The sequence below is a fragment of the Sphingobacterium phlebotomi genome (assembly GCF_008180195.1).
Classification (GTDB): domain Bacteria; phylum Bacteroidota; class Bacteroidia; order Sphingobacteriales; family Sphingobacteriaceae; genus Sphingobacterium; species Sphingobacterium phlebotomi.
On record NZ_VTAV01000004.1, the window covers coordinates 288,358 to 337,733 of the forward strand.

At 42.3% G+C, this 49,376-nt stretch carries 44 protein-coding genes and 1 pseudogene (1 of these 45 running past the window's edge); 13 read left to right on the forward strand and 32 right to left on the reverse strand.

Going from position 1 to position 49,376, the window contains the following annotated elements:
• From FXV77_RS09225 to FXV77_RS09250, 6 genes are all read right to left on the reverse strand, one after another.
• Window positions 1–145: the start of a glycoside hydrolase family 31 protein gene (locus tag FXV77_RS09225; RefSeq protein WP_148918924.1), read on the reverse strand. Its footprint begins 2,258 nt before the window's first position; only the first 145 of its 2,403 coding nucleotides appear in the window; the start codon lies at window positions 143–145; its stop codon lies off the left edge, out of view.
• Between the two features lie 67 nt (window positions 146–212).
• Window positions 213–2,054, reverse strand: coding sequence for a RagB/SusD family nutrient uptake outer membrane protein (locus FXV77_RS09230; protein WP_148918925.1), 1,842 nt, complete (start codon window positions 2,052–2,054; stop codon window positions 213–215).
• Window positions 2,055–2,066: 12 nt separating this feature from the next.
• Complete coding sequence (locus tag FXV77_RS09235; protein WP_222867754.1) at window positions 2,067–5,387, reverse strand: SusC/RagA family TonB-linked outer membrane protein; 3,321 nt, start codon at window positions 5,385–5,387, stop codon at window positions 2,067–2,069.
• Window positions 5,388–5,642: 255 nt separating this feature from the next.
• Window positions 5,643–6,818, reverse strand: a complete 1,176-nt coding sequence (locus FXV77_RS09240) for a FecR family protein (RefSeq protein ID WP_148918926.1) — start codon at window positions 6,816–6,818, stop codon at window positions 5,643–5,645.
• A gap of 65 nt (window positions 6,819–6,883) precedes the next feature.
• Entirely contained in the window at window positions 6,884–7,483 is a 600-nt protein-coding gene (locus tag FXV77_RS09245) for an RNA polymerase sigma factor (protein ID WP_148918927.1), read from the reverse strand.
• A gap of 200 nt (window positions 7,484–7,683) precedes the next feature.
• A complete protein-coding gene (locus FXV77_RS09250; protein ID WP_246162381.1) occupies window positions 7,684–8,481 on the reverse strand; it encodes a 3-ketoacyl-ACP reductase in 798 nt (265 codons plus the stop codon).
• Window positions 8,482–8,582: 101 nt separating this feature from the next.
• Between FXV77_RS09250 and FXV77_RS09255 the strand changes: the two genes are divergently transcribed.
• The gene (locus FXV77_RS09255) at window positions 8,583–9,749 is read left to right on the forward strand and encodes a PAS domain-containing sensor histidine kinase (RefSeq protein WP_148918928.1); all 1,167 of its coding nucleotides are present in this window, start codon (window positions 8,583–8,585) and stop codon (window positions 9,747–9,749) included.
• A gap of 56 nt (window positions 9,750–9,805) precedes the next feature.
• Here the strand turns inward: FXV77_RS09255 and FXV77_RS09260 are convergent, their stop codons facing one another.
• From FXV77_RS09260 to FXV77_RS09270, 4 genes are all read right to left on the reverse strand, one after another.
• A complete protein-coding gene (locus tag FXV77_RS09260) occupies window positions 9,806–10,666 on the reverse strand; it encodes a DUF6929 family protein (RefSeq protein ID WP_148918929.1) in 861 nt (286 codons plus the stop codon).
• Between the two features lie 49 nt (window positions 10,667–10,715).
• Window positions 10,716–10,853: a hypothetical protein gene (locus FXV77_RS22080; protein WP_187444075.1), complete on the reverse strand. Its 138-nt coding sequence runs from the start codon at window positions 10,851–10,853 to the stop codon at window positions 10,716–10,718.
• Between the two features lie 78 nt (window positions 10,854–10,931).
• On the reverse strand, window positions 10,932–12,551 hold the full coding sequence (locus FXV77_RS09265; protein WP_187444076.1) for a WG repeat-containing protein: 1,620 nt from the start codon (window positions 12,549–12,551) through the stop codon (window positions 10,932–10,934).
• Between the two features lie 119 nt (window positions 12,552–12,670).
• The gene (locus FXV77_RS09270; protein WP_148918931.1) at window positions 12,671–13,693 is read right to left on the reverse strand and encodes an ATP-binding protein; all 1,023 of its coding nucleotides are present in this window, start codon (window positions 13,691–13,693) and stop codon (window positions 12,671–12,673) included.
• Window positions 13,694–14,027: 334 nt separating this feature from the next.
• Between FXV77_RS09270 and FXV77_RS09280 the strand changes: the two genes are divergently transcribed.
• Window positions 14,028–15,161: an NAD(P)-binding domain-containing protein gene (locus FXV77_RS09280; RefSeq protein ID WP_148918933.1), complete on the forward strand. Its 1,134-nt coding sequence runs from the start codon at window positions 14,028–14,030 to the stop codon at window positions 15,159–15,161.
• Between the two features lie 360 nt (window positions 15,162–15,521).
• Here the strand turns inward: FXV77_RS09280 and FXV77_RS09285 are convergent, their stop codons facing one another.
• The gene (locus FXV77_RS09285) at window positions 15,522–15,881 is read right to left on the reverse strand and encodes a hypothetical protein (protein ID WP_148918934.1); all 360 of its coding nucleotides are present in this window, start codon (window positions 15,879–15,881) and stop codon (window positions 15,522–15,524) included.
• Window positions 15,882–16,256: 375 nt separating this feature from the next.
• Between FXV77_RS09285 and FXV77_RS09290 the strand changes: the two genes are divergently transcribed.
• Window positions 16,257–18,509, forward strand: a complete 2,253-nt coding sequence (locus FXV77_RS09290; protein WP_148918935.1) for an ATP-binding cassette domain-containing protein — start codon at window positions 16,257–16,259, stop codon at window positions 18,507–18,509.
• 16 nt (window positions 18,510–18,525) lie between these two features.
• On the opposite strand, the gene FXV77_RS09295 is transcribed toward FXV77_RS09290, so the two are convergent.
• On the reverse strand, window positions 18,526–19,428 hold the full coding sequence (locus tag FXV77_RS09295; RefSeq protein ID WP_148918936.1) for a S41 family peptidase: 903 nt from the start codon (window positions 19,426–19,428) through the stop codon (window positions 18,526–18,528).
• 1,014 nt (window positions 19,429–20,442) lie between these two features.
• Here FXV77_RS09295 and FXV77_RS09300 point away from each other — a divergent pair.
• Window positions 20,443–21,663, forward strand: coding sequence for a GTP pyrophosphokinase (locus FXV77_RS09300; protein WP_148918937.1), 1,221 nt, complete (start codon window positions 20,443–20,445; stop codon window positions 21,661–21,663).
• Window positions 21,664–21,678: 15 nt separating this feature from the next.
• On the opposite strand, the gene FXV77_RS09305 is transcribed toward FXV77_RS09300, so the two are convergent.
• From FXV77_RS09305 to FXV77_RS09320, 6 genes are all read right to left on the reverse strand, one after another.
• Window positions 21,679–22,749, reverse strand: coding sequence for a fatty acid desaturase family protein (locus FXV77_RS09305; protein ID WP_148918938.1), 1,071 nt, complete (start codon window positions 22,747–22,749; stop codon window positions 21,679–21,681).
• A 48-nt stretch (window positions 22,750–22,797) separates the two neighbouring features.
• Window positions 22,798–22,920, reverse strand: a complete 123-nt coding sequence (locus tag FXV77_RS22510) for a hypothetical protein (RefSeq protein ID WP_262713620.1) — start codon at window positions 22,918–22,920, stop codon at window positions 22,798–22,800.
• A gap of 280 nt (window positions 22,921–23,200) precedes the next feature.
• The gene (locus FXV77_RS09310) at window positions 23,201–25,432 is read right to left on the reverse strand and encodes a glycosyltransferase (RefSeq protein ID WP_148918939.1); all 2,232 of its coding nucleotides are present in this window, start codon (window positions 25,430–25,432) and stop codon (window positions 23,201–23,203) included.
• 699 nt (window positions 25,433–26,131) lie between these two features.
• Entirely contained in the window at window positions 26,132–26,527 is a 396-nt protein-coding gene (locus FXV77_RS09315) for a DUF4143 domain-containing protein (protein ID WP_187444077.1), read from the reverse strand.
• 355 nt (window positions 26,528–26,882) lie between these two features.
• Window positions 26,883–27,038 carry a hypothetical protein gene (locus FXV77_RS22085; protein WP_187444078.1) on the reverse strand — a complete coding sequence of 52 codons (156 nt, stop codon included), beginning with the start codon at window positions 27,036–27,038 and terminating at the stop codon, window positions 26,883–26,885.
• A 305-nt stretch (window positions 27,039–27,343) separates the two neighbouring features.
• Window positions 27,344–27,712, reverse strand: coding sequence for a winged helix-turn-helix transcriptional regulator (locus FXV77_RS09320; RefSeq protein ID WP_148918941.1), 369 nt, complete (start codon window positions 27,710–27,712; stop codon window positions 27,344–27,346).
• 70 nt (window positions 27,713–27,782) lie between these two features.
• On the opposite strand from FXV77_RS09320, the gene FXV77_RS09325 reads away from it, so the two are divergent.
• Window positions 27,783–28,445, forward strand: a complete 663-nt coding sequence (locus FXV77_RS09325; protein WP_148918942.1) for an NAD(P)-dependent oxidoreductase — start codon at window positions 27,783–27,785, stop codon at window positions 28,443–28,445.
• 112 nt (window positions 28,446–28,557) lie between these two features.
• Here FXV77_RS09325 and FXV77_RS22090 read toward each other — a convergent pair whose 3' ends face one another.
• The 8 genes from FXV77_RS22090 to FXV77_RS09360 form a co-directional block, all read right to left on the reverse strand.
• A complete protein-coding gene (locus FXV77_RS22090; RefSeq protein WP_165293150.1) occupies window positions 28,558–28,731 on the reverse strand; it encodes a hypothetical protein in 174 nt (57 codons plus the stop codon).
• Complete coding sequence (locus FXV77_RS09330; protein ID WP_148918943.1) at window positions 28,712–28,906, reverse strand: hypothetical protein; 195 nt, start codon at window positions 28,904–28,906, stop codon at window positions 28,712–28,714. Before FXV77_RS09330 ends, FXV77_RS22090 begins: the two co-directional genes overlap by 20 nt.
• 10 nt (window positions 28,907–28,916) lie before the next feature.
• Window positions 28,917–29,387: a DUF5675 family protein gene (locus FXV77_RS09335; RefSeq protein ID WP_148918944.1), complete on the reverse strand. Its 471-nt coding sequence runs from the start codon at window positions 29,385–29,387 to the stop codon at window positions 28,917–28,919.
• Between the two features lie 3 nt (window positions 29,388–29,390).
• On the reverse strand, window positions 29,391–29,852 hold the full coding sequence (locus FXV77_RS09340; protein ID WP_394344142.1) for a fibronectin type III domain-containing protein: 462 nt from the start codon (window positions 29,850–29,852) through the stop codon (window positions 29,391–29,393).
• A gap of 466 nt (window positions 29,853–30,318) precedes the next feature.
• Window positions 30,319–30,723 (reverse strand): hypothetical protein, encoded by a 405-nt coding sequence (locus tag FXV77_RS22695; RefSeq protein ID WP_246162382.1) that lies wholly within the window; start codon window positions 30,721–30,723, stop codon window positions 30,319–30,321.
• The gene (locus FXV77_RS09350; protein ID WP_148918946.1) at window positions 30,674–31,000 is read right to left on the reverse strand and encodes a MerR family transcriptional regulator; all 327 of its coding nucleotides are present in this window, start codon (window positions 30,998–31,000) and stop codon (window positions 30,674–30,676) included. The genes FXV77_RS22695 and FXV77_RS09350 overlap by 50 nt, the downstream gene beginning before the upstream one ends.
• A gap of 19 nt (window positions 31,001–31,019) precedes the next feature.
• Entirely contained in the window at window positions 31,020–31,802 is a 783-nt protein-coding gene (locus FXV77_RS09355) for a LytR/AlgR family response regulator transcription factor (protein WP_148918947.1), read from the reverse strand.
• 20 nt (window positions 31,803–31,822) lie between these two features.
• Window positions 31,823–32,875 carry a sensor histidine kinase gene (locus FXV77_RS09360; protein ID WP_148918948.1) on the reverse strand — a complete coding sequence of 351 codons (1,053 nt, stop codon included), beginning with the start codon at window positions 32,873–32,875 and terminating at the stop codon, window positions 31,823–31,825.
• A gap of 348 nt (window positions 32,876–33,223) precedes the next feature.
• On the opposite strand from FXV77_RS09360, the gene FXV77_RS09365 reads away from it, so the two are divergent.
• From FXV77_RS09365 to FXV77_RS09380, 4 genes are all read left to right on the forward strand, one after another.
• Complete coding sequence (locus FXV77_RS09365; RefSeq protein ID WP_148918949.1) at window positions 33,224–33,751, forward strand: Crp/Fnr family transcriptional regulator; 528 nt, start codon at window positions 33,224–33,226, stop codon at window positions 33,749–33,751.
• A gap of 107 nt (window positions 33,752–33,858) precedes the next feature.
• Complete coding sequence (locus FXV77_RS09370; RefSeq protein ID WP_148918950.1) at window positions 33,859–34,077, forward strand: hypothetical protein; 219 nt, start codon at window positions 33,859–33,861, stop codon at window positions 34,075–34,077.
• Between the two features lie 26 nt (window positions 34,078–34,103).
• Entirely contained in the window at window positions 34,104–34,595 is a 492-nt protein-coding gene (locus tag FXV77_RS09375) for a MauE/DoxX family redox-associated membrane protein (protein ID WP_148918951.1), read from the forward strand.
• Window positions 34,596–34,799: 204 nt separating this feature from the next.
• Entirely contained in the window at window positions 34,800–35,135 is a 336-nt protein-coding gene (locus FXV77_RS09380; protein WP_148918952.1) for a hypothetical protein, read from the forward strand.
• Window positions 35,136–35,200: 65 nt separating this feature from the next.
• On the opposite strand, the gene FXV77_RS09385 is transcribed toward FXV77_RS09380, so the two are convergent.
• From FXV77_RS09385 to FXV77_RS09395, 3 genes are read right to left on the reverse strand one after another with little or no spacing between them, the layout of a single operon-like run.
• On the reverse strand, window positions 35,201–36,553 hold the full coding sequence (locus FXV77_RS09385; RefSeq protein ID WP_148918953.1) for a RagB/SusD family nutrient uptake outer membrane protein: 1,353 nt from the start codon (window positions 36,551–36,553) through the stop codon (window positions 35,201–35,203).
• A 13-nt stretch (window positions 36,554–36,566) separates the two neighbouring features.
• Entirely contained in the window at window positions 36,567–39,734 is a 3,168-nt protein-coding gene (locus FXV77_RS09390) for a SusC/RagA family TonB-linked outer membrane protein (RefSeq protein ID WP_148918954.1), read from the reverse strand.
• Window positions 39,731–41,686, reverse strand: a complete 1,956-nt coding sequence (locus FXV77_RS09395) for a TlpA family protein disulfide reductase (RefSeq protein ID WP_148918955.1) — start codon at window positions 41,684–41,686, stop codon at window positions 39,731–39,733. The genes FXV77_RS09390 and FXV77_RS09395 overlap by 4 nt, the downstream gene beginning before the upstream one ends.
• A gap of 717 nt (window positions 41,687–42,403) precedes the next feature.
• Here FXV77_RS09395 and FXV77_RS09400 point away from each other — a divergent pair.
• Together FXV77_RS09400 and FXV77_RS09405 are read left to right on the forward strand one after the other, a co-directional pair.
• Window positions 42,404–42,898, forward strand: a complete 495-nt coding sequence (locus FXV77_RS09400; protein ID WP_148918956.1) for a helix-turn-helix domain-containing protein — start codon at window positions 42,404–42,406, stop codon at window positions 42,896–42,898.
• A 302-nt stretch (window positions 42,899–43,200) separates the two neighbouring features.
• Window positions 43,201–43,674, forward strand: coding sequence for a hypothetical protein (locus FXV77_RS09405; protein WP_148918957.1), 474 nt, complete (start codon window positions 43,201–43,203; stop codon window positions 43,672–43,674).
• Between the two features lies 1 nt (window position 43,675).
• Here FXV77_RS09405 and FXV77_RS09410 read toward each other — a convergent pair whose 3' ends face one another.
• From FXV77_RS09410 to FXV77_RS22320, 3 genes and pseudogenes are all read right to left on the reverse strand, one after another.
• The gene (locus FXV77_RS09410) at window positions 43,676–44,314 is read right to left on the reverse strand and encodes a DUF4276 family protein (RefSeq protein WP_148918958.1); all 639 of its coding nucleotides are present in this window, start codon (window positions 44,312–44,314) and stop codon (window positions 43,676–43,678) included.
• Window position 44,315: 1 nt separating this feature from the next.
• Window positions 44,316–45,389, reverse strand: coding sequence for an AAA family ATPase (locus tag FXV77_RS09415; protein WP_148918959.1), 1,074 nt, complete (start codon window positions 45,387–45,389; stop codon window positions 44,316–44,318).
• Window positions 45,390–45,551: 162 nt separating this feature from the next.
• Window positions 45,552–45,650 (reverse strand): annotated as a pseudogene (locus tag FXV77_RS22320) (ATP-binding protein); the annotation flags it as partial.
• Window positions 45,651–46,130: 480 nt separating this feature from the next.
• Here FXV77_RS22320 and FXV77_RS09430 point away from each other — a divergent pair.
• Both FXV77_RS09430 and FXV77_RS09435 read left to right on the forward strand, forming a co-directional pair.
• Window positions 46,131–48,035 carry an ATP-dependent nuclease gene (locus tag FXV77_RS09430; protein ID WP_148918960.1) on the forward strand — a complete coding sequence of 635 codons (1,905 nt, stop codon included), beginning with the start codon at window positions 46,131–46,133 and terminating at the stop codon, window positions 48,033–48,035.
• Window positions 48,019–49,314, forward strand: coding sequence for a UvrD-helicase domain-containing protein (locus tag FXV77_RS09435; protein WP_148918961.1), 1,296 nt, complete (start codon window positions 48,019–48,021; stop codon window positions 49,312–49,314). The genes FXV77_RS09430 and FXV77_RS09435 overlap by 17 nt, the downstream gene beginning before the upstream one ends.
• The last annotated feature ends 62 nt before the right edge of the window (window positions 49,315–49,376 follow it).

Sequence of the window (49,376 nt, forward strand, 5' to 3'; positions counted from 1 at the left end):
TACACGTTTGTATATTTAAAAAATTGCCATTTGAAAGTTCAATAGTATGTCCTTGCCCAAACGAACGCATCCCCAACGAACAGCTTAACACTATCATCACCAGCCAGCCCATACGGAGAGCTAACTTCCATTTTATATTCATCATATTTCTTAAATTAAAGCTGTGCGGCTATATATACCGCACAACCTATTAGAACAGGCTGATTGACCGATCAATAACCTGGATTTTGTATGAGTAAATCGTTTTTGAGTATTTCATCGCGCATAATGGGAAAGAAATACAACTTGTTTTCCCAAATTCTCAAATCACCAGGAATCTGAATACGATTATACACAGGAGTGCCCCATGTTGATCCATCAGGCTGCCTATAAGAAGCGACTTGTGTTCTATTCACCGTATAACGGATATCTACCCCGTGTGTTTGATGAGCAGCCTCGGGCCCGATAAGCCATCTTCTGACATCCCAAAAGCGATGATCCTCAAAAGCAAGTTCTATCCGACGCTCCTGTCTGATTGCCTTCCGTAAAGCATCTCCGCTAATCGTTTCGGATAAATTAGGTTGTCCTGCACGCTTACGCACCCTATTGACATAATCCCTTGCTTCCGCGTCTTCGCCCAGTTCATTACACGCCTCTGCATAAATCAACAATATTTCGGCGTACCGCATGTATCGAAACGGTATATCTTGCTTTTTTCCATCCGTCGGTGAAATAGTGGGGTCCACCGCTTTACGAAGATAATACCCCGAATAGCTACCATTCCAATCCTCAATCGGCCCCTTCCTGGTATCGAGGCCAGCCTTGATTAAGGTACCATTAGTGCCATAAACATATCCTGTCTGAATTTTGCTATACGGATCCATTACCAGCGCATCCGAAGGTCGAGTCGCCCATTGTACCCCTTCGTAAAGCACCGTAGCATAAAACCGCGCATCACGATCAACGTAAGGATTCGCTTTGTGCACCGGATTTTCCCAGTTGAATTTAGAACCGTCTTTCATTTCGTAGTCGTCCACCAAATCGCCGATAGGGTTCTGGTTTCCTGTTCCGTGATAGCCATTTGGATTGGACGCGATAACAGGATCTACCCATCCGCCGGTTGAAGTTTTAGGTGTATAGTGTATCGTTATCATATCTTCCGTTGTCAATTCTTTCATGAGAAAATATTCAGCAATGGTTTGTGGAATGGAATCCCCTTCGGCAGGATCAGCAGCATATAAACTATACATTTGCATATCGATAACCGCTTTGGCGGCATTCTTTGCCAACCTCCAGCGATCAGTAGCAGAACCGTTCGTATAACCTAACAATTCGGGATTGGCGTAACCATGGAGTATAGCGCCATTTTTCTCGGGATTATGCAGATCGCTTGCAGCGTATACCAATACTTTAGCTTTGAATCCTAGCGCCCCACCTTTCGTAATCCGCCCGGCTCTATCTGCTGAATAACTTTCCGGCAACAACGAAGCAGCGCTATCAAGCTGCGAAACAATAAAATCTATACATTCCTCATAGTTATTCCGGGGAAGAAGAAAATCGTCATTTAACCCGTACACATCGGTAACGATCGGAACACCACCATAAAGCGTTGTCAAATAATGATAAGTGGCCGCACGCATAAAATATACTTCACCCTTCAGCCGGTTAGAAAAATCCGGATCATCCGCAGCAATCTCTTCTATTTTTGAGAAAAAAATATTGGTCTGCCGGATATTGGCATACAGGGAATTCCAATTTAAATGAGCTGTAGCGTATGTTGCAGGCCAGGTATACAAATTATCCGAAGTAATCAATCCTTTATTAAAATTGCCCGTACCCCAATCCGGCACAAAATGGGATTCATCGCTATAATCCGAAAGACGCCAAGCGGCAAAAGGTGTTCCGAAAACGTTTATATACATTTTGTTTACAAATGTTTCCGCTAAGTTCAAATCTTTCCAGACGTTGGTTTCCGAATATTCACCCAGCGGTTCTAAGTCCAGAAAATCCTTATCACATGCCACGTGGATGCAAAGACAAAAAAATATGATCGTTTTAATAAGTATCTTTTTCATTCTAATTTTCGTTTAAAAAGTTAAACCAATCCCCATGTTAATAATTCGTTGCGCAGGGTATGAACGACCGGTTTTAACCGCCTCCGGATCAAAATGTTTTAATTTATCCACCGTAAATAAGTTGAACGCATTCGCATAAATACGTAACCTCTCTATGCCGATTCTCTCTGTCAAGTTTTGTGAGAAACTATATCCCAGTTCGATATTTTTCAAACGGATATAGTCCGTCGGTTTTAACCAAAATGTATTCGCGGAGTTCGTCCAGTAAGGTTCCGATCGGTTATACGCTCTGGGATAGGTGGCAGCGGTGTTATCTGGTGTCCAATGATCTTCTGCAAAAAATTGATAATAGTTCCCCCAATCGCCAGATTCCACCATGTCGATATACTGCACCCCACCCGCAGCGCCTTGAAAGAAGATGCTCATATCAATTGCTTTTTTATAGCTGAAATTCAAGGTTACACCACCAAGCAATCTTGGCATACTTGACTTCGTATTCATCACCCTATCCAATCCGTTTATTTCCTGGTCGCCATTCACGTCTTTAAATATAATATCGCCTGGAGCCGCGCCGGGGAGGTGGGGATGCGCGTCGATTTCCGCTTGGTCTTTGAATATCCCAATAGCTTCGTAATACAGCGAGGACCCCATCGGGCGTCCTGTAGATTGCTGATAATCTGGTATCCCAGGCGTTTCGTCCCAAAACACAATCTTATTTTTGGAATAACTTGCATTAAAAGCTATCGAATAATCGAAATCGCTTTTCGTGTCCTGATAACCGACATGAAACTCGAATCCTTTGTTCCTTACTTTTCCAATGTTTTCTGGCGGCAAAACCAATCCTGTGCTTCCCGGTACAGACGCGTTACGTGTCACCAATATTTGCGACCGCAGATTGTTGAAATAATCAAATTCCAAAAAGAACTTATTTCCAAACAGATACGTATCAAATCCAACATTAAATTGGTTTGCCACTTCCCAAGTTACATTTGGATTGGGGATTTTCATTTCCTCCAGCAGCTTATTGTCAATGGTCGGAACACCAAAACCATAATTCCGATCGGAGAATCCGTATGTAGCAAGATACTGATATTCGGCGATACGGTCGTTACCGGTTTGCCCCCAAGATGTCCTTAACTTGAGGTCGTTGATGAAGGACAGGTTGTCACTCCAGAAGTCTTCGTCGGAGATTCTCCAACCCACAGATACACCCGGAAAGAAACCGAACCGCTTATCTTTAGGAAACATGTAGGAACCATCGTACCGCCATAAAAATTCAAGCAGATATTTATTTTTGAAGTCGTAATTTGCACGGCCGAAGTAGCTCATGTATTTATTATGGGATGCCGATCCCCAGTTGGTCATAAATTGATCTTCTGCCCCCGCAAATAGTTCTTCAATGGCATCGGAAATAAAGTTCCTTCTAAAAGCCCCAAAGTTTTTCCCCCTTCCACCGCGGGTTTCCATGCCGGCCATCAATTTAATATGATGCTCCGTATCAAACGACTTATCGTAAGTAGCAAATGTATTCAACAGGTAATTGTCCCCTCCCGAATAGTTCTCCGTCAATTGTGCAGAATCGAAACCCCGCTTTCCCCGTGTTGTTACATGATCCGGGTTTCCATCCCACGTATATAAATACCACGGTTTATTGAAAACCTTTTGCAAACGGAAAGAACGGTCATACGCAGCGTTACCTGTCAATGTAAGGCCTTCAACCCAAGGTATCCGGATATTTGCCCGAAAGTTACCTTCAAAAACATAATTATCTACTCGATCATAACCCGGCGCGTCAGAGACAATCACAACCGGATTGTCGCCGCGTTCAATATCCGGTCCAGGATCCCCGTTCGGCCAGTACGCCGCCATATTTGGTTTACCTCTGGTAATCATCGACCAGATGATATCTTCCGTGGGCCGTGTCGGCAAATTATAATCCTCCAAACGACCAGCCACGTCAAATGCTACATCGATATATTGGTTCACCTTTGCATCAACATTGGATCTAAAGTTATATTGGCGATAATCCGACGAACTTTTTCTGTAATACGCATCCTGATATTTTTCGCCTGCGGAAATAAAGTATTGCACATTGTCTGACCCACCCGATAAGGTAATACTTGTTTGATGCTGCGCCGACCAAGGTTTCAGCGTTTCCGAGAACCAGTCGGTGTCAGGATGACCCCATGGATCAGACCCATCGGCAAATAACCTGATATCCTCTTCGGTGAATCGTTGGTACCATCCCCCGTTCGGATTTTTATAATATTCCAGTTCGTTCAGCAAGGTCGTGTATTGTACAGCATCTGCCATTTTCGGTATGCGGGTAGGCTGGTTCATGCCCATTCCGAGGTCAAGATTTATTCTTGGCTTACCCGAATTCCCCCTTTTAGTCGTGACGATGATAGCGCCGTTAGCGGCCTGTGCACCATAAATAGCGGCCGCAGCGTCCTTTAATACCGTAATACTCTCGATATCATTTGGGTTTATGCGTTCAAAGCTACGGTTAGGGACACCGTTTACGACAATTAGCGGACTGTTATTGCCAAGGGTATTCAATCCACGGACCAGTAAATTGGCACCGTCCCGACCGGGTTCCCCACTCGGTGAAATTGCGCTCAACCCAGGCACACGCCCTAGCAAATTGTTGGTCACATTCGTTGCAGGCGAAGAAGCAATTGTCGACCCCTTAATCGAAGCAATCGCACCCGTGGCCGTTTCTTTTTTCTGCACACCATATCCCACTACCATGACTTCTTCCAGATCGCTAACGGCTTCCTTCAAAATTATATTGATAATAGATTCTTCCCCGACTAGTTTTTCGGAAGGCGTAAATCCGATACTGGAGAATATTAGAACGGACTCTGGTCCGGGTACTTCGATTTGATAAGCACCTTCCCTATCTGAGGTCGTTGTAATCGTTCCGCCTTTAACAGTGATCGTTGCGCCGACAAGCGGTGTACCTTGTCCATTCGTTATCCGCCCTGTTATACGGCGTTGCAAGGAAGCAGCTGTAGATCGTTCGAGGCCGGCTTTTGGGTAACGACGTTTAATTATTATTGTTTCATCTTTGATGGCCCACTCGAGGTTTAAAGGTCCAAGCAGCCTGCTCATGGCGACATCGAGCGTTTCATTTTTAATTTCGGCACTCACGCGTGCAGTCGCTATTGCCTTTCCATTCAAGAAAAAAGCATATCCGCTTTGTTTCTGGATGCTTCGCATGGCGTCTGTAAGCGTAGAATTATTTACTTTAAGGTTTATCGTCTGCGCAGTTCCTTCCGCATGAACCTGCATCATGGCAATGAATAGAAATACGATCACCAACTTCATCATAACAAATATTCGGCGAGTTAAAGTCCAAGAGCAGGCTTTAACACATGGATAAAAAATCATATGTTTGTATAGTTTTGTATTGTTTTTATAATGGTTAACGACAAGCCGTCTTTTTGGCGGCATATAAAAGCATTCGAAATTTTAGGTAGTGCCCCCCAGCACTGCCTTTTTTGCTTTTCTAATCTTGCTATGTCAAGTTGGTTTTCTTTTCATGTTTATCATTTATTAAGTTCACAATCAAAAATTAGTCTCCATTTATTGTGCGGATAATACCGTCAATACATTTTTCGTTTTCTCTTTTGTTAACCGGAAGCGTACGTTGCCCTCTTCCAGGATATTCAATACATTTTTAAGGGACTTACTTCTCGGGATCTGCCCATAAAAATAGGTTTGGGAAACATTCCCGCCGTACCTAATTTCTATATCGTACCAACGACTAATCTGTAGCATCGCATCCGTCAACGCCGTCTCATCAAAGTAAAATAAACCTTCCTTCCATCCAACTTCTGCCATTAGGTTACCCTCCCTAACCGAAATTTTGCCCCCATTTTTAAGAATGGACTGCTGCCCTGGCCTTAAGTACACGGAAGAAGATAGCTTGTCCTTCAGATCGACTCTTACCTTCCCCTCTACCAAGGTCGTACGAACAGAGCGTTCATTGGGATATGCACTGATGTTAAATGTCGTACCGAGTACTTCCACCGTCTGATCTCCGCTGGTAACCCTGAACGGCCGCTTAGCATCTTTTTGGATCTCAAAGTAGGCCTCTCCTTCGATTACCACCTTTCTTTCATGCTGGCTAAACTTAGCTGGATAGACTAATTTAGAGGCAGCGTTCAACCAAACAATGCTTCCATCATCCAAGGTGACGCGATAGCTGCCGCCATTTGGTGTGGAAAGCTCATACCGTACTTCGCTATCATCATTATTTATGGATTCTGCCACCTCCGAACCGTTAGTGTAGGTAATTTCGTCTCCCATAATTATACCTTCCTGTGCCTCGTTAAGTACGATAACACTTCCATCAGCAGTTTTAAGCATAGCCTTATTGGAGCCGGGCGCTACATCGACAAGTGTCGTATATCGCTGGGTTTCGGGAGTGGTTTGAAAGGTGCCGTTATAGAGATAGAGGCCGAATAGGCAAACGATGAGGACAGCAGCGGCAGCCCAAAATGGGATCAATCGTCTTACTGTCCGCTTCTTAGAAATTGCTATCGTTTTAGAAGATATCTTGTGATAAAGATCTTCGAATTTTTGATCATTTAGCTTGGCAGTCTCCACTTCCTGCAGCAGACTTTCCCATAGCGCCTTATCTACATCGTCGTTATTATTAGACAATTCATCGTAAAGATGTCCTAATTCTTCCCGCGAACATTTGCCATCCTTGTATCGCTGTAACAGCGCTCGTATGTTAGATTTATTATGGTCCACTTTCAGTCTATTTTTATATAAATACACCTACCAGTGAAAAAAGGTCTGCTCTGTCTATTATTTTTTTAAGAAATACCCAGATAAAAGAAAAGAAGCAGTAAGGAAGAAAAGCTTCCTTCGTACATCAATACATCTTTAATGAACTTATTAGCTTTTACGATATGGTCGCGGACCGTAGAAACCGAAATCTGGAGTTCCTCAGCGACCTCCTGATAACTTTTTCCATCTAATTTACACATCCTAAAAATTCGTTGCCGTTGGAGCGGAAGCTGACTGATTACATTTTCTATCAGCTTCTGTACCTCTTTTTTATGGAGTATGCTATCTACGGACTCTGCAAGTTCAGCACTTTCATAGGCCAAGTGTATCGCAGATTCAATCTCTAATTTCAGTCTTCTTTTGAAATTGAAGGCCGTGTTTCTTGAACAGGTAAATAAATAAGCGGCAAATGACAGACTAGGATCAATGGAGGCCCGATGTTCCCATACCTTTACGAAGACATCTTGCAGCAGATCGTCTGCTACAGACTCATCATTGATAAAGCGCATGATGTTACCATATATAAGCCGACTATAACGCTCGTAGAGTATACGGAAAGCATCATCATCTCCGGCCTGTAGCCGAAGAAGAATCTCATGTTCGGATAGATTCTGATCGTTTATCATTGTCGATTAGCTTTATTGGCTGCTTTGATCACCGAAACGCCAAAAACCAAATATAGCACATAATTTTACTATTTTTTCTCCCGGCCCAAATTTTCTTTCCAAATGCAATTTGTCCTAACCCAATGATAATGTCAGGGATGCAAAACCACCCGAAGCGTGCATATGCTCCGGGTGGCTTTAATTCAATAATATCTTTTCATTTATGGATTTGTACTAAAAATGGAACCATTCGCGATCAGCGCACGTCGATTCATTTTAAGAATATCCACCACCCAGTCCGCAAAATCTTCCGGTTGCAACACTTTATCCGGGTTACCATCCGTTAAACCACCTTGTATACTCATATCCGTGGCAATCGTACTCGGTGTGAGGGTCACCACCCGGATATCATCTTTTCGCCACTCCGCCATCATCGACTGCGAAAGTGAAATTACTGCTGCTTTGGAAGCCGCATACGCAGCCATACCGGCGCCGCCTTTTAAACCGGCTGTAGACGCCACATTGACAACATCACCTTGTCCTGCTTCTTTTAGATAAGGATATACTGCTCTTGCCACGAGATAAACACCAAAAAAGTTGATATCAAATACCTTCTGAAAATCTGTCGTTGTCATCTCCATCACTTTGCCAAACTGGCCTACGCCGGCATTGTTTACTAAAATATGAACACCACCTAAAGCCTCGGCCAGTTGCTTTATCCCTTTTTCTACCTGCAAATTATCTGCTACATTAAATACGGCGTAGTGTGCTTGCACGCCATATCCGCGAAGCTCTTCTACAGTAGACTGGAGGTTCTGCTCATTTTGCCCTGTGATACCCACCTGAACTCCCTCAGATGCCAGTGCTAGCGCCACAGCTTTTCCTAAACCACGGCCTCCACCTGTAACAATTGCTTTTTTACCTTTTAATTCTGTCATTTTGATGCTGTTGTAATCTACCCAAAAATAATAAGAATAGTTCTGAAAAACGACATCATAGCAAAAACCTATATCGGACATGTTTTGGATATTGTCAGCTATTTTATGTAATACGCTTATTTGGCGTAATAAAACTTTTTAAGTAGATTTAAATATTGTTTTTTGACCAAATTAGTAAACCAATGGATAAATCGAGTACAAATTTTTCTTCTTCCGATACCATTAAGAGAGATGCTGCTCATCAACAGAAACTAATGCAAGACCTTGTTGATAGCACAGATACTATTCTATATTCCGTCGATCTGGCGGGCAGAATCACGGCATTTAACAAACAAGCAAATCAGGCCGTACGTTTTCGAAAAGGCGTTGATATTCAAATAGGAGACCACTGGTTGGATATTATAGATGAAAGCACAGGACTGGACAACGCCACATTGAAGATGTTACTGAAGAAAGTCTTATCTGGTGAGCGTCACAACACCATTGTCGACATATTGGGGAAGAACGGCGTCAAAATTACCTATAGTGTACAAGCAAGTCCTATTTTTGATGACAATGGAGCCGTAAACGGCACTGTACTTTGCGCGCATGACATATCCATCTTAACCAATTTGCAAAGAGATGCCGCTGAAAAAACAATCCGTAGAGCAAAAGAACTAGAAAGTTGGAATAAATTTTATGACATGCTACTTTCGGTACTTGCCCATGACCTCCGACAGCCACTTTCTGCCATTATATTGACGGCTGACGTTGTGCTTCGCGCAAAAAAACAGCTTACTGAAGAAGATATTAAAACACTCATGGAAAAATTGCGCGACAGCAGTTCAAAAAGCATTGAGTTACTAGAAGGCCTGCTACACTGGATAAAATCCCAAAAAAAAGATTTCGCACACACCCCTAGCTCTGTGATCTTATATGATTTAATTCATGAAGCTAACGGGCTATTCCTTCACGATCAACAGCGAAAACAGGTGGAATTAGTTAGTTCCGTACCCTCTGACCATATTGTCTACGCACATCCACAGATGTTGCTTTTCGTTTGTCGAAATTTAATCCACAACGCGACAAAATATGCCCCTGCCCAAAGCAGCATTTTGGTTCAATCTGTTAAGAATGACCATGAGATTACGATATCCATCAGCGACAGTGGCGAAGGTATGTCTTCCGAGAAGTTGGCACAACTATTTACTATTCAGAAAGTAGATACCAATGGCAGGAACAGAGGCGCTGGTATGGCGTTAGCGATTTGCCACGATATGATCACGCAAATGAATGGCCAAATATATGCTGAAAGCGAACCCCAACAAGGGACAACATTTTACCTCAAATTTAATTTACCGAAATTTTAATTTGGATGAAATAACATACACGCCTAATCAACCGCAGATGTTTTAATAAAACCAAATTAGATTTCAGCGGAACCTAGATCGAAATCGTAACGATAAATCGGGCACCTATCATTGCTTTCGTCGTCCGGATCCTCGCATAAAATAAAGGTGATCGTATCTGCAGACTGGCCATACACAGCGAGCCCCTCCAACTTTTTAGTACTTGAGAGCTGGTGAGTTTCCCCTAATGTCCAGTCTCTGAGGCCTATATAACTGATATAGGAACCTTTGTTTTCCCCATCGTGATAAGTACTGACGCTGTCTTCTGCCGTTGCAATAAAAAATAAGCGGCCATCCACCATTACGCCGTCAGAAAACCCCGTCGTATAGTTTTGGATATCAGGCAGCTCAATATGGTTGGCGCGCAATGTTTCGGGGCGGAGAATAAAATTCGAATCACCGGTTACCGTGAAGATGACGTTCTGTTTTTTTTCACCGTTGCCACGGTTTAAAAAGTACCAGGTTCCATTATCGTACGTAAGCCCTTCTATGTTGAAGTTCTGCTCGTCAACCTTGCCTATCTCCTGCATGCGTTGATATATCGACTCTAAAGAGACGCGGCGTACATGTCGATTCCGTTTATCGTAAATAAAAGCTTCTTGCCGCTGGGGCTTTGATCCGGAACCCACGATTACCAGTGCATCACCCACATCACACAACGCCTCGAAATCTTTTTTTTCCTTTTTGGCAACCATCTCGGTTTGTTGCGTACTATCCAAAAGCACCTTAACCATTCGTTCTTCCTGTACATGATAGTGGTACAGGTAAGGGCTGTTGTCCGATACAATATACAGTTGATCCTGATGGTATTGCAAGCCCGATGCTGCATTGATACCTGTCAGATTAAAAAGCAATAGCAAAGAATAAAGTGCATCCATTATCTATTGTACTAACAAAAACCTCTCCCTTTTCTGGACAGCCAATCCGTTAATACAAAAAACCAAATAACCATAGCGGTATCTTACGACCGCTGCCCACTTCTATATCGTCAGCAGCAACGTAAGCATTGTCCAATCCTGCCACCTGGCTGAGATTTCCCCGATTCGCATTCTCCTTCGCCAGCAAATACAGTAGGTTTGTGTTTTAAAGATAAATTTTAGATGGTTTTTGTAATAGAAAAATGCTTATTTAGATACCGCGGTCTTACTCTCCACTAACCCGTTTTATATATTGCAACATTCCCGTTTCTGCATCCAGCTGTGTCATGTGTACCGTGCTTGCCGTAAACGTGTTGACGACCCGGGATGTGCTCCCGTCCACTTCCAATATGACGTAGGTTTTATTGGAATCGTTTCCTTCTTTCCATTCTGTCCTTGTCGGGTAAGGGTCGCTCCAGGTAACGAGATACAGCGCACGCTCGCAACCGGAAAATGCCTTGATAGATGAATATACACCTACGGGGACAATTTCCTCCCCCATGGGGCTAAACACCCCCAGATGTTCTTCCATACCCTCCGGGATTTTCTTTTCTTGAGAGACCAGCACATGTCCGGCTTTTGTCACCTCTATTTTCTGGTAAACCGGCGGCAGCAGCTCCTCACCCTTCCAGTTGACGAGGCTATACTTTTTTTCGACCAAACCGGCCGTATCTTGCGTAGTGTGGAGGTACAGAAAACCAAGCGAATTGATTGTCGAGATCAGCTTTTTGCTCCCATCTACGGTTTGAGCAATCGGGAGACTAACATCGCCACTTAAGCTGTATTGCATCGCTCCTTCGGTTGGTTCATCGTCCACCGACAGGACAGCAAAGATATCGAAAATCCCTTTTTCTTTGTTTCGGTACACGCCGCCATAATGCTTTTCCAACCTAGGCATATCGGCTGGCTGCGGAAACAGGATAACCCCGTTCACAAAACGCAGCTGACGGTGCGCTGCCGGAATCAGGATATCGTTTCCTTTTTTTAACCCGGTTTTTCCGTTTTCCGTAAAAAATCGGTAACCGAGCCCTTCCAAATACCCGTCTACTTCGTTGCTTTTCCTAGAGGCGTATTCCCCATATAGAGAGACTGGCTCTGGTGTTGGGGTTGAGTCGGGCAGGGATAGTATACGTTCCACCGTCTTCACTTTCTCTTCCGCAGGCTTATCACGATCCTCCAGGAGAAATGCGTCGATCTTTTGGAGCTTATTGTGCGGAAACCCGTCACTGTAGTCGCTCGATTGTCTGGAGGCCAGCTTATTAAATTGGTTGTCGTAAAGATCGTGCCTACCCTGTTCGGGGGAAAACAAAAACGGATTATCTTCAAACTGCTCATAGAAGCTGCCTAGAGCGGTGTCAATTTCGCGAAAAACCGTATAGAACGGAAGGTGTTCATACCCCGTCAGCGGCATGACGTAGGTATACCGGAGCGGTACAACCTCCTCCCCTTTACTATCGATTAGCCCCGCGAAAAATGTGCTGTCGCGCGACAGATAATAGGGCTTCCCGTCGATTTCAAGCATCTGTAAATCCAAGTATATCGGTGGAACTACATAGTCGCCCTGCTTGTCTATTACGCCGCGGAATTTGCCCCGATGCACGATTGCGTGCCCATACTTGAAGCGTGCTGCATAATCAAATGAAAAGGCAATGCGTGTTTTCTGGTTAACATCAATATATCCCCATTGCCCGTCCAACTTTACCGATGCCAGGCCCTCGGAAAAGCCGGTAGCGTCACAATACATAGGCGGTATGTTGTGGTCCTCGCCGTTCACACTGGCAAAACCATAGGTCTTTTCTGTGCAATTCCCGTAGGACGTAAAAGGTTCCTGTGCGCGTGCAGTCATTATGCTTATGGATAACAAAAAAACGATAAAAAAATTCAACCTATTCATCGGTGTAAAAGTAAGTAACCGGTCTGACTCAAGCAACTTATCGCACGCTACATATTATCTACATCTACAGATCAGTACAGAAAACCAAATAACCATAGCGGGATTTTGTGGTGGAAACCGTGCGTTATATCATCTGACACGATATAGGCATTATCCAGCCCTTTGACTTGCTTTTCTGTCTTATCTTTCCCACCGATTTCAAAGGTATATTGATTATCCACTGCAAAATCGCCCTTTTCTGCATATTCAATTTCATCTAGGTAATGTAGGTAGGATAATAAGGTACTTCTATTAATCGCAATCTTTTCGCTTAATTTACTCACGTTAGGCATAAAGGGTACTGATTCTGCAATAACCGTTAACAGCTGTTTAATTTTAGCCGCATAGGCTAGGTCAATCTGGCGTAATAAGGGCAGTTCAATCTCCAGCATCATATTCAAAACTTCTCCTAAGCGCATAAAGTAGAGATCCGATTCTTCTTTATAATAGGGGTAATACCCGTGTCGAAGATAGTTATCAAAATGCTGAAAAGGTTTAATTTGCTCATTCACCTCCCTTGCTCTGTCTGTATGCTGAGCTAACAAATCGGTTAAAGTTATCCGTTCAAACCGAATTCCTGTCTCTATCCCCAGATATTCCCGGAAGGAGAGCCCCTGCATATTATAAATAACTGCTCGTCTACTTAGGTCTGCACGTTCATTTAAGATCTCCAACAAGGAAGAACCTGTAAAGACGATTTTTAATTCAGGATAATTATCATATATATTTTTCAGTTCCTGCGCCCACCCGCTATACTTATGTACTTCATCTAAGAATATATATTTGCCTCCCTTCTGTTCAAAATCTTTCACTAGATCTACTAATGAATTTGTATTGAACCAGATAGCATCTAAACTTACATACAGTACTTCATCCAATCTGGCCGATAAATGCAGCTTTATATACTGCAACAGCAGCGTCGTTTTGCCAATCCCCCTAGCTCCTTTTATACCGATAAACCTGGCATTCCAGTTGATCTCTTCCATTAGGCTACGCGTAAAACCAGCGTTGATGTACGCTAATTTCCGTTGGAATAATTCGATTAATGCTTCCATATTTGTTTAGTATAATAAACAATTTTAATAAATATTGTATATCCTGATAAACAAAATAACTACGTTTAAATCAGAAGAAAAACTAATGAAAACAAAAGCTATATATCTACTCTTATCAGTTGCACGAGCACTTGCCGCGTTCCAGCGTACACTCAAAAGTCGTGGCAGTCGTTTCGATAAATTTTTAGACGGAAAATACTACGCGCTACATATTATCTACATCTTAAAAAGATTATTCCCGGCAACACATGTTCTCCGGAAGTTTTGTAACTTGTAAACTCATGGGCCAAGGCTGCAGAACGGTAGTGCCCTGCAACGCAAATAAAACAGCACAATGAAACCGAAGAAAGACCCTTCTCCTGATCGTTATTTGGCGACAGACAATGTTCGTCCCGGTATTTTTTACAAAGTGGATATCGTGATCATCGGCGCCGGGCAGGCGGGGCTCTCGGCTGCCTACCATCTAAGAAAGCTGGGCATCGCGCCCGGAACAGGTTTTGTCGTTTTAGACGACGAGTTTGGAGCAGGTGGCGCCTGGCAGCATCGGTGGGACTCCTTAACCTTGAGCACGGTAAATGGGATAAGCGATCTGCCCGGAATGGGTTTTACAGAAGCCGTCAACACGGAGGAGATCGCCTTGCAAGCCAATATAGCCGTTCCAAAATACTACGAACAGTACGAAAAAACGTTTGACCTACCCGTCATACGACCGATCCGGGTCAACGAGGTGAGGGAGCAAAACGGAAGATTCATCGTTCGAACCAATGGCGTACAATTCAGCGCCCGCGGGCTCATTAATGCGACCGGCACTTGGAAAACCCCACATTGTCCAAAATACCCCGGTTGGGAAAAGTTTCAAGGCCAGCAACTACATACCGGCGAATATAGCCATGCCAAAGCCTTCGTTGGGAAACACGTCATTATCGTCGGCGGCGGAATTTCCGCTATACAGCTATTGGGCGAAATATCGAAGGTTACAGAAACGACCTGGGTAACCCGTCGCCCACCCGATTTTAGAGATGAGGAATTTATGGCCGATTTAGGACGGGAGGCAGTTGCCATAGTCGACAAAAGGGTACGGGAGGGTTTACCTCCAACCTCCGTGGTATCGGTGACGGGCTTACCCATTACCCCAGCGATCAAAGAGATGTTGACCAGCGGCACCTTGGACTATAAGCCTATGTTTACGGAGATTACCGAGACAGGGGTCCGCTGGGCCGACGGGACCACACAGGACGCCGATGTTATTTTTTGGAATACAGGTTTTCGTCATTCCTTGGACCATCTCGCACCGCTACAACTCATGAACGATAAAAACGGTATCGTGATGTCGGGAAAATTAGCGACGCAGGTCGCCCGTGATCCGCGCATTCATTTAACGGGTTACGGCCCCTCCGCGTCTACGATCGGTGCGAACCGTGCCGGACGCGCAGCAGCCAAGGAGCTCATTGAATTCCTCCAGTTGTGAGATTGACGATATTTCATCTTTTTGTCTTGCAGATTTCCCTGCTTGGCATAGGGATAAAATGCTTATCACAGCAAACAATAATGTTAAAAATTGCTTGCCAGAATAAGCAAAATAGACCAAATGCTGTAGATCAATTTTAATCTACTTGTAGATTGGATTGGATTATTTCCATACTTTTATCTTTAGCACCTTCTTCGATGGTGCATCAAGTAGCTGTTTTGCTAACTTAGCATATTTTTCGGCGTTATCCGTCTCGCCCTGTTCCTTGTAACATTGTGCCAACTGGGCGTATATTAGCGATAGTGTAGGTCTAACGATGTTGTCATTTATTTTCTGTGCGAGCTGCAATCCCCTGTTGAGCTATTTTAATTTGTCCTCCGGCTTGTTTTGCCGACGAGCAAAATGGTGCGCTGACGTAAATTTTTCAGCATCGTCCGTTGCTTCCTCCCAAGCTTGCAGAAAAAGGGCAAGTGCATCTTCATAATTACCTGTCTCCTCCAGATGCATGCCCTGTATACAGAGCTTAACCACTGGATTATTTGCGCTAAATTCCATGTTATAATATAAAACAATAAACTTACCACCCGTAGCGCACGCTCCGGGCCTCGCTCCTTTTATACCGATCAACCTAGCATTCCAGTTGATCACCGCTATCAGGCTACGGGTAAAACAGACGCTAACGTACGCTAATTTCCATTGATAAGCCGAGCTGCTGCCCACATATTAGAGATTTATTTTTTCAACTAAAATACACCCCGCTGTCCTTGGTGAAACCGCCTAATGCTTGTATAAATAGACTCTATAATTTTTCAAAAAACATCTATATAGCCAAAAAACAAACAAATAGACATGTTTCAAATGGTTTATTTTTACTTTTTTTGACTAAATAAGAAAATAAATGAATAATTCAAGGTTTATAGCGACAGAAAAATAGCAGCAGACGGCTGGTTAAGTAACTCACCGCAGCACCGACCATAGCTAGCAACACCGTATGTGCGAGGTTGGCCCAGTTGAAGCTGCTCCACATCGAGCTGATAGTACCGCCCAGCGTATAACGGAACGTTTATTGTTAGCTATTTTCAAAAGTCAACAAATATGAAACACATTCGCGTCACAAATGCACGTCAAAATAACCTGAAAAATATCTCTTTACAGATACCCAAAAATAAGATAACCGTATTTACAGGTGTGTCCGGTTCGGGTAAATCGTCATTAGTATTTGAGACAATAGGCGCTGAAGCACAAAGACAATTCAACGAAACACAGGGGAGCTTTATCCGAAACCGCCTGCAGCACATTGGCATCCCAGACGTGGATAAAATTGACAACTTAAATGTTCCTATTATTATTAACCAAAAGAGATTAGGAGGAAATGCGAGGTCGACCGTCGGAACAGCCACCGATGTGTATGCGTCTTTAAGGTTACTTTTTTCTCGTATGGGAAGCCCATTCGTAGGCTATTCAAATGTCTTTTCATTTAATAACCCTTTAGGAATGTGTAAAGAGTGTGAAGGGCTAGGTTTTGTACAAACCGTCCGTATAGACACCCTCATAGACAAGCATAAGTCTTTAAACGAGGGTGCGATCATGTTTCCGACTTTTCAACCCGGTGGGTGGCGTTTAACGAGATATACATTATCAGGTTATTTTGACAATGACAAAAAACTTGAACACTATACGAAGGAGGAATGGAATATACTTTTGAACGCTACCGAACACAAACCGAAGAACCCTAATAAAGAGTGGGGAAAAACGGTCAAGTATGAGGGTATAATACCCCGAATTGAAAAAGCATTTTTAAAGAAACAGTCAAAGGAAAATATTAGTCGAAAAGAAGTTTTAAAAAATATTGTTATCACCAAAACTTGTCCTCTATGTAATGGACAAAGGTTGAATGACAAAATTTCATCCTGTAAAATAAATGGAAAAAACATTGCCGAATGTGCCACTCTTTCGGTAGATGAGCTCTTGGAATTTATTGGTTCTTTGCAGTCGTCGTCCTTTGCGATAATTCTCGACGAACTAAAAAAGAAACTTCAAAACATCGTTCAGATAGGCTTACAATATTTGACATTGGATAGAAGGACAGACACCTTGTCGGGTGGAGAAAGTCAACGCATAAAAATGGTGAGGAACCTTGGAAACAGCCTTACCGATTTACTCTATATTTTTGACGAACCCAGTATTGGACTCCATCCTAAGGATTTGCAAAATATCTCTTCCATTATTAAACAAATACGGGATAAAGGCAATACGGTATTAATCGTTGAGCACGATCCAGATTTAATCAAAATCGCTGATTGGGTTGTTGACATGGGTCCTAAATCAGGAAGAAAAGGCGGAGAAGTTATCTACGAAGGGACATTCGAAAACCTGAAAAATTCAAGAGGGAAAACTGGTCTGTACTTTGCAAAAATCCCAAAAATTAAGGACAAACCCAGAATTTCGAATGAATATTTACAAATCCGAAACGCTAATCTGTATAATCTTAAAAATATCCAGATTGAGATTCCCAAAAATGTCATAACGGTCGTTACAGGAGTTGCAGGTTCAGGCAAAAGTACACTGATCGGCAAGGTACTGCCTAAATTTTATCCAGAAACCACGATAATCGACCAATCGTTATTTGCTGCCAGCATACGCTCAAATCTACTTACCTATCTGGGGTTGTCCGATGATATAAGAAAACTGTTTTCAACGACAAACCATGTATCAGACAGGCTTTTTAGTAGAAATAGCGAAGGAGCCTGCGAAAATTGTAAAGGAATTGGAGTGGTAAAAATTGATCTGGCATTTATGGATGATGTGGAGCAGCCCTGCGAAGTGTGCATAGGCTCTGGCTTCAAACCGCAGGTCTTAACCTATCAATACAACAACAAAAATATCGTCGAAATAATGGATATGACGGTGGAAGAAGCCGTTGATTTTTTCCGCGATGATCGATATCAAAAATCTTTCGATACGTTGCTCCAGTTAGGTTTAGGGTATCTTACATTAGGGCAAAGGCTGAGTAGTTTTTCCGGTGGCGAAAGGCAACGATTGAAATTAACCAAAGAACTGAAGAACTCCAATAAAATAATCGTTCTTGATGAGCCAAGCACAGGCTTACACCCAAGCGATGCCAAAAAGTTATTGAACTTTATGAATAGTATCGTTCACAACAATAATACGCTCATCGTTATTGAGCATAATCTTGATATAATCGCTCAAGCAGATTGGATAATAGATATCGGGCCTGGAGCAGGCAAATATGGTGGTGAGGTTGTGTTTTCTGGGAATGTTTCAGATTTATTGAAAGATCCGAATTCCGTTACAGCCGACTGTTTACGGCGGCATATCAATTTATAATCTGCATAGACCAACTTTAATCTCTCTTGTATAAATTAGATTGGATTATTTCCATACTTTTATCTTTAGCATCTTCCGCATTCACTGGATAATCAGGTTGAACGCCTCTTTGCTCCCAGTTGGTCTTTGTAATTTCATTGACAGGAGATGCAGTAGAGATCGAAATACGAAGATTATGAGGCAGTGGAAAGAACGAATTCATATTGGCAGCTCCTGCTGATGTCTCTCCTACTACAACTGCCTTTTTATGCGCTTGCAATGTATATGCAAAATATTCGGCTGCAGAAGCTGTCTTTTTATCAATAAGAATGTATAACGGCGTTCCTAATCTGAGCTTCCCGTATACGAGGTCGGAGGTGTACTTCGGAGCGGGGTGCAACGTACTATCACCGAAAAAAGTTGTTGACAACAATGTGGGCGGCCCATCGAAATAGTGATTCAGGATGTATTCCATAATGCCAGGATAACCACCGCCATTTCCCCGCAAGTCGATAATAAGTGCATCCGTATTTTCTACGAGTTTCATTGCAGCTACAGCCGTTTGCATGGCACGCTGCGGATGCATAAACTCCGTGATTTTTATATAACCTGTATTGTTTTCTAATATCTGCACTTCCCGAAAACCATAATTCGAACGGATTTCCCGCTCCAGTTCCTGTTTCTCCCAATCTTTTACATCCTTATTAGCCGGATCGTTATTACTTAAATAGCGTACATATAAATGTCCATCATTACTGATCGATCTCAAATCGTGTGAAAGTATCCCCGCGAGACTATCGGGATTCGTTATTGCATCATATTTGCCACTTTTTACGTTCTGCTGGAATCCTGATACAATTCGTATTTTATTTTCTTGAAAGACATAATGTTCATTGATCAGATTTTCGATTAAAGTTCGTTCTGCATGAAGTGAGTTCACGGATCATGAACTAAGTTCACGGATCATGAACTAAGTTCATGCATTTTTTTTAAATCACCTCGTGTTTTTCGCAAAGGCTGAAAGCCGTGTCCAGAGCGGAATATGCGCTTTTTCCGAGCCGTCAGATTTCAAATTCATGACTTTTCTTGAAATATTTCTTTGTTTTTCCAACTAAAATACCCCCGCCGTCCTTGGTGAAACTACCCAATGCTTGTTGTTTTATGTTCATCACATATTGTTTTAGCAGCAGGGCCTATTCGCTCGTTATGGCAAAAGTGGTCTGAGTAGCAAGATTTTAACGGAAAATGACGACAGATGGGCACATTTGGGCACAAATGGGCGCTATGACGACAACGATAATTAGTTGAAAAAAACTGAATAAAAGATGCAATAGCCCTCAGTCTGAGATACATGCACATTATTCCTTAGGTTTTATCGATTATAATTTGTAATTTGTCTACTATCAGGGCATATGTCTATTTGATCGTTATTTCGGGCATCAACAGCCTCTACTTTTTCATTATCTCTATTTCAACTTTGGATAAACACATCATTTTACAGTTTCCCAATGCACAAGCAAAGAAACTAACGGTCAACTATAGCGAGGAAGAACTACATGATTGCTACATTATCAAGTGTCAAGTTAAATGTGAACCACCCAAGCCCTCGTGGTTGCAACTTTCAAAATTTATTTTTACTTCCATAAAAACCGATGGGCTTTACAGCCTTTTGTTCGAAGAAAGGAAATACAACAAGAACCTTCAGACTTTGTTATTTATGGACGAAGTTTATACAACGATCATGCGGAAGTCGAATCATGGGGTAAAACGCTGATAGTAACGCAAAAAAAGATCTTCATAGAAAATGTAGCTCACTTTTATGCCCTCTAAAACTATTCTTCGCTGTACTTGTTCCTTTAAGCAAAAGGCTTAAAATTAAGCTTTGCCGTTATTGGCAGGCGCCGCTTATGTTTGCTGCGTCCTTGTATAGGTCACGACCCATGATGCGCCCACTATGAAACTGATCGATGATTTTATAAGATATTACGACCCTGACTATTACCAACGGCAATCGCAAGCTATCGCCGAGCAAATTGAAGATCAACTTTTTAGGAGGGGAATCAAAGCAATCGTTACCTTTAGGGCAAAAAAAAAAGACAGGCTAAGAGATAAACTGATCAAGCGAAACGCTGATAGACATTATTACTCTAAGGGGGATATCCTAGAAGATGTCGTTGACTTGGCGGGTGTACGTGTGTCCTTGTATTTTCCTTCGGAACGGAACATCATCGACGAAATAATCACCGATATATTCAACGTTGAAAAGAAAAAAATATTTCCAACGGAAGCGCATACCCCCAAACACGCGAAGCGATTTTCAGGTTATTGGGCGACCCACTATAGGATCAGGTTTTCTGGGGAAAACAGGGAAGAACAAAACAGGGACATCATCGCAGAAATCCAAGTTGCTTCGGTTTTAATGCATGCGTGGGCAGAAGTTGAACACGATCTGGTCTATAAACCCTATTCTGGCAATCTATCAAAGGAAGAGTTATCTATATTGGATGAGATAAATGGTATGGTATTGAGCGGGGAAATTGCCTTGGAAAGGTTGCAGTCTGCCATGGCGGAACGTACGAAACGGAAGAGTGACATTACCAACAAGTACGAGTTAACCAATTTCCTGGTCAGTGCATTTGACAAAGAGCATAAAAATAAAATCAAAATCGGCGACACCTCGCTGCTGAACAATTATTTGAGTACCATAAAAAAGCTAGACACTGATCAATTCATTGAGTTCATCAATGATATCGATGTCAGTTCTAAAGATTCGGCGACCGACCAGTTATTGAATATGCTATTGTTTCATTACCGGGTGGGTCTTAGGAGTTACTTTAAAAACCTTGGCATTGCCGACAGTAAAATATCCAGTTGCGAAGCATATATTTTGTGCTGGGTAAAGCTGGAGAACAATGTAGCGGGACTATATTTCCCTGAAGAAACAGAACGTAAGAAGAGGGCGTTCGATGTTCTTAAAGTAATACAACACCAGGGCCGTTTAACCAGGGGAGAAATGGCCGCACTCGAACGGTCGAGAAAACTACGTAACGATATCCTACACGGCGTTCGTATACCCACCAAAAAAAATCTGGAAAACAGTTTGTCAGAGCTTATGGATCTATCGCAGAAGGTTACAAGCAAGTTTCAGAGCTCTTCAGCACAGGCAAGCTCATAAGTAACCTTCGGACGCCTAGCTAACCGGCCCGGACATTTGCTTCAGCACGAGCACGTGTGATTTAAATGCCTGCCTGAAAGATTGAAATTCGAGATATTTCACCTGGAATTCGTCGCAGGTTTGTTGCACAATCTTATTGATAGCTGGATAATGAACATGGCTTATCTTTGGAAAAAGGTGATGCTCGACCTGAAAATTCAACCCACCCAGCAGCCAAGTAAGTATCCTGTTTTTCGTGGCAAAATTTGCCGTCGATTGGAGTTGATGGATCATCCATTCTTCTTCTACCTTATCGGCTTCAATGGTTTTAAATTCCGTTTCTGAAACAACATGTGCTAGCTGAAAAACGGTCGCTAAACAAACGCCGCACACCATTCCGGCAACCAGCAGACCTACCAATGTCGGTAACCACCCTATCACCATCACAGGCACGACAACGAATATTACTAAATGAAAGGCCTTACTTACCCAAAAAATAAATTTTTCCCTTAGCGGAAAAGGGAATTTATCGGAATCCCTACCGAGTCTCTGGCGGAAATACTTTTCATAATCCTGAAAGAAAATCCAGGCCAGATAGGACAGGCCATACAGCATAATAAAATAGAATTGCTGATATTTATGATGTTTACGTAGCTGCTGATCATGGTGGATACGCATGAATTTGATCTCGATATCGTGGTCCTCCCCGTCGATATTGGTGTAGGTATGGTGTGCGATATTGTGTTTCAGTTTCCAGAAATAAATATTGCCTCCTACCAGGTTCAAGGTATATGAAAGAAGGGTATTCACTTTCTTGCTGCGGGAGAACGAGTTATGTCCGGCATCGTGCATAATGTTAAATCCAATTGCTGCCAAATTTATTCCCAGGATTACACACAAGAGCGTGCCGACAGCCCAGTGTGGTTGCACGCCCACCAATAACGTATATATTATCGACAATGAAACCAAGAGAATAACAGCCTTCAGTATGATCCTCCAATCCCCCGTCCGTAGCTTCCCCTGCGCGCCGAAATACGTGTTGATCCGCATTTTAAGCGATTTTGAAAATAGTGTATTTACATTGTTAAATTTTGTTGTTGTTTTCATATGCTGTAATGTTATTAAAAAACGGTTGACGGCTATGCCGTCAACCTGTTATTTCTTTTTTTTACTGAAGACATTAACAACGGTGTCCTTGGACGGGCTGTCTTTTTCTTGTTGGTAGGAAGACTGTGTCTTCTCTTTTGTGCTTTTAGTCTTTTTTTGATCTTTGCTCATGATGTATATTTTTTAGTTTAGAACGTTATTATGTTAACTCGCCCGGCGTGCTTGCTCGACGATAGACATGAAGGCATCCAATCGGCGCCATGTTGCCTGTTTATTTAATCTAGAGATATTACGTGCTTTAAAGAGAAGGCTGCTTATCGGTAAACCAGCAAAATTTTCAGGATAAAACAGTATGTTTTATTTTCATATCGGACTCGCGAAAGGGATTTAAATTAATGCGAATCTTTATTTTTAAAGATACGAATAATAGTTGATATTCAAAGGATTAAAGCTAGAAAGTTTCGGAAGTCTTTTTCTTTTGAATGTATCCGTCCATAATTAATCTGGCCATTAAGTAACTAAGTGTCGATTCCGCCCCCTGATTGATATTGACAACCTTTTCTTCCAGACCGTCGAAGCACCCACCTGTAACCAGATTGTAGACGTGCTGCCTGATATGGTTCCTACCAAGGAACCACTCGAATGATGTGACCAGCATTTCCCGATATCGGTTATCGTGGTCTATCCGGTAAAAACGATCAAGCGCTATAATGGTGTATGCGACATCTATGGGCTGCTCCCCTCCTCTGCAATCATTTCGGGGTTTTCCTCGATGTGCCCACCCCTTGTTTGTAACAACATGTATTTCGTCATCTGCCATCACCTGGCCTAACAGAAACTCGAACGACTTATAGGCAATGACCTTATATTCCGGCTTTCCTGTAACTTCATAGGCACAGAGCATCGCCTCGGGAATGCAGCTGTTGCCATAGGTTAGGTAAGGCTCATACCAATGCCACCCGTCCCTGCTTTCGTGTCCGAACATCGCAGCCAGTCGAACGGCCAGTATATCCAGTTGGGCATGATAGCTCCGATCCGCTACACAGCTCAACCCTTTCATTATAAAAGCCATGGATCTTGTTGAGTAGTAGCGTAAAAAATTCACCGAGGCACGTTCCATCAGATCGCCGGCAACCTTGGTGAACGCTTCCGGCAGTAGCTGCGCCATCCCCAACAGCTCACCCAACGCCCAAATGGCGCGACCATTTGCATCTTCCAGATTTTCCTGTTCGTTCTGTTCGGTAAAACGCCCCTGCTTATCCACATAGTTTAGAAAGGTGCCATCTTCCTGCAGGCATCGGGCAATGAAATACAGATATGTTTGGATCAAGGCAAGGTCTTCATCTGCCTGATAGGATTTATAATGGTGCAGTATCGCTATTAGTGCTCGCGCGTTGTCATCGAGTGCGTAACCGCTTTCCAGGTCTGGCGAACTTATATCAGCAAACTGTACCATCCCGATGTCTGTCGTCATGCGGAGAACATGGTCAAGGTTAACCGGTGGCAGGGAATAAATAACCTTCCTCCCCCCTCCGATAAGATCTTCAAATAGTTCCATATGCGCTATGGCAACATTAGGCCACGAGGTGGCCACGGTTTTTTGTATATTGATATGCCGGATCCTGTCCAAGCGTACTGTGTCGTCCAGTATCTGATTGACTGCGCTGGCCAGTTGCAGGGGTGCGTTAAAATCTATTATAATCCCCATATCTTCCTTTAACACTTCACATACATGTGGTATCGGTGTCGACACGATCGGGCATCCAGAGCTCAATGCATAGGCAAATGTACCGCTTACGGCTTGTAATGGATCTTTGGATGTAAAAAGATAGACATCAGTCACCAAAAGGTACGAAAGTAGATCCTCCGTTGATAGAAAATGATTGACGAACCGTACATTCTCTGCAATCCCGTAGGTATCGACCAACTCTTCGAGTACGAGACGATACCGTTCGCCTTCGGACTGAAATAAGGTTGGATGTGTCACCCCTAAAATAAGAAAAATGACCTCTGGCGCCTTTTCTATAATTTTGGGCAACGCTTCCAGGGTTGTTTCAATGCTTTTGCCGGGACCTAGCAGACCGAAGGTGCTGAGGACCTTTCTTCCTTTAAGGTCAAATCGCTCGCGTATCTCATGCTTGTCCGTCGCCGGCGTCAGGTGCGTACCGTGCTGGATGACAATGACCTTATCGGGATTGATCTGATAGTCGCTAGTAAGAATATCCGCGGAATGGTAGGTCATTACGACGAGCTTAGCACACGCCTCCGCTATAGCGTTTACCTCCTTAAAGAGTTTTTTATCAGGACACGGCAATACAGTATGGAAGGTTACAATAACATGCTTTTCTATCTGGGAGAGCCATTCCTGAAATCTCTCGCTTTGGCCTCGGAAGAGTCCGAATTCATGCTGAATGAAGACAAGGTCAATTTTATCGGACCGGTTAAGATAGGCCAGCAAGATCCCGAAAGAGTCGTCATCGGATATATTGAGCACGTGATCACTCATGAAATCATATGAAAGCCTTTCATCGTCATTTTCTATTGGTATAGACACCTGGGAATAGGCATGTAGAAACTGATCAGAAATTGCCGTCATCAGATCTGTAGTATATGTTGCTATGCCACAGGCACGTGGCGGAAAAGTGGACAGGAATACTATTTCCCGTTTTGTTCTTGGTGTCATATATGTTTTTGAATAGATGTGAAATCTTCGCGCACCGACGTCTTTATCCCGCAAAGAACTGGCAGTTAGGACGTTGCATAAATAAGTAGGCAAAGAACATTAAGTACGGATAGTAAGTGCGGTTCCCTTGCACTGCATTGAACGGAGAGTGATCGTGGAGCACGTACCGTAACGATCGGAAACGCTCAACTTTTATGGAGACCACCATCTTTCGGAAATGGTGTTTGAATTTGCAAATTAATTAAATATCCAAAACATTACATTAACGTATATAAATGTACGACAAATAATTTAATTAAATATTATTTACAAGATTGTTACGTGTGGATGACATAAAAGCACTCCGGTTGTTAGTCGTTTCGGTTAAAAATTGTGGTGCCAGTAAGGAAATCAGTATCGTTAGTCTTTAAATATCGCACATAGAAATGCCCATCATTACTGATCGATTTCAAATCGAGCGAAGGAATTGGGGTTTGACAATGCAACAATTACATATTAAATTTGGAGATAGAATTAAGGCCTTCGGAAAATGGCCCAATGACCAACGAAAAAAAAGTCCCAGAATTACCGAAATGGACATGTTTTTAATAGTAAAAAATAGTTTCTTAGATTTATATTTTACCCCTCTCCTGCTTTCTCTACCTATATTGCAGTAAGCCTTGAAATTCGCTTTAATTCTTTATCGTCCATATTTTATCTTTACAATTCAAGCAACCAATTAAACACATTCAGATTTTTAACTCCATTCCGGTCTTGTGTAAATGAGTCTGTAGTTAGTAAATATTTCGGGTAGTTATCATTAATTTTCTCCAATGAGCCAAACTCACGTTCTACAGTCTTTTCATTAGACATTTCCCAAGCTACTTGATAATATTCAATATCGCCTGTGGGTGTTTTGCATACAAAGTCTACTTCTGCATTTCGGGCTGTACCTGTCCAGATTTTATTGCCTCTACGTAATAATTCAAGATAAACAATATTTTCTAAAATGTGTCCTCTGTCGGTGGTGCGTTCCTTACCAGTTAAGACATTCAGTAAACCTACATCGACTAAATAGTATTTTTCCTGAGTAGCTAATTGCTTCTTTCCTTTCAAATCAAAACGACAAATCTAAAATTCCGATAATGTGCTCATACAAACCATCTAAATCGTTGAGAAATTTACGCAGTTCAAAATTTTCAAAGTTTAGAAATACAATTTGACTTGCAGGAATCCCCATTTCCATCAAGGTTTGACAGATATTTAATAAATCATTAAAACTTTCATTGTTTACAAGTTTTAATGATTCTAAGACTTTTTTGATAATCATGAGCCATACATCCACTAGAATTTAAGAGTTATTAAAACTCGCAGAGAGCGTAAGTTTTAATAATTAATTCACATGCTCATCTACAGCATTACCGAACTCTTCACTTACGATTTTTGCATATACCTGTGTTTGCTGTATACATTACTCAATGGTCTCATCGCTTCCCTCCTTTCCTTCCATTTTTGGTTTGTCGGTATCCTCCTGTATCGCCTGTTCGATAACACCTAACCCTACCGCAATGTATCTCAGTACATTCAATGCCTTTGTCCGCAATTTTATGGGTGCCAGCAGTACCATTTGTACCGCGCGGCTTATTTTACTAACTATCTATCTCATTTTCTGATATTTAAAAGTTAATTTTGCACGAATTAAATTCATTTTGCATGAACTTAGTTCGTTCCGCATGAACTTAGTTCATGCATTTTTCTTAAATCACCTCGTGTTTTCCGCAAAGGCGGAAATCCGTGTCCAGAGCGGGATATGCGCTTTTCCCGAGCCGTCAGATTTCAAATTCATGACTTTTCTTGAAATATTTTTTGGTTTTTCCAACTAAAAGACACCCTGTTGTATAAAACATAGCGATAGCATTGGCGAGACGAAACTTATTTTGCCTTGATGAGTTCTCGGTGAGACATTCCCCACTGCAATAATTTTTCAGCAACAGGAACAAAAGACTTACCGTATTCCGTAATAGCATATTCTACCGTTATAGGTGCAGTAGTATGTACAATACGTTCGACAAGTTTATTCATTTCCAAATCCTTCAATTCTTTGGATAGCATTTTACCCGAAATGCCGGGAATTCCTCTGACAATCTCCATAAAGAAATTTTTTTCTTTCACTTTTATGGTCAGGTAAAGCAAAATCATCAGTTTCCACTTTCCGCCCCAAATTTCAATGCTATCTCTTAAAGCCAACATGGCTTCATTACATTGTTCAGCAGACACATTTCTTCTTGATTTAACCTTCATTATTTATAAGATTACAAAATTTCACTTAGTTACCAGTAGTTAATCCATGACAAATTTACACTAAAAATTCATGACCTTTAAAAAAACAAATAAAATGACAATTACAATTTTTGGAGCCACAGGGCGCATGCAACATCTACTCGTGCAACAAGCTCTTGACACAGGACACAAGGTAATCGGCTATGCACGGACACCTTCGAAAATGACTATTCAACACCCTAACTTAACCCTTATAAAAGGCACCATGCTTGATAAAACAGCAATAGAAGCGGCCATAGAAGGCAGTGATGTGGTCATAGAGACAGTAGGCTGTGTAAGCGAAGGGACAAAACTCATCATTCAAGCTATGAAAAAATTTAAGGTAAAACGCCTCGTTGTGGTTTCCACTTCAAATGCAAAAGACAGCAAAGACCTGCCTGATAAAAAATTTGCGCTACTCCTAGGTATGACAAGAGGCGTATTGAAACTCTTGGGATTATTCAACCGCCAGTACCGCAACGCCGTTTCAGAACTTCGTAAGATCGCCGAAATTGTTCGAAATTCGGATTTGGATTGGACGCTCGTCAGAGTTGCAGGTTTAAATAATAAGGCCCGGTCTAACCATGTCAAGTCAGGATATTTAGGTCAGGGCAGGCTTAGTTTTACTACTTCTCGCGCAGATATGGCCGACTTTCTGCTACAACAGGTCACAGACAGCACATACATCAAACAGGCCCCTGCTATTAGTAGCTAAACTCGTACAGGTGATCGAAGCCTATGTCCATACCCGTGCGTTATGGTTTTTCCATAAAACCACCCGTAGCATACGCTACAGGTGGTTTCGTTATGGAGCAATAAAACGTAGATTAACGTCGTCTCCTCCTACCCTGCAGCAAACGGCTGGTTAAGTAACTGACCGCCGCACCCACCACGGCCATCAAAGCCGTATGTGCAAGGTTACTCCAGTCGAAGCTGTTCCAAACCGAGCAGATCGTACCGCCGAGGGTACCCAGTTGCACATTACTCAGCGGCCTCATCATTTCCCTCCTTTCCTTCCGTTTTTGGCTCAGTATCCTCATCCTGTATCACCTGTTCGATAATACCTAACCCTACAGCAACGTATTTCAATACATTCAATGCCTTCGCTGGCAATTTTATCGGTGCCAGCAGTACCACCTGTACCGCTTGGCTTATTTTTCTTATTATCTGTCTCATTTTATGCTATTTATAAGTTCATTCTGCGTGAACTCAGTTCGTGAATTTTTACAAACACATCTCCTTTTTCCATCATCGCTGCAAGCCGCTTGTAGAGCGGGATGTAGGCCTTTCTCGATTGTCGGATTTCAAATTCATGCATTTTCTTGAAATATTTCTTTGTTTTTCCAACTAAAAGACACCCCGCCGTGTCGGAGAAATTATTGCCCATGTGGATATAGATGTAGGAGAAGTTCGGCACATCCATCAGCTGTATCATCCCTTTATGAAAATCGGGAAATAACCGGTGATACCGCGCGTGCATACCACCATAGCGTCGGAATGCCAATTTGTAGCGACCGGCCGGAATGGCGGTACTCCCTTTGATCTTCTCATCCCGGACCGAATCCTCCAACACATAGCAAATCTGCTCCCCGTCGATGTAGAGAACAGACAGGGTACTGTTTTTCCCCTGCCTGCTGCGTTTTACGTGAATTTCCACTGGCTAACGCACAACGTGTGTGACCATTTCCGACCAGTCCGAGCGCCCGTAACCATTTACCGCACGCACGCGCACACCGTAGCGTTGATAGGGTGTCAAAGGCGCAACAACGTTCTGTCTCGATGAAGACGTGGTATACGATTCACTCCACTCATCCGGCATGCCATGTGCGTCGATCTGGCACAATTGGTATTCGTACAATTTGGCTGACTGGTTTTTGTCGAAATCCAATCGCATCTGTCCCTGCTGCCGTCCGTCAATTAACGTAATCCCTGTCACCGGCAACGGCACATCGTCCTTCTGCGGTAAGCTGGATACCGCAAACCCTGAACTCAATAATTTCGGCAGATCGCCATCGGCGGTTTGCGTCACATAGAATGCCAAACGCTTCAACATTTGCTCTGTCGCTTTCCTAGCCTGGTTCTTCGCGGCCGTATCCTCCGGACTACCACGCCGCTTCGCCATCGAGAGCTTTTGTTCATAATCGTTTAAAACTTCCGTCACCGTTTCCAAAGACGGTTCCGGCGTTTCAAAGTTGGCATTGCCCGTCATGGCGAGCAGCACCGTTTTTCCTTTGACCAATACGGTTTCATCGCTGTCCTTGGTGAAACCGCCCAATGCTTGTTGTTTTATGTTCATCACATAGTTGTTTTAACAGTAGGGTCCATTCCCTCGCTGTGGCAACAAAAGTGGTCTGGGTAGGAAGATTTTAACGGAAAACGACGACAGAAGGGTACATTTGGGCACAAATGGGCACTAACAACGACGACAATGGCGTCAGCAACCCGCACGGAAGTATCGCTTCGGCGGACGGAAGTGTTCTGTCGATGGGCAGGAGAGTAACGTCGTCGTCCGCCGAAATCTTTTCGTTGCCCAACCTGATGAAACTTCCGGCCATCTTTTTCGCGTCGGCGTATGGATAAACAAATCCCTAGCCCAAGGCAAACGTATTGTCGTATGCCGAAATCACTTTGCTGCACAGGAGTTTATTTTCGTTGGGCAAGGCAATCACGTAGAAAGACGGAAGATTGGTCCTGGAGGGCAACAGTATCACCTCGGCACACGGCATATTGGCTTCCCTGCATGGAGATATGAACAAGAAGCCCATCTTCATCGTGCCGGCGTGTGCCAAAGTCCGTTTCCCGTACAAAACAGCCGCATCCTTGACCGGCAACTTGTTCAAGTCATACGCCGTCAAGACGTCGGCGTACGGAAAAACAAAGGGGAAGCACGATGATCTATGTACCTCCCCTTGCGTGATTAAAGCGTATGACGCTGGTTGCTCATCAACGCTTGCCTTTGCGTTTGCTTTCCTCGAAAGCGCGTCCCAGATCATCTTCGGTATAGAAATGGCGGGTGCCCATTATACGCGGCACCAAGATACCACGGTCTACCCAGCGGGTATAGGTACTGTCTTTGATATTCAGCTTGCCCATCACTTCTTTTCGGGTTAATAGTAAGTGCATTTCGTGCGGTTTCGGAGCCGCCGTGCAGTTTTGTGGTAACTCCACATCAATATGCAGTGCTTTCAAGATGGCTAGTAGGATGGCACATTGTACGCACTTCCCTGCTGGTCGCTGACAGTTCCCGTTCTTTAATTCGTTGTTCTTCATATCTATCGTTTATCGGTTTCTATAATAAGTTACTATCCACAAAAGCGTAGAAGTCCGTATAGGTTTTGCGGGAACCCGCAGGTATCGTTTCATTCGCAGATTGATCACTATCTTCTGTGCTATTGTTTTTTTTAGCTTTTGGAAGCGTTAACGATATAGTTCCTCCTGCTATCCCTTTATAAAAATTGACATTCACTATCACGCTGCTGGCACACTCCAAAAACCATTTGGAGGGTAGCAATTCTTTTACCTGTTTGTAGGTCGCATTCGTTTCCAATACACGCGCATCCGACAGGTGGAGGCAAAGTTTTCCGTTTTGCATATTCACATAGGCTAGGTTTTTCAGCCATACCATTTGACGTTGGAGTCTTACGGGTCCCTTAACCTGAAAATACTCGTAATAATTCTCCAGAGCATCCTCTGCCATCGGGATCAAATTCCTCAGCTCCCGGTCTATACGCCGCAGTGCACCCAACAACCGACTTTGGCTGACAGGCTTTAACAATACATCCACGAAATCACGGTCGTACCCCTCGTCTTCATATTTTTCATGTCCCGTATACAAAATGGTCGGTATCTTTGGGTTAGATAGACCGGTCAGGAAGCGAAAAGCATTCGTTCCTTCCAGCTCTACATCCAGGATCAAAAAATCGACCTTGTTTACATGTAAAAAGCGCTTTGCTTTTTGTTCGTCCACAAACGTCGCAACGATTTCAACGTAAGCCACGTCCCTCAGCATGTCCAGCAGATATTCAATAGCTGATTGCTGATCGTCTATAATGACGCCAATCCATTTTCTCATATAATAGCTGTTTTTAAGAATTAAAAATTAATGTTTAGTATTACTTTGTATGTTGTTTCCGTTTCTTCTATCTTCAGATCGGCCCGCTCCCCATAAACAATGGCTAAACGTCGTTTCAAGTTATGGAGTCCATACCCGTGCGCTGCTACCGCTGTCTTGCTTCGCTTTTTTTTGTTCTCTACCGTAATCAGCAAGTAGTCTTCTTCTATGCTGATAACGGCTGCCAGCGGATAAAGCGGACGGCTCAAGTCACCATGCTTGAACGCATTCTTTACCAACGTCAATAAGGTTGTCGGGGGGATGGTATGGCCTAAGAGATTACCCTGCCGGACAATATGCACATGACATTTATTATTTCTTGCTTTATCCTCTATGGAGATAAAGCGGTTTACTGCTTTCATTTCGTCATGTAGCAGGACTGTCATCGCTCCATCTTTCTCATGTGCTTTCATATAGAACTTCATCAGCTCATACGTTTCCATCATCTGGTCGGCAATTTCCGGAGTACTTTTACGCAGTTGCTGGCTCCAGTTATGAAAAACATTCGTTAACAGGTGTGGCGAAACTTGGCTTGCTAAGGCCGCGAACTCATATTGCCGCCGCTCTTCTTCCATCTCGATACGGCGTTCCGCTTCCGCTAACTTCTCCTTAACGGTCCGCAGCTTACTTCGGTGCAGATAATATACTATCGCCCAGATCGTAAAATTTATGTGCATTACACGGAGTGAAATAAAAAAATCCCCCCAGGAGAACAGTTTCCCCTCCAATTGCAGCCGTTGATAGGTACCACTAGGATCCAATCCTCCGTACATAACCCAATAAACCCCGATAATTGACAGCGTATAGAAAACAAGCAATGACAAAGCGCCCATCAGATACTTTCCATGCCTAAAGAAAGTTTCCAATATATAATAGACGGTATAGAACACCAAAGCAAAATACGGTACGGTCAACAAAGTGATAGCTATAGACAAATTATCGTTTCCCGCTCGATTGATTATATAAAAATAGAGCGTATATGCTATCCAAAAAAAGACATGTCTGGTCACGTTAGTATTTATAAATTTCCGCATAAGTATGATAGGTTTATCTATTTCAAGTAGAAAAATATAAGGAATTCCAGCCAAAGACCCAAATTCCCGTCCTTATTCTGTTGTAATCTACCCTGTGCAGAGGCTTCTCATCATGAAGCCACCGACCGATGGATTACAAAGATTAGCTGAAAGTAAGCCTGATGCAAATAAGACCGTCGATTATAAGGTTTCCCTACACACGTTTACCAGTTTGATCCTGAAAAGGTAGGCAAAACGCATTTCAGACTATTCAAACCCACAGAATGCCGGTACTTACCGAATCCTTTTACATAAAGCCCTATTTTTAAAGTAGCGGATCAACAGGACAATCACCAAAAAACGATCATTATGAAAAGAGAAAAAATCCTACTTACCGATTACCTAGACAGCATATTCCCTCTCTGGGAAAAGGAAGTTCCAAAGTTTATGGACTACATCGAAGAAATAAAACTGGAAACAGACGAGCCGCTGCCCAGCCAGCGGGGCGACATCTATTTTGTTTCGAGCGGTGCTATCGCCAAATACCACAAAAAAATACCCAAGCGCTACATTACACCGGGTGAGCTCATCATGATCAAGTTCGACAGCAAACCACTGTTTTTCCGCGCTTTGGAAGATAGTTGCATCCTATTGATTCAACGACGTGACCTCTATCAGCTTGCAAATAACTATCCCGTGACGATCCAATTATACGATCAATTACTGGCTAGACAGGAGCAAGCTGCTGATTTCAGAGAGTTGGTGCTAGAAATGCCCAAAGCAGAAAGATTGGAGATGTTCCGCAGTAAATTCAGCACCATCATCCCACTCATCAATCGAACGGAATTGGCATCCTACCTTGGCGTGAGCCGTGAATATCTCCGAAGGCTGTTTTAGCGAACACCAACTGTTGCCTCGATATTGGCTAGCGATGGCAACAACTTAGCAATAATAACCGTACAGCGGCATCTAACTTTGGATTATACAATAACAAATAAAGGCAGATGATGAAAACGGCGACATACATAAGGACTCTGGACGGCCATTTCCGAAATGGCCTGCTCATACTAGTCATGATGCTAGGTGTAATATTTTATTCCGATTTCCTCATGGATGTCTATAAACCATGTCTGGATGATATGAAGATAGAAGAAACGTTTGATCTGCTGAAGATCGAGACGCGGCACCCGGATTCGGTGTTAAATAGAAAAGTATACGCTTGATTGATGAACAAAAGATAAACCTTAAGATGAAGACAATAACGCCACATATTACCACACATTTTAACCGGCATTTAACCATCTATTTAGATACCCTTGCCATACTCTGTTCGGCTATACTGATCTATCTGTTTGCACAAACGGGGCTGAACAAAGTTTTATACCATACAGTATTTAGTATACAGATGAACAAACAGCCACTACCGATATGGTCAAAACCTATTTTGGTATACGCACTACCGACGATCGAATTATCAACGGTACTTCTGCTCTGTAGCACGAGAACACGTGTTTGGGGATTGTTAATTGCTTCTGCCCTGATGTTTGCCTACACTATATATGCTTATTTGGCTTATCGCGAGGTATATGGATATGTGATCTGTGCCTGCGGGAAAGTATTTGAAAACATGGGTTGGCGGGAGCATTTTTATTTCAACGCCAAGCATAATTTAGTAGCATTAGCGGGATTCTATTTCGCCTATAAAAGCAAAACATTAAAATCAACAAAAAAGAAAGAATAAGAAAAAACTATGCATAGTAGCTTTCGACGGAAAGCCAACAAACGGTCTGACGATCGGGAGGCAAAGGCAGAACCTTTTGGGATTGCGACAATTCAGATATCGATATCCACAAGGAAAAAACTTTAGATCAGGCAAGTTGCCGAAACGTTCCGCCCCGCTTTACCATCCCTGACCAACCATTTTAACACAATTAAATTTAAAAAGATGAAAAAGCTCATTAAACTCGTGCCCATGCTGGCACTACTATTAGGACTCGGTGTTTACACCGTAAACGCAAAAATGAAAGCGCTTCAAGCGGAAAAGGTTCAGACGGAAGAAGATTGGGTATTAAAAAATCATGATGACGACCCAACCGACGCGTCAAACTATGAACGCTACAACGGTGATATCTCTCAAGCCTGTGGTGGCGAAAGCGAAGTTTGTGGTATAAAGGCACCGGAAGACGGAACGACCGACATGCCGGACATATCTCCTGAACTGTTGGCAGAAATTAATGCTGGTAGTGAGACCGAACGTGTTTTCCTACAACCCCTACCGTAAAATGTCACATACGGTTTGTTAGTAGAATGAGAGGGAACTGCAGTCTTGCAATTCCCTCTTTTTCATTATCGGTCATTTTGAATTAACCCTCCCAATTGAATTACATCTCTTGGAATCAGATAAACGAAACGATTGTCGCCAGCAGGTAAGTCGTAGAAATTTCCCTCCACCTTTCTCCTTAAGCTGATCTCCGCATCATACTGTTCATTCAATCTTTTTATATCGCCCCATCGTATACCTGCTCGAAAAGCCAGCTCTTTTTTCCTCTCCTCTAATACAAACGATATCAGGTCTTGCTGTGGGAGGTCGATATTTGGTATCTGATCCATGGTGTAGCGATGCTCTAAAAACGTCTTTAAATACTCACGTGCCTGTTCTAACAACCCTAGCCTTGATGCAGATTCCGCTTTGATCAAAAATATCTCGCTCACCGATATACCACTAAAAATCAAGCTGTTATTAATCCCCGAATAATTTCCCTTAAAAGCATATCCGCCATCATCCATTTTCTTGTAAAGAACCCGCTTTCTAAGGTCCGAATCGAGATAGCTGGTATACAATACACTATCGACCCTAACATTTGCATCACTAAAAAGGTTATTATTTGCAATCATCGTATTATGCAAAATAACTTCGTCATTAAACTGGCTAAATGGGATTATTGCAGCGGTATCAATTCCAGCATAATCGATTAAGCTACTGTTTATCTGCAAGCAAGAGTCTGCGTATAGGTTTGCCAGCTGATTGTCTCCCATATATAAATATGTCCGCGCTAGCGCACCATAAGCGGCACCACGGGATGGACGAGTCGGTTTGACCGCAACGTGAGGCAGCAAGGATACAGCCGCTTTCAGATCATCCGTAATTCTTAAAAATGTTTCTTTTAAGGTAGCTCTTTGAAAATTGATATTGATATCGGCCGTTGTTCTGAGTGGCAAGCCCAACCTATTATCGGCCGTTTTTTCATCAACGGCAGGTGCATAGATTATCGCTAATGCTAAGAGAGACCATCCTCTCAGAAAATAGGCAGTTCCCTTTACTCTATCTCGGTCCATTTCGTTCAAACCGTTCAATTTCGCGTTATCTATTTCTTCAATGACCAAATTTGCATTAAATATTTTTTTGTAACCATCAATCCAATCGGCATCATAACTCTCCGTTCCTGTAAATAGATACCCGTCCTGAATTCTGGCTGGCAGTGCCTGTAACCTCGTATCGTTCACGTAGTGGTAGTCAGCCCCCACATCGCCTGCCATCGGGTAATTGACTACCGAGTTTAATTCAAAGTCCATAATAGCCTGTAGGTCTTTAACGCTTGACGGTATAGCGAGCGACATATCCGATTTCTTATCCAAATAATGCTCACAGCTTGTGAAACACCATACTAATATTCCTGCTAATGTGATAATTTTTTTCATTTGTATTCCTTTCCTAAAATATCATGTTAATCCCCACAGATAAGTGGAGTGGCAATCTCATACTGATGCTATTCGGATCGACAGGTGTCTTCGTATGTTTCCATAGGATGCCCAGATTCCTTGCGTAAGCCTGCAGCACCAGTCGGCTAAACATCCCCCTCTTTGGAGACAGCGCATAACTAAGATTTACGTCGTGCAGCGTGATGTTATCCCCTTTTTCGACTAAAATATCGGCATAAGCATATATCTGATCCCGCCTGGAGTCATTCGGATAGACAAAGGATGGTATATTCGTTGATTGCTCGTCCCCTGCTTGTTGCCATCGATCATAAAAATCAGCATGGGCAGCCTCACCACCAATCATCGTTGCATAGTTTATCGACTCCCTCCTGAAGAAATACCCAAACCGATAGCCTATTAACGCAGACAAACTCCAAGAGCCATAAGAAAAGCTATTTCTCACGGTTCCGTAATGCTCCGGAATAGCAGACCCATGGAACACCAAATCAGAAAGCGAAACTTTGTTCCGCAGATCTACATAATTCGAATAAGCTTCACCATCTACGCTGAATTGTGGATCACCATTTTCCGGTGTCAGCCCCATAAACCGGTAACTAACCAAATTGTAAGCCGAATGCCCCTCAATAGGAATCAAGCTACTCCCTTGGCTAACTAAGCTATAGGGCAACGGCGTATCGTACAGATATTCTTTAACCGTACTTTTATTAAAAGAATACATCCAATGCGTATCCCAATTTAATTTACCCGATAGATTTGACGTCGTTATCTGCGCTTCCCAACCGTGTGTCTCCATCGTCGCGCTATTTTTATTTATAATCGCAAAACCCAAGGTCGGATCGGCATTGACAATCGCTAAAAGATCTGTTGACAGTTTATTGAAGTATTCTATCGATCCACGAACGCGGTTATTTTTAGTACCAAACTCTATTGCGCCATTAATCTGCCTAACATTCTCCCAGCGCAGATCGGCATTAGGAGGACTATTGACATATGCATTTATAAATTGTCCTGTCCTCGTAACAGATGAGCCATACGTAATTGTCGTTTGCGCTGGTACGCTGTTGTTAACGTTTCCACTATGTCCATACGTGAGACGCACCGCTAATCGTGGTAGGGCATCCCATTTGTAAAAACTCTCCTTATCGATGTTCCAAAGCCCACCAACGGACCACAACGGTTTCCACTTGTTATTCGTGTTCACCCCGAAAAGATTGGATGCGTCACGACGGGCGGAAAAGGAAAAAGTATATTTCCTTTCCCAAGCATAAGCACCATTTAGATATATAGAAACAAACCGGTCATTTAACTTTCTGTCCGCATGGAGGTAGGGTATTGTTCCTGATCCCAATCCCCCATAATAATCATATCTAGTTGTGTAATCTACAGGTTGCATAATCAGTGTCTCGGCGTCGTAACCATACCAGCGTATGTTACCAGCTGCCGTTACGTTCTCACGGACCTCTCCCCCTGCCAGTACATTTAATTCACTATGGATGAAACTTTTCTGATAAGTCAATTGCCCCCGGATGGCGTGTGATCTCCTTTCGGAGTTCGCGCGATCTAATATCGAGCCAAGCGGTATGGCACGTTCAACGGTATTACCATTCATCTGACTGTATTTGTTGATCAGATCGCGCACAAAAAAACTCTGCTCATCCTGCAAATGATCATTTACAGTATTTGAATACTGATATTGATATCGAAATTCGGAATTCAGCCCTGCCAATAACTCATATTTTGCTCCTAAGTTCATCGTCAACGCTTTAGCACGCGTATGGTTATTGTTCAAGTCGCGGTCTGCCAAAGGGACGTAGGTCCAATCCAATAGCTGCCCCCCGCCAACGGTGTCCACAAAACCTGTTCGATAATTCTGGACAAGACGAGCCGGATTTCCGTTGTCGTCGACCAGTCGAGCATACGGATAAAGCGTGCCGGAGACGCCCGGTCTCACCGAAGCTAAACCATTATTGTTCGTAGTCGTAGCTGTATAGAGCATGCCGGCCTCAATAGAAAGCTTCTCCAAAGGTTTCCAGTTTTGCGATGCTCTCATCGTCAAACGATTGCTTCCATTACCAACAACTTGATCTCGCATGTTGTCATAACCCAACGAAATTAACGTAGATGCCTTCGCACTACCGCCAGAAAGCTGAACGACGTATTGCTGGTTGACAGCCTTCTGTCTTAAATATTTGGATATATCTCGACGGATATCACCATCCTTTAGCTTCTCCAATTCCGCCAATAGCACTTCCTCCGTAATATCTCCCTCACGAAAATTATTCAGGAGTTCCACCGCCGGACTTACAATCGGCCATGTCCGGCGGTTATTAAGGGCTGCGTCATAATTTCCTCTTTCAAAAAGGAAACGCTCTGTTTCGATATAGGTCTCGTTGCTTACCTGCTGCCTATAAAATGCATCTTCTTTATCAATTATAGAAAGGTTACTTTTTGCCGTCAGCTGGAAAGGGGAATCAGTCCTGCCTTTCTTTAATGTAATGACGATCACACCATTTCCTGCCCTTGCACCCCAAATCGATGAAGCCGCAGCATCCTTTAAGACGGTAATATTATCGACGTCATTCGGATTGATATCGTTTATATCGCCTTCATACGGGAAATTATCCACAACGACCAACGGGGCTTTCATATTATTCGTGATCGTACTGAGCCCGCGGACGCTGAAGTTTCCCTCGGCTCCGTTTCTTTTGTCAAAAAGTATTGCGGGACTCAATCCTTCCAGTTTACTGATAATATCGGGTGCAATCTGCCGCTCCAACAAGCTATTTTCTATATAGTCAAAAGATCCCGTAGCGCGTTCTTTTGACATCGTTTCATATCCTGTTGAAACGAGGACTTCCTCCAACTCTTGTGAAGTCTCGTACAGCCAGACATGACCAGCTTTTAATTCAATCTGTTCAAAACTTAATGTGTCCCTACCATAACCGATTAAATAAAAAACGAAACAATCCGCGCCGTTGTCCAATTGATATACTCCTTCCGAATCTGTCCGACCAACATACCGACCGCCGCAATCCGATATCGATACTCCCGAAAGAACATCCTTGGAATTGCCATCCCGTACAACCAGCCTTATAGACTGTGCATACGATTCTGACAGACATCCTAGATATAAACCTATCAGCAATAAAATTGGCCTCATAAATCTCCTCCCTCTTTCTTAAGATAGACATATCCGCTCGGTGTCAATTCCAATTGTGTAGAAGGGCTTCGATAGTTTGATTCTTTGAGTACGAACATCACCTGTTCTCGTTCTTGCTTTTCTATTTTTATTCCCTGTAGAAGTAAAGCTTTCTGAAGTTCACCAAAATCGGATAGATCATCTACGATATCAAGGTCTATATTTTTACGTATGCCCGTCTCATCGATTACGAATGGCGTTTTTCCATCAGCTAGTTTGTTGAGCATATACACCAGCTGCGTGATTGGATAATTCTGCAGATAAGACGATGATCGATTACGAGAAGGCTGGTCTAATACTTCATACCCTCCATTAAGAACTGTTACACCTTTTCTCACGAGTTTTCGCTGGAGACCATCCTCTGCGTAAGGGATTCTAGACGTATCAGATACCGTCAGCACCAGACACGGAACTTTGATTTTCTTTAAACCTGCTTGTAAACCAAATTTGAATTCTAGATCATTTTTCATTTTCCTTTTCGCCTCAGTGACCGTCGTTTTGAAGGGCATGACCGACTCATACGTGAACATTACCTTCTCGAGAGGATATTCATCATTATTCTGGTCATAAAGTGCCGGATCTGCTACTTCAAAAATCCGTCGTGAAGGTAGAAGATGGATACCTGTGTGTTTTACGTTTTCATCTTCAACAAAAACGGCATGCCCAAATAGCTTAATAAGCCGTGTATTTAGTGAATAATAATGAGCATGGCGTTTTGCACTATCTGTCCTGAAGGACGTGGTAAATGGCATAGCTGCATTGTAGGGCAAAAAAGCACTATAATAGATACCGTCTGTACCTGCACCATCGCTCAATAAAGGAGAATCTATGGTTTGCATCCGTTGACGGACTGGCTCCGCATTTCCATCTGCTATCATTTCTTCCAAGTTCTCCACGTTCAATGCCGACGGCACGGAAATAGCTCTAACTCTTCCTCTTGTATCTAAAACGACGACATGGGGTATGCTTTTGCTCGGGAAGTAGGCATCTAATACCTTACCGTCTACGATAGAACTAAAACTACTTTTTATAGCGGTGATAGTTGGAGAAACACTTTTATTTAAGAAATTAAGAATCGTATTATGATCTTGAAAGGTAATGGGCAGCAACTTTGCCTGTTTCCCCATCTTGGTCTCTAGCTCGTGCATATAAGGCATACTTGCCAAACAGCTCGCGCACCACGTAGCCCAGAAATCGAGTATGATCAGCTTCTTATCCCGATAATCCCTTAGCTTAATGGTATCTTCTCCCGTTGAATGGCTTACCAGCTGCAAAGGCATATCCCACACCTCCTCTGGTATGGTATCCCCAATCTGTAAAGGCTTGATTTCGGTTTGCCCTTCGGCAGTCCGCGTTTCCACGGACTGCGCCAAGGCTGTTGATAGATTAAACAACATGAAACAAATCAATGCCAATACACAGGGCATTGATTTGCTCCTCCTTGTTGTCAACGAAAATATACGTTTGGAAAAACGATATTTATTGAGAAAGCATAAATATAGCGAAAAATAAGTAACTAGTAAATTATTTTGCCGTCTACCCCAAAAAAACAACCTGTTTCTTCGGGTGCTGTTCGGACATCCTTCGGACGCGCTTCGAGTCCGCTTCGGGAGTGGTTCGGGACAACTTCGGTAATCCTTCGGGTTTGCTTCGGTTGTTCTTCGGGTGGCACCCGAACAGCAGTCGAACACTTCCCGAACAGCACCCGAACCAGTGTCGAACAAATCTCGAGGATATTCCGAAGTAACGTCGACCACCTCTCGAACGGTTGCCGAAGGCAAGCCATGGTCGTCCTCTCCTACTGGATGGGCCAGAATTTTGGATAATCGAGGTGGTTTTTCTTTCCGGAAACTGACTTCTCGTTCGCGTTGGCTAAAGGCCAGTCCTCTCCCACCCTTGTAAAAATTGTTCATTTTTTTAAGGTTTTAAGAGTGTGGCCTAGAGCTGTTGGCTGAATGGGATTCTTTCCTATTTCTCCTTTGTGCCTAAGCTGATCTTAAGCCACACAGTTAGTTAAATTTTTGAAAAGTGAATGCAGACGAAGCGGTTTGGACATTGGTTTTATGATTCGGTTCTCCGTTGCCGCATTCTTTAGGAAAGCCAAAAATGGCTATTCTACCGCCGAATTAATCGGGCGGAGAAATTAGGTTCTTGTAGAGTTGCCTGTAAATGAGAAAAGCACGAAAAGCATTACAATTTCGTAATGTTATTTCGTACTTTTCTTCTTTAATCAAATTCTCCATAGTTCGTTATATTTCAACGAACCCGAAAGATTAAAGATGGATTGACTCCCTGCTCATCTTTCTGTAACGAAGGCCCTGGCAGAACCCCTAATCTCGTCTGAGGTCGATTTCGATACGCAACACAGTTGATTAAGCAAGCGCCAATCCTACCTCAGAAATAAATTTTTCCAAAGATAGGATAAATTGACGCATTACTCACTCTCGCGTTGCTAAAACTGCCAGGTTTCGTTACGAGGTTCGTTTGTAGTCTATTTTACCTATATCTACTTTATATATCTTTTATTCTAAATCTTCATTAAATCATACTTCAAGACAAAAATGTAAATTATTTTTAAATATACAAAATTTTAGTCAATTACAAATGATTTCATTTCGTGTATTTGCCAAATGGAATCATTTTTCGGCAAGAATTTAAGAGCAATAAGAAAAAGCTTAAACCTTTCAATTAAACGGTTTTCAGAACTCACTGGAGTATCGCGAGCAACAATAGTAAATGTTGAGCAGGGGCACACAGGTTTGAAAATAAAAACAATGGAACGTCTTATAAGCTTTACAAACTTTACTGTCGAAAGGGTTAGCTCACCAAAATTTAAAATTCCAACCGATATACAGACACAATTATTTCTTATTCATAAAAATGATCTGGCAAAAAGAGAATATTTTATGAAGAGACCGAAGATATTGGATGCTGTGGATAAAGGACTGATAGATAGTGATTATTTTAAATCACCTCGAGAAATTAACGAAATAGTTTCATACTTTGCTGATATGGGTTGGAAGATCTTAGGGACATCTCTACAGAATGAGTTGAAAAAACATCCGAATGTTCAAGTTGATCCTCATCCAACTAAAAAGAATACGAATGTATACAGTAGGAAGTGATTCAGATCATCGTTGACAAGACGAACCATGAAGGAAAATGACGGATTTAAAAGCTAATCATGAGAGGTAAGAAATATTTACTTATATTGCTGATGGCGCTGACTAGTTTATTAGCATACGTCTACTTGAGAAAGTCTAACTTTTTTGAGATCGATGCATGTTTAGATTGCGGAGGACGCTGGAATTATCAAACCGAGGAATGCGACAGTAGTGGTCTAAAGAAAGATATTCAACGGTAAGTATTATTTTGAGCAGATTACAGATTAAAGTTTAATACCAATATACCTAGTACAATCAAAATCATGACAGGTCTCCAAGAAATGGTTTTTATCGATGAAATTGCTTTACAGGCAAAGATTGCTAAAAGGGCTGCTGATCGTTTAATCGAGACTCATGATACTTTTGACAAAATTGAGGTATGGTGTTCCATTCAGTCTATTTTGGTTGCCGCAGGCAATGTGTCTAAAATTCTTTGGCCATCTAGTAAAAAATACAAGCAACGTGGCGAAAGATTAAGACAAATGCTTAAAGTCGAAAATGATAATCCGATTTCTGACCGTAAATTCCGAAATCATTTTGAGCATTACGACGAACGAGTTGAAGATTGGTTTAAAAATTCACCAAGCGCCGTTTATATTGATCAGGCAATGAATCCATCCCTTCAATCTAGAAACCTCAATACTCACCGAGGATATAATTCCTTCAATAACACGTTGGTATTTAGAAGTGCAGACACCAGAGCAAGTTGCCCCATAGTTCCGTTATATGCATTATAATTTAATTATAACGATGCACTAATAATTTATCAATCCAATTGTCAAATCTAGGACATTTTGAACGCATTGTTTCAATAGAAACTTCTGTGCAGATCAACTCGGAATCGTTAACCTTGTCGTATGGAAAAATTCTTTTCAATCTTTTTGAAGGAGACGTAGTAGCCCCGCCATTGATATCTTCAGGATTTATATAAGCACTTATAATTGTTTGTATTTGATCAATCTTACCTGCATCGTCCAACAAAAATTGGAAACCTTCAATTGACGAAAAAAGTAATGTCTCAAATTCATATTTTTGGATGTATGGTATATAATTAGGATTTGAATCAAAATCTAAATACATTGCTTGTTCAATAAGATCACAATTAGTTATACTATAGCCAGGGAAATCATTAGGGAGTCTAAAAAAATCTAACAGTGTAGTAATTACGACATTACCTTGGCTTTCAATTCGAATTAAATCATTTTTCAGGTATTGATAGGAAACATTTCCTCCCTTTTGTTGCAACTTATTATTCGTTATAATCTTTTGGGCATTTATCGAAATATTAAGTCCTTGTGATATTAGATAGGGACTTAAGAATTTGTTAACAAAAACCAATTCAGAGTCTCCCTCTACTAAAATTACTAATCTTTTCATTTTAAAAAGGTTGCCCTCCAAAGATGTTTTTCTCCCAAATTTCACCTAGACTATACTCCGAGGTCCACCTAGATAGTTCATCAATATCAAGTCTCTTAAATACAGTTTCATACCCACTTCTATCTGCAACAATTATATCTTCAGCTTTAAAATTATTTAGCAACGTTACAGACTGTGTAGAAATGACGATCTGTGTTCCCTCTTCCGATTTCTTTCTAAATAAGCCACATAGCTTATTTATAGCTATTGGATGCAACCCTAATTCAGGCTCATCAATTATGATCGTTTTAGGAGGATTCGGTTGTAATAATAGCGTTGCCAAACAAATAAATCTCAATGTTCCATCCGATAAATTGTGAGCATTGAAATAAGAATCATAATTGCCTTTCTCTTGCCATTCTAGTAAAATAGTATTAGGATCTAATCGATTCGGTTCCAACTGAAATCTCTCGAAAAATGGGGCTATAGATTTTACCGTACGCTCAATTCTCATAAAGTGCTTATTATGCATTTGCTTTAGTAGATATAAGAATGAGGACAAGTTACTCCCGTCTCTTTTCAAAGAAAAATTATCATGAATATTGGATTGCGATTTTATTGGTGAGGTATCGCCTGTATCATGGAAGTGATAAACTTCAAACTCCTTTAATAAGTCATTTACGTAAAAAGCTTGTCTTTGTTTTGAATGTCTGAAAGTAGTTTCCAAAACATTCCTCCCGTAATTAGCTTCATGCCAGCCACTGCTTGCATTGAACGAAGTTCCGATATCTTTAATAAACAATGAATAGTCACCTTTCTGCAAGGTAAAGTAAAACCGATTTATGTCATCAAACTGAATTCCAATTATTACCTCTTGCGTTACCTTATCTCCTAAATGTAGAAATGTATTTGCTCCACCTTTACGAACTATATAATTCTGTAGGTTTTCCTCATATAGATTGCGAATTAAAGAAAATATGGAAATGAAATTACTTTTCCCCACTCCATTTCCACCAATCAGTACATTGAGAGGTTTTAATTCAATCTGTTGATTTTTTATTGACTTATATCCTTGAACGGTTACTAGCGATATCATATACTTTAAACTTAATACAAATTAACGAAATATCTTACATTCAGTTAAGCACCTCTAAATAAAACTGTTTAGTTACTGGATATAATGTTGATTCGCGCCCTCCGCTGGACATACTCACTCCTCTATCGAGTTAATCTCAGCCCAACTGATGACCTAACAATATTACTTCTTTTTTCTTAGACTTTCGCCTTTTAATTCAATTCGATATGAGCCACGCACCAGTCGGTCAAGTATTGCATCCGCAATTGTATCTTCACCGATTACATCATACTCAATGTCTTTTGCAGAACAAGTGCGTTTAAGGAAATGATTACGTTTCGTTTTGTGCCACTATACGAGATCAAGAAACTACCTTGCCGCTTGAAAAAAAAACAGCGACATTGCCGACATCCTCGATCCGATGGACTTAAAACAAATACTCACTTTACATCTGGACGATTACAGTAACCGTAAAACAGGTTCCGTTCTCGGTATTTCCCGTAATACGGTCAACACCTACAGCAGCTTTTCGCAGCTAGCGAATACTCATTCCAACAGCTTCTGTGCTTCGACACGGCCGCTTTATACGAACTGTTCTCGTCGCACACCACCCTGGACACAGCACGGCATAATGAGCTCATGCATCGAATTTGTGACAGCAGCTCAGGAAGCTAAAATTGTATCAGAAAAATCAGATGCATCAAGCTTCTCTTGCTTAATTAACTTCGTATCGCTATCTTTAATCTACATACTCTCGTTACCATGTACATATCAAAATTAACAATATCAAACTACAGGACATTTCGCGAGTTCTCCATAGATCTAAAACCATTGACGCTTATCATCGGTGAGAATAATATCGGCAAAAGTAACCTGCTGGACTGCATAGGACTGATTTTTAGTCAGGAAGTTTCCTATTATAAGCGCAGGATGCTGGAACTGGCCGATTTCAACTATGACACAATTGTTGCTCTAAAAAAAAAGATCTTGGACGACAGCATCCAACCTGAACTGATCGAGTATCCCAAGATCGTCATTCAGGCAACAGTTAAGGATTGGAACCCCGACCAGGGCGCAGTGGTTGCTGATTGGTACAGTAATGAAACATTCACCGAGGCGACCCTTACATATGTCTTTGCTCCTGTTAACCAGTTCGATAAAAATCAGCATATCATCGAGCAACGTAATTTCATTTCGAACTACCGCAAAAACTACGGACATGATGAATTTAAGAAAATATCCGAAGAGAACGTACTTGGGCTGATAGATTTCCCAATCGGCAAATATGCATATAGGATCTATGGTGGAAATGCAGTCGAAGCTACCGTCAATCCCTATTTCCTGAACCAGCTCAAGTTCGAGCTACTTGATGCCCTGCGCGACGCCGGCACCGAACTGGTTGCCAGCCACCAAAACAAGCTGTTATTCCGCATCCTAAACGCTAAAGAGGACAATGCCTACCAAGACCTGAAAGGCCAGCTAATTTATCTACAGGAAGCCATTAAAAACAACAGTACCCTTACCGAGATAAAGAATGGCATATCCGATCAGCTCGACAAGATCTCATTGGCCACTGACCAGACAACCAATATCGTGGATCTACTTTTTTCGACGCCTGAGGTGTCGGACCTGTTGAAAAAGATCAGTCTAATCTATGGAACCAATCCAATCAAAATAGAGCGAAACGGAACAGGACGCAACAATCTTTTGTTTATCTCTCTGATACTCTCCTATATTGAGGACATAAACCACTCCAACGCGGTCTATTTCAGGGTGGTCGGATTAGAGGAACCCGAATCCCATCTCCATCCAAATCTACAGGACCATCTTGCCCACAACATAGAGCTACTGATCAAAACCCAAGATCCCATTGATCCCAAAAAGAAGGTTAACAGAAAGGATATCCAGCTGTTGATCACCTCCCATTCGACCCATATCACTACCAAAGTCGATTTCGAAAACACGGTCGTGCTCTATGAAGATGACGACAAGAAGTTGGTCGCGCACTATGTACTTTCAGGTTTTGATGATAAAGCCAAAAGCAGAAAACAGGTAAGATACCTCAATAAATACCTGGATGCAACGAACACCAACATCTTTTACTCTCGGAAAACCATTTTGGTTGAAGGGATATCAGAAAAGCTGCTCATGCCCATCTTCTTCAAGAAAATAACTGGGCTTACCACAGAGAAGGCCAGCTGTTGTATCGTAAACGTAAATGGATTGGCGTTTGCTAATTTCCTAGAGATCATGAAAAATGGATTTTTCCAAAGGTGTCTAGTTCTTACGGACAGCGACAGCAAAACGCAAACCTTGCAACGTCCATTGGATCTCAAGACCAGATACGAAAGTAAGCTCATCCAAGTACAGATCAGCTCTGAGACTACGTTCGAAAAAGACTTGATCGAATCCAACAAATCCGGAGAAGGCAGACAGATACTGCTCGATGCTCTCGTTTCGATAAGGCCGACGGTAGGAAAAACCTATAGGGACAAACTTGGGGCTGGTAACATAGAAGTTGAAGCTTTTTTCGGTCTAATCGAAGCCTACAAGTCCGAATTTGCGTATGCATTGATGCTTGGACTTGAGGAAAATGATCATGGTTTTACGGTACCGGAATATATCAATAAGGGAATATTGTTTTTGATCGATGACAAAAAAAACTAGACCAAGGGCAACGCTGATCATTGCCGGCCCTGGCGCAGGCAAGACCCATAACATGGTGGCGGAGATCATCAACAACCTCCCCTTGCTCGACAGGTGCAGGTTCATGGCGGTCATCACCCATACCAATGCGGCCACCAACAACATAAAGGTTAGGCTTTCAAAGCTCATCACAATCCCCCAGAACCTATTCATCGGCACGATCCATGCCTTCCTGAACAAGTTTATCGTCATCCCCTATTCTAGTTTCGAGGATGCGACAATTCCGAGTGAAAAACTATTTGTACAATTTGGGGTAGATGAGGCCCTGAACCACATCCGCAAGCAAAAGAATATCAAAAAATCGGACCATAAGGAGTTATCCATACTCCGTAGCAAGATTGTCAGATCCCTTAACAAAAAGGGGTATATCACCTTCGATCAGACCTTGGTACTGGCCAAGAACTCCATGAACAGCTCCCATATTGCCCAACAGGTCGCCAACCGCCTGCAGTTTCTTTTTGTAGACGAATTCCAAGATACCGGCAACGAAGTGTACAGTATCATCGAGATCTTGCGAAAACTGGGTCTTACCAAAATCTATTGTGTCGGAGATCCCGAACAGTACATCCAAAGCTTTGATTCGACGATACGCTCATTTACCAATACCCCCATAATGAAGGCCATTGCCAGCAATGGCTTTGAGGTTACCCTCAACCAGAACAACTTCCGCTGTTCTGAAAAGATTATTACATTTTTAAACCAATTCAATGGAAGAATTTTTGGGGATAACAAATTCCAGCAGTTTGCAAAGAGTAAAAAATCACAATGTGCTACAGTTGAGGACCTCCAAGCGCCAGACGTTTTCCTAATCCAAGGAGACGGCAGCACAGTATCCCTAACTATAGAAAAATTCTACAAGCTGTGCGATAAGCACGGCATCCCTATCGGAAATCGCTGTCTGTTGGGCAAACAGGAAGCACTGGTAAAAAGAATAATTGCCGCTGTAAACAACCATTATATGAATCCCAAAAAGAATGGAAACCTAAACCCTATAAACACCATCAGGGACACCGTTCTCTACATGCTTGAAGTAAATAGCGAAGAGTATTACTTGAAATATAAAAAATCGGCTCACGAACTCCGAAAACTAGCTATAGCACTATTCCACGCAATAAGGCTCAACACGATCGCCAACGAAAATGATTTCGGAAATTATCTAATTGAAAAACACGATCTGCAGCCAAAGCGCAAGATGCTGGTCAAGATCGAGGATCTAAAGTTCAGCGTATCCGTCCTATGAGCCACGTCTATGAATAATCTGATGTTGTTTCTAGCTTTGCTGGATGAGCAAAGAAGAAAAAA

Coding starts and splice junctions, on each gene's coding strand:
- FXV77_RS09325 (WP_148918942.1), top strand. CDS start 27,783: ATGACCTTTAAAAAAACAAATAAAATGACAATTACAATTTTTGGAGCC.
- FXV77_RS09320 (WP_148918941.1), bottom strand. CDS start 27,712: ATGAAGGTTAAATCAAGAAGAAATGTGTCTGCTGAACAATGTAATGAA.
- FXV77_RS09260 (WP_148918929.1), bottom strand. CDS start 10,666: ATGGATGCACTTTATTCTTTGCTATTGCTTTTTAATCTGACAGGTATC.
- FXV77_RS09330 (WP_148918943.1), bottom strand. CDS start 28,906: ATGAGACAGATAATAAGAAAAATAAGCCAAGCGGTACAGGTGGTACTG.
- FXV77_RS09235 (WP_222867754.1), bottom strand. CDS start 5,387: ATGATGAAGTTGGTGATCGTATTTCTATTCATTGCCATGATGCAGGTT.
- FXV77_RS22510 (WP_262713620.1), bottom strand. CDS start 22,920: ATGAGCAAAGATCAAAAAAAGACTAAAAGCACAAAAGAGAAGACACAG.
- FXV77_RS09255 (WP_148918928.1), top strand. CDS start 8,583: ATGGATAAATCGAGTACAAATTTTTCTTCTTCCGATACCATTAAGAGA.
- FXV77_RS09410 (WP_148918958.1), bottom strand. CDS start 44,314: ATGAAAAGATTAGTAATTTTAGTAGAGGGAGACTCTGAATTGGTTTTT.
- FXV77_RS09270 (WP_148918931.1), bottom strand. CDS start 13,693: ATGGAAGCATTAATCGAATTATTCCAACGGAAATTAGCGTACATCAAC.
- FXV77_RS09360 (WP_148918948.1), bottom strand. CDS start 32,875: ATGCGGAAATTTATAAATACTAACGTGACCAGACATGTCTTTTTTTGG.
- FXV77_RS09250 (WP_246162381.1), bottom strand. CDS start 8,481: ATGTCCGATATAGGTTTTTGCTATGATGTCGTTTTTCAGAACTATTCT.
- FXV77_RS09245 (WP_148918927.1), bottom strand. CDS start 7,483: ATGATAAACGATCAGAATCTATCCGAACATGAGATTCTTCTTCGGCTA.
- FXV77_RS22090 (WP_165293150.1), bottom strand. CDS start 28,731: ATGATGAGGCCGCTGAGTAATGTGCAACTGGGTACCCTCGGCGGTACG.
- FXV77_RS22695 (WP_246162382.1), bottom strand. CDS start 30,723: ATGATCTGGGACGCGCTTTCGAGGAAAGCAAACGCAAAGGCAAGCGTT.
- FXV77_RS09430 (WP_148918960.1), top strand. CDS start 46,131: ATGTACATATCAAAATTAACAATATCAAACTACAGGACATTTCGCGAG.
- FXV77_RS09385 (WP_148918953.1), bottom strand. CDS start 36,553: ATGAAAAAAATTATCACATTAGCAGGAATATTAGTATGGTGTTTCACA.
- FXV77_RS09395 (WP_148918955.1), bottom strand. CDS start 41,686: ATGAACAATTTTTACAAGGGTGGGAGAGGACTGGCCTTTAGCCAACGC.
- FXV77_RS09355 (WP_148918947.1), bottom strand. CDS start 31,802: ATGAGAAAATGGATTGGCGTCATTATAGACGATCAGCAATCAGCTATT.
- FXV77_RS09265 (WP_187444076.1), bottom strand. CDS start 12,551: ATGACTGCACGCGCACAGGAACCTTTTACGTCCTACGGGAATTGCACA.
- FXV77_RS09290 (WP_148918935.1), top strand. CDS start 16,257: ATGAAACACATTCGCGTCACAAATGCACGTCAAAATAACCTGAAAAAT.
- FXV77_RS09370 (WP_148918950.1), top strand. CDS start 33,859: ATGATGAAAACGGCGACATACATAAGGACTCTGGACGGCCATTTCCGA.
- FXV77_RS09365 (WP_148918949.1), top strand. CDS start 33,224: ATGAAAAGAGAAAAAATCCTACTTACCGATTACCTAGACAGCATATTC.
- FXV77_RS09415 (WP_148918959.1), bottom strand. CDS start 45,389: ATGATATCGCTAGTAACCGTTCAAGGATATAAGTCAATAAAAAATCAA.
- FXV77_RS09350 (WP_148918946.1), bottom strand. CDS start 31,000: ATGAAGAACAACGAATTAAAGAACGGGAACTGTCAGCGACCAGCAGGG.
- FXV77_RS09340 (WP_394344142.1), bottom strand. CDS start 29,852: ATGGCGAAGCGGCGTGGTAGTCCGGAGGATACGGCCGCGAAGAACCAG.
- FXV77_RS09400 (WP_148918956.1), top strand. CDS start 42,404: ATGGAATCATTTTTCGGCAAGAATTTAAGAGCAATAAGAAAAAGCTTA.
- FXV77_RS09280 (WP_148918933.1), top strand. CDS start 14,028: ATGAAACCGAAGAAAGACCCTTCTCCTGATCGTTATTTGGCGACAGAC.
- FXV77_RS09435 (WP_148918961.1), top strand. CDS start 48,019: ATGACAAAAAAAACTAGACCAAGGGCAACGCTGATCATTGCCGGCCCT.
- FXV77_RS09380 (WP_148918952.1), top strand. CDS start 34,800: ATGAAAAAGCTCATTAAACTCGTGCCCATGCTGGCACTACTATTAGGA.
- FXV77_RS09305 (WP_148918938.1), bottom strand. CDS start 22,749: ATGAAAACAACAACAAAATTTAACAATGTAAATACACTATTTTCAAAA.
- FXV77_RS09405 (WP_148918957.1), top strand. CDS start 43,201: ATGACAGGTCTCCAAGAAATGGTTTTTATCGATGAAATTGCTTTACAG.
- FXV77_RS09310 (WP_148918939.1), bottom strand. CDS start 25,432: ATGACACCAAGAACAAAACGGGAAATAGTATTCCTGTCCACTTTTCCG.
- FXV77_RS09230 (WP_148918925.1), bottom strand. CDS start 2,054: ATGAAAAAGATACTTATTAAAACGATCATATTTTTTTGTCTTTGCATC.
- FXV77_RS09300 (WP_148918937.1), top strand. CDS start 20,443: ATGAAACTGATCGATGATTTTATAAGATATTACGACCCTGACTATTAC.
- FXV77_RS09390 (WP_148918954.1), bottom strand. CDS start 39,734: ATGAGGCCAATTTTATTGCTGATAGGTTTATATCTAGGATGTCTGTCA.
- FXV77_RS09375 (WP_148918951.1), top strand. CDS start 34,104: ATGAAGACAATAACGCCACATATTACCACACATTTTAACCGGCATTTA.
- FXV77_RS22085 (WP_187444078.1), bottom strand. CDS start 27,038: ATGGTACTGCTGGCACCCATAAAATTGCGGACAAAGGCATTGAATGTA.